The organism is Actinomyces dentalis DSM 19115, from assembly GCF_000429225.1.
Taxonomy (GTDB): Bacteria; Actinomycetota; Actinomycetes; order Actinomycetales; family Actinomycetaceae; genus Actinomyces; species Actinomyces dentalis.
The window spans coordinates 115,344-173,014 of the sequence record NZ_AUBL01000001.1; the positions used below are offsets into that span (position 1 = coordinate 115,344).

Here is a 57,671-nt window from a genome sequence, read left to right on the forward strand (position 1 = left end):
CCTGCCCGACGCCACCGACGCCGACGTCTTCGCCCTGGTGCGCGACGAGCTCACCGCCGCCGTCCAGGTCTTCCACGTGCGCGGCGGAAGGGTGCGCGGCCAGCGCGGCTGGGTCATCGACCTGGTCGAGGACGCCGACGACGCCGAGCTCGTCGAGCGCCTCCTCCAGCAGGTCTACGGCGACCTGGTCGACCCGGCCGGGACGGGCGCCCCCGAGCGCTCGGGCCCCACGACCTCGCTCGGGGTGGGCGGTCGCGCCCCCGCCGCGCCGGCGCCCCGCTCCGGGCCCGCCCCGGCCCGGCGCGGCGCGGCGGCGGCCACCAGCGTCGACGACGTCGCCCACACCGCCACCACGGCCGTTCCGCGCGAGGTCCTCGTCCCCGCCCTGCCCGCCGACGCGCCCGCCGTGCGCGCCTGGCTGGCCGGCCTGCGCGGGGGCGGGGTCGAGTTGCGCGTGCCGGTGCGCGGGGACAAGGCGGCCCTCATGGGCACCGTGCGCAAGAACGCCGAGGAGGCGCTGCGCCTGCACAAGACGCGCCGCGCCGGCGACCTCACCCGGCGCTCGGCCGCCCTGGAGGAGCTGGCCGGGGCCCTGGACCTGCCCGAGGCGCCGCTGCGCATCGAGTGCTACGACATCTCCCACACCCACGGCGCCCACCAGGTCGGCTCCATGGTCGTCTTCGAGGACGGCGCGCCCCGCAAATCCGACTACCGGCGCTTCACCGTCCACGGCCGGGACGGGACCGGCGCCGTCGACGACACCGCCGCCATGCGCGAGGTCCTCACCCGCCGCTTCAAGCGGCTGCTGGCCGAGCAGGGCGCCAGCCCGGAGGAGGGCGCCGAGCCCGCCGGGACCGACGGCGGGACCGCCGGGACCGCCTCACCCGCCGCCTCGGGGCCCATCGACCCCGGCACCGGCCGGCCCCGGCGCTTCTCCTACGCCCCCGGCCTCGTCGTCGTCGACGGCGGAGCGCCCCAGGTGGGGGCCGCGCGCACCGCCCTGGACGAGCTCGGCGTCGACGTGCCGCTCATCGGCCTGGCCAAGCGCCTGGAGGAGGTGTGGATGCCGGGCGAGGAGTTCCCCGTGGTGCTGGCGCGCACCTCGCCCGCCCTCCACCTGCTCCAGCACCTGCGCGACGAGTCCCACCGCTTCGCCATCACCCACCACCGCGCCCGGCGCTCGGCCGGCATGACCCGCTCCGCGCTCGACGACGTGCCCGGGCTGGGGCCCGCGCGCCAGGCCGCCCTGCTCAAGGAATTCGGCTCCGTCAAGCGGCTGCGCGCCGCCACCGCGGAGCGGATCGCCTCGGTGCGGGGCATCGGCCCCACCCTGGCGGCTACGATTCTCGCGCACCTCAACCCGGTCCCGGACAACCCCCCGGGCACCGCCGACGAGCACAACAGGTAAGGACCACCCATGAGGCCCCCCGCGACATCCGCACCCGCCGGCCCGCGCTTCCCCGACGGCTTCCTGTGGGGAGGGGCCACCGCCGCCAACCAGATCGAGGGCGCCTACGACGAGGGCGGCAAGGGCCTGAGCATCCAGGACGTCATGCCCCACGGCATCATGACCCCGCCCACCGCCGCCCCCACCCCGGACAACCTCAAGCTCAAGGCCATCGACTTCTACCACCGCTACGCCCAGGACATCGCCCTGCTGGCCGAGATGGGCTTCAAGGTCTTCCGCTTCTCCATCGCCTGGAGCCGCATCTTCCCCCGCGGCGACGAGACCGAGCCCAACGAGGAGGGCCTGGCCTTCTACGACCGCGTCCTCGACGAGCTCGAGCGGCACGGCATCACCCCGCTGATCACCATCAGCCACTACGAGACCCCGCTGCACCTGGCCCGCACCTACAACGGCTGGACCGACCGGCGCCTCATCGGCTTCTACGAGCGCTACGCCCGCACCCTGTTCGAGCGCTACGGCGAGCGCGTGAAGTACTGGCTCACCTTCAACGAGATCAACTCCGTCCTCCACGAGCCCTTCATGTCCGGCGCCATCGCCACCCCCAAGGAGGAGCTCGATGAGCAGGACCTCTACCGGGCCATCCACCACGAGCTCGTCGCCTCCGCCGCCGCCACGAAGATCGCCCACGAGATCGACCCCGACATCAAGGTCGGCTGCATGATCCTGGCCGTGCCCGTCTACCCCCTCACCCCCGACCCGCGCGACGTGTGGGCCGCCAAGCGGGCCGAGCGCGCCAACTACGCCTTCGGCGACATCCACGTGCGCGGCGCCTACCCCGGCTACCTGCTGCGCACCCTGCGCGACAAGGGCATCGAACCGGACATCACCGAGGCCGACCGCGCCCTGCTGCGCGAGCACACCGTCGACTTCGTCTCCTTCTCCTACTACATGTCCGTGTGCGAGACCGCCGCCCAGCAGGCCGAGGCCGGCGAGGGCAACCTCATGGGCGGGGTCCCCAACCCCACCCTCAAGGCCTCCGCATGGGGCTGGCAGATCGACCCGGCGGGCCTGCGCACCGTCCTGAACGACTACTGGGACCGCTGGGGCAAGCCCCTGTTCATCGTCGAGAACGGCCTGGGCGCCAAGGACGTCCTGGTCGACGGCCCCGACGGGCCCACGGTCGAGGACGACTACCGCATCGCCTACATGAACGACCACCTGGTCCAGGTCGCCGAGGCCATCGCCGACGGCGTGCAGGTCCTGGGCTACACCTCCTGGGGCTGCATCGACCTGGTGTCGGCCTCCACCGCCCAGATGTCCAAGCGCTACGGCTTCATCCACGTCGACCGCAACGACGACGGGAGCGGCACCCTGGCCCGCCGCCGCAAGAAGTCCTTCGACTGGTACAGGCGGATCATCGCCTCCAACGGGGCCGACCTGCGCCCCTGAGCCCGCGCCGGGCCGGCCGGGGCGGTCAGCGCACGCCCACCGCCCCGGCCGCGGCCCGGGCGCGCTCGCGGGCGGTGGCCACGTCGTCGGCCTGCGCCACGGCCACCCCCAGGCGCCGGCCCGGGCGCGCCACGGGCTTGCCGAACAGGCGCAGGTCCGCCCCCGGCACGGCCAGCGCCTCGGCGACGCCCTCGAAGCGCACCCCCGCGCCCGGGTCGCCGGCCAGCGGGGACCTGATGACGGCGGAGGCCGCGGGGGAGCGCAGCGAGGTGTCCACCGGCAGGCCCAGCAGGGCCCGGGCGTGCAGCTCGAACTCGCTCAGGCGCTGGCTCGCCAGGGTGACCAGGCCGGTGTCGTGGGGGCGGGGGGAGACCTCGGAGAACAGGACCTGCCCGCCGCGCACGAACAGCTCGACGCCGAACACGCCCCAGCCGCCCAGCGCCCCCGTCACCGCCGCGGCCGCGGCCCGGGCGCGCTCCAGGGCCGCCGGCTCCAGCGCCTGCGGCTGCCAGGACTCCACGTAGTCGCCGTCCTCCTGGCGGTGCCCGATGGGCTCGCAGAAGCTCGTCGCCGTTTCCCCGGTGCGCGGATCGCGCCAGCGCACCGTGAGCAGGGTGATCTCGACGTCGAAACGCACGAAGCCCTCCACGATGATCCGGCCCCGGTCGACCCGGCCATCAAGGGCCGCGTAGCGCCAAGCCGTCTCCAGGTCCTCAGGACCACGAAGCACCGACTGGCCGTGGCCCGAGGAGGACATGACCGGCTTGACCACGCACGGGAACCCCACCCGCCGGGCCCCGGCCTCCAGCTCGGCCGGGGACGAGGCGAAGACGTAGGGGCTGGTGGGCAGCCCCAGCTCCTCGGCCGCCAGACGGCGGATGCCCTCGCGGTCCATGGTCAGGCGGGCCGCCCGCGCCGTCGGCACCACGCGCACGTCCCCGGCCTCCTCCAGGGCCACCAGGGCGTCGGTGGCCAGGGCCTCGATCTCGGGGACGACGACGGCGGCGCCGCACGAGCGGATGGCCGCGGTCAGCGCCCCCGGATCGCTCATGTCCACCGTCAGGGCGTTGTGCGCCACCTGCTGGGCGGGGGCCCCCTCGTAGCGGTCGATGGCGGTGACCTCCACCCCCAGGCGCGTCAGGGCGATGGCGATCTCCTTGCCGAGCTCGCCCGAGCCCAGCAGGGCCACGCGGGTGGCCGAGTCCGTCCACGGCGTGCCCAGGACGGCGGGCGGCGGGGGAGGGGGCTGAGTGCTCACGGCGGACCCTTCGTCGACGGTCGGGCGCGCAGGGCGGCGGCGCCTGGCCCCACGCTACCGGTCGGCGTGCCATGATCGGGTCATGGACTCTCAGGACCGCAGCCTCCCGCGCCCGACCGAGACCGGGACCGGCCCCGGCCGGGACGCGGTGCCCGCCTCGATCCCGGAGGCGGACCTGGTCGCGCCGCCCGTCCGCCCGGCCGAGCGGCCCGAGATGATCATCGTCACCGGCATGTCCGGGGCGGGCCGCTCCCGGGCGGCCAACGCCCTGGAGGACCTGGACTGGTACGTCGTGGACAACCTGCCCCCGCAGCTCCTGCCGGCCCTGGCGGGGATGATGACCTCGGTGGGGGCGGGCGTGCACCGGCTGGCCGCCGTCGTGGACGTGCGCAGCCGCGCCTTCTTCGCCAGCTTCATGCAGTACCGGCGCGAGCTGCGCGAGGCGGGCACGAATGTGCGCGTGCTCTTCCTCGACGCCTCCGACGCGAGCCTGGTGCGGCGCTTCGAGTCCTCCCGCAGGCCCCACCCCCTGCAGGGCTCGGGCACCATCCTCGACGGCATCGAGCAGGAGCGGACGCTGCTGGGGGGCCTCAAGGCCGTGGCGGACGACGTCATCGACACCACGAACCTGTCCGTCCACGAGCTGGCCCGGCGCGTGCGCGAGCTGGTGGCCACCGAGTCCGACCTGGCCCTGCGGGTGACGGTCATGTCCTTCGGCTTCAAGTACGGCCTGCCCATGGACGCCGACCAGGTCCTCGACGTCCGCTTCATCCCCAACCCCTACTGGGTGACCGAGCTGCGCCACCTGACGGGGCGGGACGCGCCCGTGGCCGACTACGTCTTCCGCCAGGGCGGCGCCGCCGCCTTCGTCGACGGCTACGCCGACCTGCTGGCGCCGGCCCTGCCGCGCTACGTCGACGAGCTCAAGCCCAATGTCACCATCGCCGTCGGCTGCACCGGCGGCAAGCACCGCTCGGTCGCCTCCGCGGAGCGCATCGCGGCGCGCCTGCGCTCGGCGGGCTTCGCCGTCGTCGCCCAGCACCGGGACCTGGGAAGGGAATAGACATGAATCAGAAGCGGTCCACGACCCTGGACGCCGACGGGTGGCCGCGCCGCGGCGAGGAGGGGCCGGCCGTCGTGGCCCTGGGCGGCGGGCACGGCCTGTCCGCCACCCTGCGGGCCCTGCGCCACGTCACGCACCGGCTGACCGCCGTGGTCACCGTGGCCGACGACGGCGGCTCCTCGGGGCGGCTGCGACGCGAATTCGGCTGCCTGCCCCCCGGCGACCTGCGGATGGCCCTGGCGGCGCTCACCGACGACTCCGAGTGGGGACTGACCTGGCGCGACGTCCTCCAGCACCGCTTCGCCGGCCACGGCGAGCTGGACAACCACGCCCTGGGCAACCTGCTCATCCTGGCCCTGTGGCAGCTGCTGGGCGACGACGTGGGCGGCCTGGACTGGGTGGGGCGGCTGCTGGCCATCCACGGGCGCGTCGTGCCCATGAGCTCCTCGCCGCTGGTCATCGAGGCCGACGTCGTCGACGGCGAGCGCCGCGAGCGCGTCAGCGGCCAGGTGGCCGTGGCCACCGCCCGCGGGCGGCTGGAGAACGTGGCCCTCGTGCCCGCCGACGCCCAGGCCCACCCGGTGGCCGTGCAGGCCATCGAGGGGGCCGACTGGGTGGTCCTGGGCCCCGGCTCCTGGTACAGCTCGGTGCTGCCCCACCTCATCCTGCCCTCCATGCGCCGGGCCCTGCTGGAGGCGCGAGCGCGCAGGGTGCTCATCCTCAACCTGTCCGCGCAGCACGGGGAGACGGACGGGATGACCGCCGCGGACCACGTGCGCGTCCTGGCCGACTGCGCCCCGGACCTGCGCCTGGACGTGATCCTGGCCGACCCCTCCACCGTGGAGGACATCGAGGCGCTGGGCTCCGTGGCCCGCTCCATGGGCGCCACGCTCGTGCTGCGCCAGGTGCGCTCCAGCGACGGGCTGTGCCACCATGACCCGTTGCGGCTGGCCGCCGCCCTGCGGGACGCCTTCGACGGCGTCGTCGGCGACGTCGGCCCCGCCGGGGCGCCCGCCTGAGCGGGCCCGCGCCGCCCGTCGGCGCGCCGCCGATCCATACACCGCCGATCACAATCGAGGAGCCCCACATGTCGCTGACGGTCGCCGTCAAGGACGAGCTGGCGCGCGTCGCGCCCGGCACCTCCGCCCAGAGGCGCGCCGAGGTCGCCTCGATGCTGCGCTTCGCGGGGGGCCTGCACATCGTGTCGGGCCGGATCGTGATCGAGGCGGATCTGGACCACGGGGGGGCGGTGCGCCGGCTGCACCACGCGCTCAGGGACCTGTTCGCCATGGAGTCGGAGCTGGTGGTCGTGCGCGGCGGGTCCCTGCACCGGGGCTCGCGCTACGTGCTGCGCGTGACCGAGCGGGGCAAGGACCTGGCGCGGCTGACGGGACTGGTGGACGGGCGCGGCCGGCCGGTGCGGGGCATGCCGGTCGCCGTCGTCCAGGGCGGGCGGTCCGCGGCGGCCGCCGCCTGGCGGGGGGCCTTCCTGGCGCGCGGCTCGCTCACCGAGCCGGGGCGCTCCTCCTCCCTGGAGGTCACCTGCCCCGGCAGCGAGGCGGCCCTGGCCCTGGTGGGCGCGGCCCGCCGCTTCGACATCGTGGCCAAGGCCCGGGAGGTGCGCGGGGCGGACCGGGTGGTGGTGCGCGACGGGGAGGCGATCGGCGTCCTGCTCAAGAGGATGGGGGCGGCCGAGGCCCACCGGCGGTGGGGGGAGCGGCGCTCCCGGCGCGAGACCCGCGGGACGGCCAACCGGCTGGCGAATTTCGACGACGCCAATCTGCGCCGCTCGGCGCGCGCGGCGGTCGCCTCGGGGGCGCGCGTGGAGCGGGCCTTCGAGATCCTGGGCGAGGACGTGCCCGCCCACCTGGTCCAGGCGGGGCGCCTGCGCATGGAGCACAAGCAGGCGAGCCTGGAGGAGCTGGGGCAGCTGTCCGACCCCCAGCTGACCAAGGACGCCGTGGCCGGGAGGATCCGGCGCCTGCTGGCCATGGCGGACAAGCGCGCCCACGAGCTGGGGGTGCCGGACACGGAGTCGGTGCTCACCCAGGAGATGCTCGACATGTGAGGCGCGCCGCCGTTTCGGGGCGGTCGTCTAGGACGACGGTCCCGGTGATGTGACCCTCGTGCGTCACACGGGGCGCGGCGGCCCGCCCTGTTCGCCCTTGGCGTGGTCGGCGGTCACACGCGGCCAGTTCGTGACGCTACACTCACTAGCGCTGGACCACGTGGGTTCGCCCGCGGGCTCCGGGGCACACATGGTGTGCGACAAGCTACGAATCACGTACGCCCGATCGGCGTACTAGGAGGACGCAAAGTGACCACCCGCGTTGGCATCAACGGCTTCGGCCGGATCGGCCGCAACTTCTTCCGCGCCGCCCTCGAGCAGAAGGCGGACCTGGAGGTCGTCGCCGTCAACGACCTGACGGACAACAAGACCCTGGCCCACCTGCTCAAGTACGACTCCATCCTCGGCCGCTTCGGCGGCGAGGTCTCCTACGACGACGAGGGCATCGTCGTGGACGGCAAGCACATCAAGGTCCTGGCCCACCGCGACCCGGCCGAGCTGCCCTGGGGCGAGCTGGGCGTGGAGGTCGTCGTGGAGTCCACCGGCTTCTTCACCGACGGGCTCAAGGCCAAGGCCCACATCGACGGCGGCGCCAAGAAGGTCGTCATCTCCGCCCCCGCCAAGAACGTCGACGGCACCTTCGTCATCGGCGTCAACGAGGACAAGTACGACCCGGCCACCCAGAACATCATCTCCAACGCCTCCTGCACCACCAACTGCCTCGCGCCCCTGGCCAAGGTCCTCAACGACAAGTTCGGGATCGTCCGCGGCATCATGACCACGATCCACTCCTACACCGGCGACCAGCGCATTCTCGACGCCCCCCACAAGGACCTGCGCCGCGCCCGCGCCGCCGCCCTGTCCATGATCCCGACCAAGACCGGTGCGGCCCAGGCCGTGGCCCTGGTCATCCCCGACCTCAAGGGCAAGTTCGACGGCCTGGCCGTGCGCGTGCCGACCCCGACCGGCTCGCTGACCGACCTGACCTTCCAGGCCGAGAAGGAGGTCTCCGTCGAGCTGGTCAAGGCCGCCGTCAAGGAGGCCGCCGAGGGCCCGCTCAAGGGCATCCTGGCCTACACCGAGGACCCGATCGTCTCGGCGGACATCATGGGCGACTCGCACTCCTCGATCTTCGACGCCACGGAGACCAAGGTCATCGGCGACCTGGTCAAGGTCCTGTCCTGGTACGACAACGAGTGGGGCTACTCCAACCGCCTCGTCGACCTGACCGAGTACGTCGCCGAGCGCCTCTGAGGACGCCGGCGAGCACCATGCTCATCTGAGACTGCGCCCGCGCACGCACGATCGCGTGCGCGGGCGCAGTCCGCACCACCCACCCACCCGCACCACCACCGATGAGAGGCTCCATGAAGACCATCGAATCCCTGGGCGACCTGGCCGGCAAGCGCGTCCTGGTCCGCTCCGACTTCAACGTTCCGCTCGACGCCGAGAAGAACATCACCGACGACGGCCGCATCCAGGCCGCCCTGCCCACCCTCAGGCTCCTCCTGGACGCCGGCGCCAAGGTGATCATCGTCGCGCACCTGGGCCGTCCGAAGGGCAAGGTCAACCCCGACTACTCGCTGGCCCCGGTGGCCGAGCGCCTGCGCGAGGTGACCGGCGTGGAGGTGACCCTGGCCCCCGACACCGTGGGCGAGGGCGCCAGGGCCGCCGTCGCCGCCCTGAAGCCCGGCAACATCGTCCTGCTGGAGAACGTGCGCTTCAACGCCGCCGAGACGTCCAAGGACGACGCCGAGCGCGCCGCCTTCGCGGCCGAGCTGGCGTCCCTGGCCGACGTCTTCGTCTCCGACGGCTTCGGCGTGGTCCACCGCAAGCAGGCCTCCGTCTACGACGTCGCCAAGCTCCTGCCGGCCGCCGCGGGCCTGCTGGTGCGCAAGGAGATCGAGGCCCTGTCCAGGGCCGTGAAGGACCCCGAGCGCCCCTACACGGTGGTGCTGGGCGGCTCGAAGGTCTCCGACAAGCTCGGCGTCATCGCCAACCTCCTGACCAAGGCCGACCGCCTGCTCATCGGCGGGGGCATGGCCTACACCTTCCTGGCCGCCCAGGGCAACGAGGTGGGCGCCTCCCTGCTGGAGAAGGACCAGATCGACACGGTCAAGGGGTACCTGGCCACCGCCGAGGAGCGCGGCATCGAGCTCCTCCTGCCCGTGGACACGGTCGTCGCCCCGGAGTTCGCGGCCGACGCCCCGGCCACCGTCGTGCCCTCCAACGCCATCCCGGCCGACCAGATGGGCCTGGACATCGGCCCCGAGACCCGCAAGCTGTTCGCCGACGCCATCGCCACCTCCAAGACGGTGGTGTGGAACGGCCCCATGGGCGTCTTCGAGTTCCCGGCCTTCGCCGCCGGCACCAAGGCCGTGGCCCGGGCCATCTCCGACTCGTCGGCCTTCAGCGTCATCGGCGGGGGCGACTCCGCCGCCGCGGTGCGCACCCTGGGCTTCGACGTGTCCACCTTCTCCCACATCTCCACCGGCGGGGGCGCCTCCCTCGAGCTCCTCGAGGGCAAGACCCTGCCCGGCATCGCCGTCCTGGAAGGCTGAGCAGACGATGAGCAACCGCATCCCGCTCATGGCGGGCAACTGGAAGATGAACCTGGACCACCTCGAGGCCAACCACCTCGTCCAGGGGCTGGCGATGGCGCTGGCCGACTCCGACCACGACTACGCCAAGTGCGAGGTCCTGGTCATCCCGCCCTTCACGGACATCCGCACCGTGCAGACGATCGTCGAGGCCGACTCGCTGCCCCTCAAGTACGGCGCCCAGGACGTGTCCATCCACGACAACGGCGCCTACACCGGCGAGATCTCCACGGCCATGCTCACCAAGCTGGGCTGCAGCTACGTGGTCATGGGCCACTCCGAGCGCCGCGAGTACCACGGCGAGTCCGACCAGCTGGTGGGCGCCAAGGCCCGCAAGGTCCTGGACGCGGGCATGACCCCGATCCTGTGCTGCGGCGAGGCCCTGGAGGTGCGCAGGGCGGGCACGCACGTGGAGTTCGTGCTCGGCCAGATCCGCGCCGCCCTGAAGGGCTGGAGCGCCCAGGACGCGGCCAGGATCGTCATCGCCTACGAGCCCATCTGGGCCATCGGCACCGGCGAGACGGCCACGGCCGCCGACGCCCAGGAGGTCTGCGGCGCCATCCGCGCCGCCCTGCGCGAGGACTTCGGCGCCGCCACCGCCGACGCCACCCGCATCCTGTACGGCGGCAGCGCCAAGCCGGGCAACATCAAGGAGCTCATGGCCCAGGACGACGTCGACGGCGCGCTCGTGGGCGGCGCCTCGCTCAAGGCGGACTCCTTCGCGGCCATGGCGAACTTCTACGCCTGAGCCCGATCCGCCCCGCCGCGGACCGGCGGGGCGGATCGTGACCGGGGTCCGGCCATCTCACACGCGGGGCGGCCGGGCCCCGGCGCGCGCATCGGGTAGAGTCGGCGCCGAGCCCGGCCGCGCGGCTCTGGACGACGAAGGAAGACTGAAACCGGCATGAACATCCTGAAGATCATCCTCGAGGTCCTCCTCGTGCTCTCCAGCTTCTTCCTCATCATGTCCGTCCTGCTGCACAAGGGCAAGGGCGGCGGCCTGTCGGACATGTTCGGCGGGGGCATCTCCTCGTCCGCCGGCTCCTCCGGGGTCGCCGAGCGCAACCTCAACCGCATCACCGTCGGCGTGGCCCTGGTGTGGACCATGACGATCATCGGCCTCGGGCTCGTCCTGAAGGCCACGTCCTGACCGGTCACGACGACGAGCCCGGCCCGCCCCGCCCCGACCCCCCGCGATGACGCGCTCGTGCGCGCGCTGCGGGGGTATTTGGCGCACCTGCGCGTCGAGCGGGGCCTGAGCCCCAACACCCTGGCGGCCTACGAGCGCGACCTGAGCCGCTACACCGACTTCCTGTCCTCGCGCGGGATCGACGGGCCCGACGCGGTGAGCGAGGAGGACGTGTCCGCCTTCGTCGAGGCCATCCGCGCGGGCGGCGACGGCGCCCGCCCCCTGGCCGCGTCCTCGGCGTCGCGCACCGTCACCGCCGTGCGCGGGTGGCACCGGTTCCTCCTGGCCGAGGGCTCCACCGCCGTCGACCCGGCCGCCGCCGTGCGCCCGCCCCAGGTGGGGCGCCGCCTGCCCAAGGCGCTGAGCGTCGAGGAGGTGCGCCGCCTGCTGGAGGCCGGTGCGGACCCCGACTCGCCCGCGGGGCTGCGCGACCGGGCGCTGCTGGAGCTGCTGTACGCCACCGGGGCCCGCATCTCCGAGGCCGTGGGCCTGGCCGTGGACGACCTGGACCGCGACTCGCACTGCGTGCGCCTGTTCGGCAAGGGGCGCAAGGAGCGCATCGTCCCCGTGGGCCGCTGCGCCCGCGACGCCCTGGACGCCTACCTGGTGCGCGGGCGCCCTCTCCTGGCCCAGCGGGGGCGGGGGGCGCCCGAGGTCTTCCTCAACACCCTGGGCCGGCCCCTGTCGCGCCAGTCGGCCTGGGGCGTGCTCCGGCAGGCGGCCGAGCGCGCGGGCCTGGGGGAGGGCCGGCACGTGTCCCCCCACACCCTGCGCCACTCCTTCGCCACCCACCTGCTCGCCGGGGGCGCCGACGTGCGCGTGGTCCAGGAGATGCTCGGGCACGCCTCGGTGACCACCACGCAGATATACACCAAGATCACGGTTGAGCATCTGCGCCGGGTTTACGCCACCAGCCATCCGCGCGCCCGGGGCTGAGACGCGGCGCACGTCGGATATGGTGATCGGGTGAATGACTCGACTCAGACCGATCTCAATGATGATCCCGTCGCAGACGCCGAGGACGGGGACTTCCCCGTGCCCGCGCCGTTGGACTCGCACGGGCCGGCTCGCGTCATTTCCCTGTGCAACCAGAAGGGCGGCGTCGGCAAGACGACGACGACCATCAACCTGGGGGCCGCCCTGGCCGAGTACGGGCGCAGGGTCCTCATCGTCGACTTCGACCCGCAGGGCGCGGCCAGCGCCGGCCTGGGCGTGAACGCCAACGAGCTGGACACGACCGTCTACGACCTGCTGGTCGCCCTGCATCCGGACGTGCGCTCCGTCATCCACCCCACGCCCGCGCCCGGACTGGACATCGTGCCGGCCAATATCGACCTGTCCGCGGCGGAGGTCCAGCTCGTCAACGAGGTGGCCCGGGAGCAGGCGCTGACCCGGGTCCTGCGCCCGATCCTGGACGACTACGACGTCGTCCTCATCGACTGCCAGCCCTCCCTGGGACTGCTGACGATCAACGCCCTGACCGCCTCGCACGGGGTCATCATCCCGCTGGAGACGGAGTTCTTCGCCCTGCGCGGCGTGGCGCTGCTGGTCGAGACCGTCGACCGCGTGCGCGACCGCATCAACTTCCACCTCCAGATCGACGGGATCCTGGCGACCATGGTCGACCAGCGCACCCTGCACTCGCGCGAGGTCCTCGACCGGCTCGCCCAGGCCTTCGGCGACCAGCTCTTCGACACCCAGATCCGCAGAACCATCAAATTCCCCGACGCCTCGGTGGCCGCCGAGCCGATCACCCTCTACGCCCCCAGGCACTCGGGCGCCGAGGCCTACCGGCGCCTGGCCCGCGAGCTCATCGCCCGCGGCGGCGTCGCCTGACGATGCCGGTCCGGGCGCCCGGCGCCGTCCGGCGCCCCGGCACCGGAGCCGGGGCGGACGCCGGGGACGAGGCCGCCGGGGCGGGCGGGCCGGGGAGCATCCCCGGCTTCACCGTCGCCCTGCCCCAGTTCGAGGGGCCCTTCGACCTGCTGCTGGCGCTCATCGCCCGCCGCCGCCTGGACGTGACCGAGCTCGCCCTGGCCGAGGTCACCGACGAGTTCATCGCCCACATGCGCGCCGACTGGAACCTGGGGCGGGCCAGCGAGTTCCTCGTCGTGGCGGCCACGCTGCTGGCGCTCAAGGCCCACCGGCTCCTGCCCCACGACCCCGACGAGACCGAGGAGGACCTGGAGCTCCTCGAGGCCCGCGACCTGCTCTTCGCCCGGCTCCTGCAGTACCGCGCCTACAAGCGGGCCGCCGCGCACCTGCGGGAGCTGGCCGGCTCCGCCGCCCGGGCCCACCCGCGCACGGCGGGGCCGCCCCCCGAGCTGGCCGCCCTCCTGCCCCGGCTCGTGGCCGCCATCGGCCCCCAAGACCTGGCCCGCATCGCCGCCGAGGTCCTGACCCGGCCTGCCGAGGCGGGCGTGCAGACGGTCCACCTGCACGAGGCCGTGCCCGTGGGCGAGCAGATGCGCCTGCTGGCGCTGCGGCTGCGCCGCCACGGCCGCCTCCCCTTCAGCCGGCTGATCGCCGACGCCGGGCGCACCGCCGTGGTCGTCGCCCGCTTCCTGGCCCTGCTCCTGCTGCACCGCCAGGGCGACGTCGAACTCGACCAGGACGAGCCGATGGGCGAGATCACGGTCACCTGGTGCGGCGAGGAGGGGGAGGGCGCGGGCATGATGGCCCCGGACGTGGAGGAGGAGTTCGCATGACCACCGCCCCGCCCCGACAGGGCGAGATGAGCGCCGTGCCCGAGGCGCAGCTGCGGGCCGCCGCCGAGGCGGTGCTCGTCGTCGCCGACGGGCCCGTCACCTGCGCGGCCCTGGCCGAGGCGCTGGGCGTGGGCGAGACCCGGGCGCACGGACTGCTCGAGTCCCTGGCGGCCGAGTACGCCGGGGACGGGGACGGCCCGGCCCGCGGCTTCGTCCTGCGCCGGGCCGCCGGCGGCTGGCGGCTGGCCTCGGCCCCCGCCTTCCACGACCTGGTCGAGCGCTTCGTCATCGGCGGGGCGACCTCCCGCCTGTCCCAGGCGGCGCTGGAGACCCTGGCCGTCATCGCCTACCGCCAGCCCGTGACGCGCGGGCGCATCGCCGCCATCCGCGGCGTGAGCGTCGACGGCGTCGTGCGCACCCTGTGCGCGCGCGGCCTCATCGAGGAGGCGGGCGCCGAGCCCGGCGGCGCCCTGCTGTACCGCACGACCGACGAGTTCCTGGAGTACCTGGGCCTGGACTCCCTCGACGACCTGCCCCCGCTGGCCCCCTACCTGCCCGAGGCCTCCGCCCTGGGGGAGATCGAGAACGAGATGACCGGGAGGATCCGATGATGGACGACCGCGAGACGGTGGACCTGACGGGCGAGGAGTTCTACGACGAGGACGACCTGGAGGAGCCGGAGGAGCCGGACGGACTGGACGGGCCCGACGGCGCCGGCGGAATCGACGGCGCCCGGTCGGCCCGGGGCGGGGCGGGCGACCCGCACGTGCCCGGCGGCGAGCGCCTCCACAAGGTCCTGGCCCACGCCGGGGTGGCCTCCAGACGGGCCTGCGAGGGGCTCATCGCCGCCGGCCGCGTGAGCGTCGACGGCGCCGTCGTCACCGACCAGGGCGTGCGGGTCGACCCGGCTGCCCAGGTCATCCGCGTCGACGGCTCGCGCATCGTCACCGACCCCGACGTGCTCACCGTCGTGCTGCACAAGCCCGCCGGCGTGGTCACCACTATGGCCGACCCGGACGGGCGGCCCACCGTCGCCGATTTCGCCCGGCGCTACCTCGACGAGCACGCCGGGGACCTCGTCCGCCCGGACGCCGTGCGCCTGGTGCACGTCGGGCGGCTCGACACCGACACCGAGGGCCTGCTGCTGCTGTCCAACGACGGCGAGCTCGCCCACCGGCTCATGCACCCCGGCTACGAGATCCCCAAGACCTACGTGGCGATCGTGTCGGGGCGGGTCGAGCCCTGGGCGGCGCGCAAGCTCAGGCGCGGCATCGAGCTGGAGGACGGCCCCGCCCGGGCGGACCGCGTCACGATCAAGGACTCCGGCCCGGCCGGCTCCATCGTGGAGATCACTCTGCATTCGGGGCGCAACCGGATCGTGCGCCGCATGCTCGACGCCGTGGGCCACCCCGTGACGCGCCTGGTGCGCACCCGGCTCGGGCCGCTGGGGATCGGCGGCCTGGGGCCGGGCCGGATGCGGCGCCTGAGCGGCGGGGAGATCGCCGCCCTCCAGCGGGAGGTGGGGCTGTGAGCCCCGCGCCGGCCGACCCCCCGGCCCGCGCCTCCACCGCCGGGCCGGTCCTCGTCATCGGCACGGGGTTGCTGGGCACGTCCCTGGCCCTGGCGCTCACGGCCGCCGGCGTCGAGGTCCAGCTGTCCGACACCTCGCCGACGTCCCTGGCCCTGGCCCGCGACATGGGCGCCGGCGCCATCCGCGCGGGCGGCGACGCCCCGCCGGGGCTCGTCGTCGTGGCCACGCCCCCCGACGTCGCCGCCGACGTCGTGCTGCGCTCCCTGGACGAGCACCCCGGGGCGGTCGTCACCGACGTCGCCTCCGTCAAGGACCGCGTCGGCGCCGAGGTGCGCGGGCGCGGGGGGGCGGGCGCACGCCGCTACGTCGGCTCCCACCCCATGGCCGGCCGGGAGCGCAGCGGGGCGTCGGCCGCCGACTCCGACCTGTTCGCCGGCCGCCCCTGGGTGATCGTGGCCGACGGCGCCGATCCGGCCGCCGAGGCGGCGGTGCGCGACCTGGCCGTGGATGTGGGCGCCACCCCGGTGCGCATGGGCGCGGCCGAGCACGACGCCGCCGTCGCCGCCGTCAGCCACGTGCCCCAGCTCGTGTCCTCCCTCCTGGCGGCGCGCCTGGAGGACCTGCCCGAGTCGGCCCTGGCCCTGGCCGGGCAGGGGCTGCGCGACACCACCCGCATCGCCGCCTCCGACCCGCGCCTGTGGGCGGCGATCGTCGTGGGCAACGCCGGCCCCGTGGCCGGGGTGCTGCGGCGGGTGCGCGAGGACCTCGACGCCCTCATCGCCGGCGTCGAGGCCGCCGTCGTCGACCCCGGCAGCCGGGAGTACGCGGCGCCCGGCGGGGCGGAGCAGATCGCGCCCGGCGCCGTCGGGGCGATCGCCGACGTCATGGGCCGGGGCAACGCGGGCCGGGCCCGCATCCCCGGCAAGCACGGCGGGGCGCCGCGCCGTTACGCCGAGGTGCAGGTCCTGGTGCCGGACTCGCCCGGCGAGCTCGGGCGCCTGTTCTCCGACGTGGGGGCCGCGGGCGTCAACGTGGAGGACTTCTCCATGGAGCACTCGCCCGGGCAGAGCGCCGGCCTGGCCATGGTCTCGGTCCTGCCCGCCGCCGCCGCGCACCTGGAGGCGGCCCTGGACGCGCGCGGCTGGCGGGTCGTGGTCGGCTGAGGGGCGGGGCGCGCCGCCGGGGCGTGCGCTACCCTGGGGCGGACGGCCTCGCCGGGGAATGGGGAGTTGAGGAACGATGAACGGGTTGCCCGATCGAGCCGCGGCGCTGCGCGGCGCGCTCATTGCGATCGCCGGGCTCGCCGGGATCGCCGCCCTGGCCGGACTGGCCGCGTGCTCCTCGCCCGGGGCCGACAACGGGGGCAGCACCTCGCACACGGTCACCTAGTCCCCGGAGGATGTCGCCTCCTACTGGACGGACGATCGCATGGCCTCCGCCGAGCCGGCGCACATGCCCGAGGAGCCCTGAGCCGCCCCCGGCGTCGGGTCCGGCAGGCCCCCGTCGGGCCGGTCGTCGAGCAGGCCGACGAGCACCCGGGCCGAGCGGACCGCCCGGTTGCCGCCGCCGCCCGCGGCCAGGCGCCGGATCGCGGGCATGCGCGTCTCGGCCCCCGCCGCGCCCCGGCGGCGGGCGTCGATCACGTCGGGAAGCAGCCCCGTGAGGGACTCCAGCACCGCCGAGGCGCTCGCCGTCATGGGGCTCGTGGCCGCCAGGTCCTCGGCGACCAGGCGCAGCGCGGGCCAGACCAGGGCCAGCGCGCCCGCCCGGGCGACGGCGACGAGGAGGGCGCCGGCGGCGGGCGCGTCGAGGGGCGCGTCGTCGTCGCGCCACGGCCCCCGCCAGGCCTCGACGAGGGCGTCGGGGCGGAGCCTGCCGTCCTCCCAGGCGCCCAGGAGCGCGGAGGCCAGCTCCTCGCGCTCCGCGGCGTCGGCGCCGGGCAGGACGTGGAGGGCGAGCAGGACCAGGGCCGGGTGGACCCGGCGGGCGGAGCCGATGAGCATGGCGCAGCTGCCGGGCGACTGGCGGTGACCGGTGAGGTGGCGGCGGAGCATCATGGCGGCGGGGCGCAGGGTGCGGGTGGGCAGGAGGCCCGCGCTGAGGGCCGGATGGCCCGAGAACCAGTCCGAGCCCCGGCGCCTCCAGGCCCGCCGCAGGCCGAGCAGGTCCAGGCAGGCGGGCTCGTCGCCCCGTACCCGGGGGACGCGCGGCGAGCCGGGGGCGCGGCCCTCCCGCAGCTCGAACGACCCTCCGCCCGGGTTCGCCAGGGCGCGCACGCGCAGGGCGGCGAGCAGCCCCGTCCCGGTGCCGGCGACGGGCAGGTCGGGCAGGCGCCCCAGGTCCTCCGCCTCGACGCGATCGAGCCGGTCGAGGGCGGACAGGAGGTCGCACCGGCCCGGCGCGGCCCCCGCCCGCTCGTGGGCCCGCACCCGTTCGACGAAGGCGGGCCAGCTCAGGCGCCACGCCCCGTGGGTGGGGGTCGACAGCAGGCAGGGGACGCGCCCCACGGCGTTCAGCGCCTCGACGGCGCGGGCGGTGTCCAGGTCGTCCCACCACCCGCCCGGTCCCCGTCTGAAGGGGCGCCCCCGGGCGGCGCTGCGGGCCCATCTGAGCAGGGGGAGGCCCTGCAGGAAGCCGCCGGCGGGGGCCCGGGACAGGACGGTGCGGGCCACGGATGCGGCGCCGAGGTCGAAGCCGACGGCGACGAGCTGGGCGTAGAGCCTCTCCGCGGCCTCCGACGGCCGGTCCGCCTCGATGAGCATCCGGTCGCTGCCCAGGAGGCCGGACAGCCAGGGCGGGTCGGCGGCGATGAGCGGGGCGGACCAGGCCAGCTCGGCGGGAGGGCGCGGCTCGGGCTCCCGCCACAGGCCCAGCGGGGCGGGCCCGGCGCCGCGGCCGGCGCGCTCCGGCGCGGCTCCGGATTCGGCCCACGCGGACAGCAGGCGGGAGGCGAGCCGGGCGGTGGTCACATCGGGCTCGGCGACGAGCTCGCGGACCTGCTCGACCAGCTCCTGGCCGGGGGAGTCCAGGCCGGTCAGGGCCCGCAGCACCATTCTGCGCGCGGTGCGCTCGGGGCGCGCCAGGACGGTCAGGGCCAGGGACGTCAGCGCCTCGTCGTCCGGCCCCGCCTCCAGCAGCCGCGGGCACAGCCGGATCACGACCGAGGAGTGGGCCTGGGGCAGGGCGCCGATGAGCCTGTCGCGGTGGAGGGCCAGGCGGTCCTCGAGGTCGAGGGCCCGCAGCCAGGCCAGGGCGGCGCGCTGCACGCCGGGCCGGTCGCCGCGCTCGAAGACGCCCACCAGGGCGCCCGTCAGGGCGTCGTCGTCGACGTCCTCGGCCCGCCTGAGCCCGGCCATGGCGCAGCGCACGGTCTGCTCGGCCGCTGCGCGCCGCCGGTCCCGGGAAAGGTGTGGGGCCTGCGGGCCGTCGGGGTCGGCGGCGGGCTCGCCGAGCGCCCCCGGGGCCGCGCAGGCCGCGACGAAGCACTGCGCCCAGCGCGCCCCGGGGCGCGGCCGCGCCGAGGCGGCGCACCAGGCCCGCCAGTACTCCGGCGAGTCCGGCGGCTCCAGGTCGTGGGCCAGGACGAGGCGGTGCAGGAGGGGCCAGATCGTCGCGTTCCAGCCGCTGCGGGCGGTGACGCGCCCGACCAGCTCGGCGCACCACTCCCTCCCGCGCCCCTCCATCCGCCTTCGCGCGTAGGCCCCGACCAGGTCCCCGTCGGCGCCCGTGAGGAACGCGTCGGCGAGCCGGCCCGCGACCTGCGCCGGGGTCGACGGCAGGTGGCAGGCCACGACGAGGGGCAGGGGCGACCACCACAGGTCCTCCTGGGGGCGCAGGACGGACAGGACCGCGCCCGGGGCCGCCGTCGTCAGGAGCGAGCCCGCGGCGTCGAGGCCCTCCAGGCGGGCGACGAGGGCGGCGACGTCGTGGTCGGCGCGGTAGGCGTCCAGGAGGGGGAGGGCGTCGGGGGCGGCGGCCGGGCTCATGCGGTGCAGGCTAGCGGGGGCGCGCGACACGAATCCCGTGCGCGATCTCATGGGGCGCCCGCGCGATACCGGCGGGCGCGTGTGGGACCCTTGGGTCGATCGAGGGCCGGAAGGGCTGGAGGAAGCAATGGGAATCGTCGTCGCCATCGACGGGCCGAGCGGCTCGGGCAAGTCCACCGTCTCGCGGCGCGTGGCCGCCGGGCTGGGCCTGGCCTACCTCGACACCGGCGCCATGTACCGCGCCGCCGCCTGGTGGTGCGAGCGCCGCGGCGTGGACCTGGGCGACGCCGCGGCCGTGGCCGGGGCCGTGCGGGCCATGCCCCTGGACATGGGTCTGGACCCGCGCTCGCCCGGCGTGGTCTGCGACGGCGTCGACATCGCCGCGGCCATCCGCGAGCCCCACATCGCCGCCGTCGTCTCGACGGTGGCCACGAACCTGGAGGTGCGCGCCGAGCTCGCCCGCCTCCAGCGCGAGATCATCCGCGCCGAGGCCGGCGACGACGCCGACTTCTCCGGCGGGGCCGGCATTGTGGCGGAGGGGCGCGACATCACCACCGTCATCGCCCCCGACGCCGACGTGCGCCTGCTGCTGACCGCCTCCGAGGCGGCGCGCCTGGCCCGCCGCGCCGCCGACCTGGAGGCGGCCGGCAAGAGCGTGGACGCCGCCGCCCTGCGCGACCAGGTGGTGCGCCGCGACCGCGACGACGCCACCGTCTCCCAGTTCCTCACCGCCCCCGAGGGCGTCACCCTGGTCGACACCAGCGACATGGGCCTGGAGGAGACCGTCGAGCGCGTCACCGCCCTGGTGCGGGCGGCGCAGGAGCGGGTCGCCGCGCCCGGCGGGGACGGGGACGAGGGGGACGAGGCCCAGGACGAGCGGCGGGCCGAGGCCCTGCGCGCCGGCCTGGCCGACTACGAGCTCGACGAGGAGGACCTGGCCCTGCTCGCCGGCGGGCGGAGGGCCGCCCCCCGCGAGGAGCCGGAGGCCGGGGCGCCCGTCCTGGCCGTCGTCGGGCGGCCCAATGTCGGCAAGTCCACCCTGGTCAACCGGGTGCTGGGGCGCCGCGCCGCCGTCGTCCAGGACACGCCGGGGGTGACGCGCGACCGCGTCTCCTACCCGGCCGAGTGGGCCGGGCGCCGCTTCACCATCGTCGACACCGGCGGCTGGGAGGTCGACGTCGCCGGCCTCGACTCGGCCGTGGCCGCCCAGGCGGAGGCCGCCATCGGGCTGGCCGACGCGGTGCTGCTCGTCGTCGACGCCCGGGTGGGCGTGACCGAGACCGACGCCCGGATCGTGCGCGTGCTGCGCCGCTCGGGCAAGCCGGTGGTGCTGGCCGCCAACAAGGTCGACTCCCCGGCCCAGGAGGGCGACGCCGCGGCCCTGTGGGGCCTGGGCCTGGGCGAGCCCCACCCGATCTCGGCCCTCCACGGGCGGGGGTCCGGCGACGTGCTCGACGCCGTCATGAAGGTCCTGCCCGAGGTGTCCGCCGTCGCCGGGCCCGCGCCGGCGGAGGGGTCCCTCCACCGGGTGGCGCTGGTGGGCCGGCCCAATGTCGGCAAGTCCTCGCTGCTCAACTCCATCGCCGGCTCGCAGCGGGTCGTCGTCGACGAGACCGCCGGCACCACCCGCGACCCCGTCGACGAGATCATCGAGCTCGACGGGCGCCGGTGGGTGTTCGTGGACACCGCCGGCATCCGCCGCCGGATCAGGCAGGTGCGGGGCGCCGACTACTACGCCGTGCTGCGCACCCAGGGGGCGATCGACAAGGCGGAGGTCGCCGTCGTGCTCCTGGACGCCTCCGAGCCGGTCACCGAGCAGGACGTGCGGATCATCCAGCAGGTGGTCGACGCCGGGCGGGCGCTGGTCCTGGTCAACAACAAGTGGGACCTGGTCGACGAGGACCGCCGCGCCGCGCTCGCCCGGGAGGCCGAGCGCGACCTGGCGCACGTCGCCTGGGCGCCGCGCATCAACCTGGCCGCCCGCACCGGCTGGCACACCAACCGGCTCACCCGCGCCCTGGACGCGGCCCTGGACGGGTGGACCACCCGCGTGCCCACCGGTCGCCTCAACGCCTTCCTCGGCGAGCTCCAGTCGGCCACGCCCCACCCGCTGCGCGGCGGCAGGCAGCCGCGCATCCTCTTCGCCACCCAGGCGCAGACGGCGCCCCCGCGGATCGTCATCTTCACCACCGGGTTCCTCGACGCCGGCTACCGGCGCTTCATCGAGCGCCGCCTGCGCGAGGACTTCGGCTTCGCCGGCTCGCCCATCCAGATCTCGGTGCGCGCGCGCGAGAAGCGCGAGCGGCGGTGAGGCGCCGCCGTTGCCGCGCGGTCAGCGGTTCCCGGCGGTCACGAGGCAGCGGAACCGGCGGAACCGGGGCCCGTGCCCTCAGCGGGGGGCGTCATCAGGGGAGCCGGCCTCGAGGCCCTCGTCATCGGCGTCGGCCCACCGGGCACCGTGCGGCAGACCGTCCTCATCGACCTGCTCAGGTGGAAGACCCCTCGGTGGTGCCGACCTGCTGAAGGTCGCGCCTTGGAAGTTGGCGTCGTTGGTGAAGGTCGCGCGCTCGAAGTCGGCGTTGTTGGTGAAGGTCGCGCCCCGGAAGTTGGCGTTGTTGGTGAAGGTCGCGCCCCGGAAGTAGGCGTCGCGGTTGAAGGTCGCGCCCCGGAAGTAGGCGTCGCGGTTGAAGGTCGCGCCCCGGAAGTTGGCGTTGTTGGTGAAGGTCGCGCCCCGGAAGTCGGCGTAGCGGTTGAAGGTCGCGCCCCGGAAGTTGGCGTCGCGGTTGAAGGTCGCGCCCCCGAAGTCGGCGTCGTTGTTGAAGGTCGCGCCCCCGAAGTAGACGTCGTTGGTGAAGGTCGCGCCCCGGAAGTTGGCGTTGTTGGTGAAGGTCGCGCCCCCGAAGTAGACGTCGTTGGTGAAGGTCGCGTCCTGGAAGTTGGCGTCGCGGTTGAAGGTCGCGCCCCCGAAGTAGACGTCGTTGGTGAAGGTCGCGCCCCAGAAGTCGGCGTCGCGGTTGAAGGTCGCGCCCCGGAAGTTGGCGTTGTTGGTGAAGGTCGCGCCCTGGAAGTTGGCGTTGTTGGTGAAGGTCGCGCCCTGGAAGTTGGCGTTGTTGTTGAAGGTCGCGCGCCAGAAGTTGGCGTTGTTGTTGAAGGTCGCGCCCTGGAAGTTGGCGTTGTTGTTGAAGGTCGCGCCCTGGAAGTCGGCGTTGTTGTTGAAGGTCGCGCCCCCGAAGTGGACGTCGTTGGTGAAGGTCGCGCCCCGGAAGTCGGCGTAGCGGTTGAAGGTCGCGCCCCGGAAGTCGGCGATCTCGGTGATAACGGCGTCGTAAAGGTCGATGGTGCAGTCGCACCAGAGCTGGTCGTCCTCGACCAGCTGGGTGACCGCCTCGCGGTGCTCCGTCTTCTCGCAGCACTTGCGCAGGTGCCTGACGAGCACCTCCAGCACCGTCGACTCGACGGCGCCGTCGTGGCTCACGTAGACCTTCTCCTCGCTGGACTGCTCCGGTCCGTCCTGCTCGTTGACGATGGTCCTCCACTCACCGCGCTGCGTTCGCAGGTACCCGCACAGGATGCTCACCACGCGCTGGCGGTACTCCCCGCGGTAGGTGTCCGCCACGTCGGCGAGGGAGTAGACTCCGGCGATCCTCACCTGTGGTGACCCGCTTCCCAGCTGCTGCACTCCGCTGAGCAGCCTCTGCTCGGCGTCGGCGCGCTCGGCGCTGGCCCGCTCGCGGTACTTGATGACGAGATAGCCAGTGCCTCCAATGCCTCCGATGGTGGTCAGGGACACCTTGACGAGGTCGAGCGAATCCGCCCCCGCGCCGGCGCCGCGCCAGTTCGTCAGCCACCGCTGCCAGGACCAGAGCGGGCCCTCACCCCACAGCCACCCCAGGACGGTGAACACGACGAGGGCGAGCACCACCCATACGAGGATGACGCCGAACAAGGGCCACGTACCGAACCGGCGTGTCACGGCGCGCAGGAACCCGCGGCGAGGCTTCCTCGTACCGGTCGTCTCAGACATCTGGGCTTCCTCTCACTGCTCCGCCCTGGAGTCGTCGGACAACCCGGCCAGGGCGGCGCGCACGGCGTCGGCCGTGGTGAGGGCGGGCTCGGCGGGGACCATGGGGCTCCTTGCGGGTCGCGGCCGCGCGGGCGCGGCACGGGGCTGACCCCGTAGACTGTAGCCGTCGCCGGCCCGGTCGCCCCGGCGGGCGGCGGATTTCGGGTGCAGCGGAGCGCCGGGACAGTCGAGGAGGACGGTGCGATGAAGGTCGTGATCGGCGAAGACGGGCCGGACCCCGCGGTGCAGGCCTACCTGGACGGCCTGAACCGCTCCGAGCTGCACGAGCTGGTGCTCACGCTGGCCGAGTGCTCCGAGACGGTGCGCCGCACCCTGGAGGCCGTCGCGGAGCTGGCCGGGGAGCGCCGGGGCGGGGCGGGCGAGGACCCGGTCCGCCGGGCCGCCGCCCTGCTGGCCGCGCCCAAGGGCTACGAGGACTACGAATCCTACGACTTCGAGTACGGGGAGTACACGGACAACGGCTACGCCGCCGACATCCTCGACTTCCTCGACGAGCTGGAGACCCTGATCGGCGACGGCGAGGCCGACGCCGCCGCCCCACCGCTGCGCATGATCATCACGCGCCTGCGCCCGGACCTGTACGAGGGCCGGGGCGACCGCGACGGGCTCATGGAGCGGGCCTGCGACCGGGCCGCGGAGCTGTACGCGCGCGCCTGCCGCGAGGGCCGGCCCGACGCCGGCGCACTGGCGGCCTGGCTGGCGCAGTTCCGGCTGGAGGTCCTGAGCTGCCCGGAACTGGCCCTGACCGATTTCCTTCCGGCGCTGGGGGAGGAGGGGCTCGCCGTCTACCGGGAGGCCGTCGAGGCCGCGCCGCCGACCTCCGCGCGGCTCGTGCTCCAGGTGGAGCTGGCCGATGCGGACGGGGACGTCGACCGGGCCGTGGAGCTCCTGGCCGAGGAGACCACCGGCCCCTGGTACGCCTCGATCGTCGAGCGGCTGCTGGCGGCGGGGCGGCGGGACGAGGCGATGGCCTGGCTCGACCGCGCCGTCGCCGCCGAGAGCGTGGGGAGGAGTTTCTGGGACCGGCCGGAGGACACGGACATCGTCAGAAGGCGCCTGGACGCGCCGCGGGCGATCGACCTGTACATCGGGGCCGGACGGCCCGACGACGCCGTGGAGCTGGCGCACCGGCTGCTGCGGGAGGACCCCGGCACGGCCGCCTACGACCTGCTCCTGGACACCGCGGAGCGCCTAGGCCGCCGGGACCGGGAGCGCGAGGCGGCGCTGGCGTGGATCGACGGGCGCAACTGGCGCGACGCGGACATCCCCATCGCCCTGGCGCTGCACGAGGGCGACGTCGAGCGCGCCTGGCGGGCCGCCGACCGGTGGGGCGCCGACGACGCCTGGCAAAGGCTGGCCGACGCCGCGCCCCAGCCCCGGCCCGCGGACGCGATGCGCCTGTACGAGGAGGCGGTGACGCGGACGCTGGGGCGGCGCTCCGGCAGGGAGACGTCGCAGAGGATCGCGCAGTTCGCCGTGCGGCTGCGCGATATCGCCGCGGCCGCCGATGAGGCCGTCGCGGCCGAGACCGCCGACGCGGGCGCGGGCCCGGCGGATGAGGGCGGGGGCGCCGTCGGGGACGCCGGAGCGGGGCGGCGGGATGGCGCGTACACGAAGCACTTCCGGGTCTGGTTGGACAATCTGCGCGACAGCTGCCGGCACCGCCCCACCGTGCACGATGAACTGAGGCGGGCGGGGCTGTAGGGCCTTCCGGCCACTTGCCGCCCCTTGCCGCCGTGCGGCGGTGGGCCGGGGGCGCGGCGGACGGTCCGCCGCCGTCGTCGTGGAGGAACCGCCTCCCCGCCGGGACCCCTCCCGTTTAGACTGGCGTCATGATCAAGCCCGTTGACCCCACCACCACACCCGCCTGGTCCGCTCTCACCGCCCTCCACGAGTCCTTGAACCCCGATCTGCGCGCCTGGTTCGCCGAGGATCCCGGCCGCGCCGAGCGCTTCTCCTACGAGGTGGGCGACCTGTTCGTCGACCTGTCCAAGAACTTCCTCACCGACGAGGTGCGCGACGCCCTCGCCCAGCTGGCCGAGGCCGTCGACGTCCCCGGCCGCCGCGACGCCATGTTCGCCGGCGAGCACATCAACATCACCGAGGACCGCGCCGTCCTGCACACCGCCCTGCGCCGCCCCGCCGGCGACGCTCTCACCGTGGACGGCCAGGACGTCGTCGCCGACGTCCACGAGGTCCTGGAGAAGATCTACGCCTTCGCCCGGCGCGTGCGCTCGGGGCAGTGGACCGGCATCACCGGAAAGCCCATCAAGACGGTGGTCAACATCGGCATCGGCGGGTCCGACCTGGGCCCCGTCATGGTCTACGAGGCCCTCAAGTCCTACGTCGCCGAGGGCCTGTCCGCCCGCTTCATCTCCAATATCGACCCCACCGACTGCGCGGAGAAGGTGGCGGACCTCGACCCGGAGACGACGCTGTTCATCATCGCCTCCAAGACCTTCACCACCCTGGAGACCCTCACCAACGCCCGCATGGCCCGCGACTGGTTCCTCGGCGCGCTCAAGGCGCGGGGCATCGACGCCGAGGGCGCCATCGCCAAGCACTTCGTGGCCGTGTCCACCGCCCTGGACAAGGTCGAGGCCTTCGGCATCGACCCGGCCAACGCCTTCGGCTTCTGGAGCTGGGTGGGCGGGCGCTACTCGGTGGACTCCGCCGTGGGCACGGTGCTGGCCGTGACCATCGGCCCGGAGAACTTCCAGCAGTTCCTGAGCGGGTTCCACGCCGTCGACGAGCACTTCGCCACCAGGGCCCCGGCCCAGAACGTCCCCATGCTCATGGGCCTGCTCAACGTCTGGTACACCAACTTCTACGGGGCCGCCTCGCACGCCGTGCTGCCCTACGCCCAGGACCTGCACCGCTTCCCGGCCTACCTCCAGCAGCTGACCATGGAGTCCAACGGCAAGTCCGTGCGCTGGGACGGCACGCCCGTGACCACCGACACCGGCGAGATCTTCTGGGGCGAGCCGGGCACGAACGGCCAGCACGCCTTCTACCAGCTCATCCACCAGGGCACCAGGCTCATCCCCGCGGACTTCATCGCGGTGGCGGACCCGGCCCACCCCGCCGAGGACGGCGGTGCGGACGTCCACGAGCTGTTCCTGTCCAACTACCTGGCCCAGACGGCGGCGCTGGCCTTCGGCAAGACCGAGGAGGAGGTGCGCGCGGAGGGCACGGCCGAGGAGATCGTGCCCGCCCGCGTCTTCTCCGGCAACCGGCCGACGACGTCGATCCTGGCCCCGGCGCTCACGCCGAGCGTGGTGGGCCAGCTCATCGCCCTGTACGAGCACATCACCTTCACCCAGGGCATCGTGTGGGGCATCGACTCCTTCGACCAGTGGGGCGTGGAGCTGGGCAAGAAGCTCGCCCTGCAGATCGCCCCGGCCGTCGGGGGCGACGCCGCCGCGCTGGAGGCCCAGGACGCCTCCACCCGCGGGCTCATCGGCCGCTACCGGGCGCTGCGCTACGGGGCCTGACCGGGCCGGCCCGGCCCGGTCGCACTCCGATCGGGCCGGCCCGGCGGCCGGCCGGGGAGACGTCGGATGCAGTGGAAACGACGGAAGCGGGAAGAGGTGACGGCGATGGAGGAGATCACCGCGTCGGAGGTGCGTGCGCGCCTGGCAGCGGGGGAGCAGGCGGGGCGGAGCTTCACCCTGCTGGACGTGCGCGAGCCGGACGAGGTCGCGGCCGACGCCATTGAGGGCTCCCAGCGGATCCCGCTGGGCGAGGTCGTGAGTCGCATGGGGGAGTTGGACCCGGCGCGGGTGACGATCGTCCACTGCGCCGCCGGGGTCCGTTCGAAGCGGGCCATCAAGGCGCTGCGCAGGGCGGGCTTCACCGGTGAGCTGGTGAACCTCACCGGCGGCATGAAGGCCTGGAACAAGAGCGCTCCCGCCGCCCCGCCCGCGTCCTCGCCGCCCCCGCGGGACCGGTCGTAGCCTCATCGGGCCCGGTTCTGGCGTCCCGGGAGGATCGTTCGGACCAGCACCCCGGATGCGTCCGGCGGTTTCCGCGTGATTCCGCGGTTTGTGCGGCAGTGGCGCCGGGTGCGGGGCGGAACGATCCTCCCGGGGCGCCATTCCCCGCTTCGAGCGGGGCCGCGGAGGCCGGGGCGCGGGCGGCCACGGTGAGCGGGGTCACCGTCCGTAGATTTCGGACGGGGCCCGCTCATGGGCTAGGGTTCTACTCGTTCCGAGCGGCCCCGCGCCGTGAGGCGACGGGCTGTGGCGCAGTTTGGTAGCGCACTTGACTGGGGGTCAAGGGGTCGTGGGTTCAAATCCCGCCAGCCCGACCATTCAGTGGCCGCCGTCACAGACGGAGGCCGTTTCTCGTTGGAGTCACGCAGTTCGGCCGGCGCCCGCCACGGCCCCGCGGTTTTCGCGGGCAGTCCCACGTGAGGCACCGGGCGCCCTTCGCGGGCATCCCCGGAGTCTCGTCGGACTGTGGACACGGGCGGCCCCCGAGGGGCATAATGGTGGGGACCCACCCGGCGGCAACCGGATGGGTCCCCGATGCGGCAGTTCTAGAAGAACCAACCGCGGAGGGCATCCACAAGGACGGCGACGGCCCGGATCAGGCGAGCGATAGCGTTGATGATCTCGCTCACCTTCCGGGCCGTTCCCCTGTCCCTGCGGACCTTGGCGTGACGGCCCTTGGGCTTGGTCACGGCCCTCACCTCCTCCCTGGCTCCTCACCTCCCCGGCAAGGACAGCGGGTGATCCGGGGGGAGGTGCCGGAGAAGGCCCGCCAAGCCTATGGCATGGGCTGCGGGGGCGTCGACACGATCCCGACGCGGCGGCGGGGGTCATCGGCGTGGGCGCGGATGGTGTTGGGAGGGAGGCCGAGGCGGTGGGCGACGTCCGCGACGGAGAGGCAGTGGACGGTCGCGAGCGGTGGAGGCGGTCGCGACGGACCCAGCTGATGGTGCTGATGATCAAGGAGCTGACCCAGCAGGCCCAGGCGACTACGGCGAGCCAGATGTTGACCCGGGGCGTGGCCCAGGCCATGGTGATCGTCAAGGCGCCGCCCTCACCTTCACCCCGGCCGACGGCGTTGACGACGACGAGCTCGTCGACCGCCTGGTCGACTACCACCCCGCCGTCGGCCCCTCGGACCTGGTGCCCGGGGCCCGGGAGGTGGTCATCACCCTTCCCGCCGCGTCCCTGTCGCAGGCCATCACCACCGTCCGCGCCGTCGCCGCACCCCTGGGCGTTCTTCACGGCCTGGAGATCGTGCCCACCGCCGCCTGGGACCGCCGCCTGGGGAGAACGACGAACGGGGACGACCTGATCGGCGTCACCGAGGCCGCCGGCGTCCTGGGGGTCACCCCTCAGGCCGTGCGCGAGCGCCTCGCCGCTGGAACCCTGCCCGGCCGCAAGATCGGCCGCAACTGGGCGCTGCCCGCCTCGGCGCTGCGCCGGTGAGACGGCCGATGGCCGGCGGGACGCACGACCTCCGGCACGGGTTGGCCGCGTCCACGCCGGTCGGCCTGCCGACGATTGCCAGTTGATGTTGCACAGGAAAGCGGGCCGGTAGACGATTTCACGCATTGTCGATGAGCGTCATCATCTCATCGAGGTCGGCAACCCTGACTGCGGGCTCCGCCTCCGCCTCGCGCAGGGTGTCGGCGCAGGGGGGAGATTGGCTCGCGCTTTGAGCCGATGGTTGGTTCGCAGGTGAATGCACGTGACCACTTCGCTTATCCCGGTCTCCGCTTACGAGTGCATCAGTATACACCATTCGCGCTCCTAACGGGAGGCCCGGTTCGGCCTCGCGGTTCACGATCCGACGTCAGACGAGACTCGTTCGAGCGGCGCCTCGCATCAGTCGGAATCGGAGCGCTCATCGACTGTCCGTTCGAGTTCTCGTCCGACCGCCGGGACGGCCGGGCCACGGCGCCCTTCGACCGCGATGCGCGGACGAAGTGTCTCATAGCGCACATGCTCTCGTGCCGCATGATGAACGAAGGCCTGCGCGAGTACACTGGCCGCACTCGTCCCGACTCTCGTGAGGGCGCTCAGTGGCGCCAAATCAATCATGATCGGGAAGACGGCGGAAGGGGATGACCCATGACAGATGAGATCGAGTTGATCTGCGACGGGGAGGGGCTTGCGGTGCTCGGCGATCCGACTGCCGTGAAGCGCTTTCTCGACTCGGAGGGACTGCGGACTCAATCCCAGGAGTTCCACCTGGAGCGACTCGGACCCGCATTGGAAACCGGATCGAAGATCGCAGAATTTGTTTCCGATATCTCCGCGAATACGGGACGATACGTGAGACTGACGAAAGAGTCGGCCGAAGACGTCAGACGATTCGGACTCATGCCGACGAGCGTCAGGGGCATCAGCCACGCGATGATCGGAGAACCGGGCTCGATCAGCAAGTGGATTCAGATCGAGGACGGTCCCGCTTCACTCCTCATGAACCCCGCGGTCCTCTCCGGAGTCGCCGGGATCATGGCTCAGATCGCACGGCAGCAGGAGGTGAAGGCGCTCAAGGAGCTTCTCGTATCCATTGACGGCAAGCTCGACGACTTACGACGCGGGCAGAGGGACCGAATCCTCGCCAAGATGGACCGCGCCGTCTCCGTCATCAGTGAGGCCATGATCATTCGAGAGTGCGGAGGCGATCGGGAGACGGCCTGGAGGAAGGTGGAGAATGAAGTCGGCACGATCGCCGAGGTTCAGGCGAATGCGCTTCGCAAAATTGAGGCGCTCGCAGATAAGGTCGGCGATGTCGACGACGGGACCGGAGTCCGCTCCCTGAAGAAGACCACCAATGAGATCGAGTCCGAAGTCGGCGTGTGGTTGGCGGTCCTCGCACAGTGCTTCCGACTCGAGAACGAGCGCGCCATCCTGGAGCTGGACCACGTCCTCGCCACCAATACACGGCACTGGGACGGCCACCGGATCGGCCTGAACGAGGCGCTGCACGAGAAGCGCGACGAGGCCGTCAGAAGGACGACGGACCTCCTGGAGCGCCTCGACAGGGCCGGCGCCGTCGCAAGGAGCAACATCATACTGCACGCTCCCGCGGCGCATTCGGTGATCGACTCGGTCAACGCCGTCAACGGGTCGTTGGAGGAGTTTCATGCGTTGCTCGGTGGCGAATCCCATTGGAAGGAGCTGGCGCGCATCCGCTGGAAGGACGCGATCCACGATCCGAATCAGTTGCGGAGGGCGGGTAAGGAAACTGTTAAGACTGTCGCGACAAAGGGGGCGGCTGTAGTTGCAGTTGTAGTTGTAGTTGCAGGCTTTTTATATACGGCTGCTAGTGCAGGAGGCGAGAGCAACGATTCGGAGAATTCATCCGGCGACGATCCCGAGGATTCGACGGACGGCGACTCGGAAGAGTCGTGGGACGACGAGTAGTCGTCCCACAGGCCTCCGCTTTTCTGGGCTGTTCGGAGCCTGAGCCGCCCGCCGCCACGCGGGCTCCGCGGCAGGCGGCCCGACCGTCCCGGCGCGCCGCTCCCAGCGCCGTCGCGACCGCGACGGTCGGCGGCGAGGCCCTCTGCGACGTGCACCTGTTCTGGCACGACGACGTCATCACCGGCGTGTGCACCTGCCCTCGCTTCTCCGACCGCGGCTTCTGCGAGCACATGGTCGCGGTCGGCCTGGCCGTCCTCGACGACGTCCGGGACGGCGCCGTCGTCCCCGCCCCGCCGTCCGGGGCCTTCGCCGCACCGCCCGCCCCGGCCGACCCCGGCCCCGCGCCCCGGGGCGGCCGGGCGCGCACGGCGACCCCCGACCCGGGCGCCGTCAAGGGCCTCGGGGCCGAGCTCCTGCGGAGCGCCCGCTCCCTCACCGTCGTCCGGCGCTTCCTCCGCCCCGGCGAGGCCGCCCGCTACGCGCGCAGCATCGAGAGGTTCCTCGACGGCCTGGAGCCCTTCCCAGCCGACCGCGGGGGACCTGACGGCGCGGCCCCGGCCCTCCTGCACATCGCGACCCGCCTGCGCGCGCAGCTCGAAACCCGCATCGACGATTCGGGCGGAAACGTCACCCGCGCCTGCCAGCGCGCCATCGACCTGTACGCCCGGGCCTGTCGCGAGGGCCGGCCCAACGGCGTCAGGCTCGGCCGCCGACTCGCGAAGTTCCGGCTCGCCTCACCCGGCTGGCCCGACGTCGCCCTGAACGACTTCCTCCCCGCCCTGGGGGGCAAGGGGGTGGCGGCGTACCGCCGCGCCGTCGACGCCGCTGCGGAGCAGGCGGAGGCGCAGGGCGATCGCCCCGGTTTCGAGCTGGGATCCATGCTCCTCGAACTGGCCGACCTCGACGGCGACGTCGATCGCGCCGTCGAGCTGCTCTCCCGGGGGGAGCACCCCCGGTACGCGGCCATTATCGAGCGGCTTGTCGCGGCCGGGCGGCGCGACGAGGCCTTGGCCCGCCTCGATCGGGCCGTCGCCGAGTCTCGGATCGACGCCCCCGGCCCCGACCCGTGGCGGGATGCCGACAACCCCTACTGGGTCCGCCCCGGTCGCGCCCTCGACCTCTACCTGGAAGCCGGGCGGAGCGGGGACGCCCTCGATCTCGCCCGCGATCTGTTCCACTCCGACCCCGGACCGGCGAGCCTCGACTTCCTCCTGGCCACCGCCGAGCGGCTCGGACGCCGCGAGGAGGAGCTGGACTCCGCCCTGACCTGGGTCGACGGCCGGGACTGGCGCACCGGGGACACGCCCATCGTCCTCGCCCTGCACCTGGGCGACGTCGACCGAGCCTGGGCGGCGGCGGACCGATGGGGCGTCGATCTCGCCTGGATGAGCCTCGCCGACGTCCAGCCCCAGCCCCGCCCCGACGACGCCATCGAGCTGTACCGCCGCGATATCGAAAGGGCCCTCCTCAAGGCCGGCCGGCCCTCGACCCGGCGGGCGGCGGCCGGGGCCGTGCGCATGCGCCTGATCGCCGCCGCCGCGGATGCGCGCGACGGCGGCGGGCGCGTGGAGGCCTTCACCGCCTGGGTCGGCGGCCTGCGGGAGGCCCACCGCCGCCGCCCGACCGTGGGCCAGGAGTTCGACCGCGAGGGGCTGTAGGCCCTCGGCGGGCCCCGGGAGGGAGGCCTCCCCGCCCGCCGTCGCGGGGCACTGCTATCATCGGACCGCCCGCGGGCCCGCCGGTCCACCCATTACAGGGCCGGAACGTTTCAGGGCGCCCTGTCTCAACCTGATTAGGAGAGTATTCATGACCAGTGCCCTCCCTCCGAGTTATCGGCCCGGCTCCAAAGATTCCTCAACTGACGTCATTCCCGCCGGCACTCGGGCCGCTCAGGGGGCTGCGCCCGGTCCGATCGGGCCGGGGGACGGCGTCCCGACGACGAGCGCGCCCATGGGCGACATGCCCACCTACCCGATGATGCCCGCGGGCGAGATCCACCCCCGGGGCGTCCTGCTCGACGGCGACTACGCAATAATCCTGGAGAAGGTGGTGGGCAGGGTTTATCTCGCCTTCGCGACGCGGGACATGAGCATCAATGGCATCGACGTTCGCAACCAGGAGCCCGTGGTCATCAAGGCCACCGAGCACGATGCGGCGCAGAGCGCCCGGGCCGAGGCCTATGTGATCCAGCACGCCGGTCAGAGCCCGTACCTCCCGAGGTTCGTGGAGCTGAGGGAGAAGGACGGCAAGGACTGGCTCGTCACCCGTCACATCGCCGGCACGCCGTTGAGCGACATCATCAGAATGAGCGGACCCAATGGCATGGATCCCGTGCGGGCCGCCAGACTCGCGATGGACGTTCTGCAGGCGCTCAAGCTCCTCCACGGATCTTCGTCCGCCAGCTTCATCCACCGGGACGTCAAGCCCGACAACATCATCGTCACCACGGAGACCAATGGCTGGGAGCACGCGGTCCTCATCGACCTCGAGACCGCCATAGATCCGACCAGGACTTTTGGTGAAAGTATAGCGTACACGCTGCCGTGGGCCTCCCCCGAGCACCTGAACACCAAGTTCCTGCGGCAGTCGTCGGATATCTTCTCCGTCGGGGTGTGCCTGTACCAGATGGTGACCGGACGGCTGCCCTTCGGCGACCGGGGGTCCATCGAGAACAAGACGATGTCGGATTTCCTGCGCGACCGCGCCGACAACGGCATCACCCACCGGCTCAACGCCGTCATCCGCAGGTCCCTCAGCATCGATCAGAGGGGCCGCTACCAGTCGGCGGATGAGATGCTGGCGGCTCTCGAAGGGGTTCTGAACGCGGGGGCTCCGAATAACGGCGGCGGACCCGGTGGCGAATGTCCGGGCATTCCTCCTCGCCCGGAGCCTCCCGTCGACCCCGAGGCGACGGAGATGGCGGCCGTCTTGAAGCACGTCTGTCACCAGTACACCGCGAAGAAACGCTTCGAGGCCGTCACCGCCGGTATCCGCCTGCGCTGCCGCAGCGAGGTCTTCACCGCTTTCAACGCCTCCAGGCCCCTCACGTTCTTCTCCCGATGCGGTGGACGCAAACTATTCAACATCTGGCGGCAGAATCAGTTGAACGCGATCGCGCCCTTCGATCTCTTCGACGAGGAGAAGCGGATGCTCACCGAGAACTCCGACCTGATGCCCCTCGCCATCCGCGCAGCAGGTCTGATCCGGAGCACGAGGGCCGGCACAGCGGCGCGGGTCAGGTCCCTGAACATCCTGCTCCTCGGAGTCCTCGCGCTCTCCCTGGCAGTCGTCGTCGGCGCCGTTCTCTTCATCTTCGCAAACCTGCTCTGAAAGTTCGTATGACCGCTCATGGAGGCACACATGCCGCTCGAATGCCCTCTCTGCGCCAGCAGGAGACCGTTTCTGCGCGTTGAAAGATTCAAGAACTCGGATGGCAGGATCGGCGTTCGCGCCTACCAGGACACCGGCGGAATCGCGGCCTGGAGGGCGAACGGGTTCGAATCGATCCCCTCCGACGCCGGGGCGCAGGTGGTCGAAGCCTACACGGTCTGCCGCAACGGGCACGTCGCCCTCGACGACCCCGGAGTCGGCGCCGCCCATAAGGTCTGCACGCTCGGATCGGTCGGATCCGGCAAGTCGCAGCTCCTGCACCGGCTGCTCCAGCTGGATCCCCCGATCTGGGACCAGGCGCCCCAGAACGACCGCGAACCGGTCGGGGTCTTCGTCTCCCACAAGCCACTTCCCTACGGGGCCTCCCCGATTGACAACCCGGATGAGGTCGTCGCCACCGCGGCCGCCAACTCCGAGCCCCTGCGGACCGCGCTGCTCAACCTGTTCCGAATGGAGCTGAGGCTCCGGGAGGTGCGCCGACGCAATCCCCTCACCGGTGACAGGGAGACCGTCCTCGTCGGCACCCTCGTGGACGAGATCCTCCTCCGGTACTTCGAGAGCGAGTACGCGGACGACCTGGAATACGCCCAGGAACTGGCCGACGACTGGGGCACGAACCTGCGGGCGCCGTATCTTTACCCCATCACCCTTACCACTGGCGGGACCTCCCTCACCAAGCACCTGGCCATCGTCGATCTGCCGGGCGAGGCCACCCGGGAGTGGACCACCCCGACGAACAACCCGTACGTGAACTCCGACGACGATCTCAGTCAGCTGGAGGACTCTGCGACCATCCTGGCGATCGTGGATCCTGTTCTGGCGGACTGGTGCTTCAACAGACTCGACGGCGGCACCCGCAGTCTCGCCCTGCGCCCCATCTCCGACGAGACGACGACGACGCGCGAGACGATGCGCGCCGAATCCAGCGCCATCACCAGGAAGCTCCTTCAGGACATCAGCCACGAGGTCCAGGACGCCGACAACGCCTCTCTCACCGTTATCGCGATCTCCAAGTGCGATGCGATCCGTTACGCCCTCGAGCACGCCTCAAAGGACGCCCCCCGCGGACAGTACGACATCGGTCGCTGGAACGATCTCATCCCCAAGGAGCAGGTGGGCCCCTTCGTCCGCTCCGCCAAGAACGCGCTGAGTCGGATGAGCGGCCGGGTGGAGGCCTCCCAGCCGATAGCGAGCGCTCAGGTCAGGGAATTCTTCGACAAGTTCCGCATGGCCCCGGGCATGCAGATTCACGCCACCGCCTCCCTCCTGGCCGACCTGTCAGACCCCTGGAAGTTCTGGAACCTGGTCATGACGGGGGAGGAGTTCAACCTCGCGGTGAACATGTTCACGCTCCCGGGCGGCGCGGTGACGCATACGGTCTCCTTGAATGATCCCAGTAATCTCAAGCCCCATTCCTTCGCCGTCGAATCCGCGGCATCATCCTGGAACCGCGGCGTCTCCGGGGAGAGGATCCAGATGCAGGACGTCGCCGCGTGCGCACTGGCCAGCGCCCTGCTGGCCACCATCATCTCCGAGAACACGGTGGCCCAGCTGAACGCGAGCGCGCGTCCGACTTACGCGCTGACAGCCGCCCGCTACCGAATCGCCGAGGACGGCGGCGAGCACACCTCCGACGGCGCTCAGGCGGGTTGCTTCCAGGCCCTTCGGCACATCATCTCTCCGGCCCTGGGGGTGTGATCGTGGGAAGCGCCATGAGCGACGACGCGAGGGACGGCTCGACCCGCAGGGCTCCCGCCGCGCATCCTCCCGCGGGCCTCGGACGGGCGGCGGCCAGGAGGCCGGGGGCCCCGGGGCCGGCGGCGTCATCGGGCTGGGTCCTCCAGACCGAGCGCGACGCCTCGGAGATCGGCGGCGGCTTCCGGAAGGACGCGTTCCTCTCATCGGATGCCGTGACGCCGGGCGAGCAGCAGGTGATCGACAAGTACCACAGGCACCTGAGACAGCTGAGCATGTCACTGCACGGGCGATCCGACCCGTTGCACTCGGTCACCGTCTTCCACGACGGCCCCGCATCCCGGTGGGTGGCGGGGCTCTCCGGCTCCGGCAGCGTCTACGGCTCCGCCGGCGCCATCCAGATGGCGCTCGCGCCCCGGGGCATGACGCTGCGGGAGGTTCTCGCCCGGACCTCACTGGCGCTGTCCTCATCGCCGTTCCTGAGCATCGACGCGCTCACGGGGGGCAGGCCGGCGCCGCCGCCGGCGCCGTCGGCGGCCGAGCGGGAACGGGTCGCACGGGCGCTCGGCGCCGCCGCGCACATGAATTCGGGCCGCATTCTCGCCCTCGTGGACGTTCCGGGCGCGGACCCGATGACGGCCCTGCGATGGATGGCGCAGACCGTCCCCGAGAGACTCTGCCAGACCGCCTGGTGGTCGACGGCGCTCCTCATCAACAACCCCTCGTCCAGTCGTCGCATCATCGCAACGCCGTGGTCGCCGGCTCTCGCGCAGCGGCACCCGAGGGAGAAGGCGCTGGTCGACGACAGCGTTCGCGCGGCGACCCCGCCAACCGATGCGGCCGAGCAGGGGCTGCTGCAGTGGTACGCGGACCTGGTTCTCGGCGCCGGTGGCGGGGGCGCCGCGATCCGGGACGGCGCCGAAACGGCGTTCCTGAAGGCCTGCGACGCGGGAACCGCGCCCGCCCAATGGGATGCGCTGGCACCGGTGTGGCTGGCGAGCATCGATCGGGTCAGGCCGCTCAGTGATGACGAGATCGCCCGAGTGCTCGGCGGCGAGGACGACGGGCCCCTTCTGCGGCGCTGGACCGATGAGTGCGCCGAGCGCGCGCTGAAGAAGTGGGAGGACGCTGTTCCCGCACTGATCGGGCACGCGGAGCCGGCGGTGTCATCATCGGCGCTTCGTGCGCTGACGGGCTCTCAGACGGGATTCATGCGCCTGTGCCAGTGGCAGGCCGAGGAGATCGGCCGGGCCGCGCTGTCGACCGGCCCGCCCGCCGGCGCCGAAACCGGGTACGGCGCCGCCCCCGGGGACGCCGCGGGCATCGAGGCCCCCCGGGCGCTTCTCGCGCTGCAGGACAAACCCGTGCTGGTTCGCGAGGTGCTGAAGCGACTGCGGGCCTCCACGAGGGCGGCGCCGGACGCGTGGGCGCCGCGGGCCGAGTCCTGGATCAGGAGTCTGGGTCTCAGGCCGCGCGATTTCGACGCCCATCTGCCGTTGACGGCGGACCGGGCGGTGGAGCGCTTCGTCGCCGCGCCGCACGATCTCTCCCCCGTCATGACGATGGTGAGCAGGTCGACCTCCCGGGAGGCCGCACTGGATGTGATGCTGCGCGCATTGCGGCAGGCCCCGTTCCAGCAGGGGGCGCTCCTGTCCGCGCTGTACAAGGATCCGCCGCGACGCGACCTGAACTGGCGCGTCCTGCTGAACCGGCTCATTCCGAAGGACACGCGCCTGGCGGACGTGCCCGGTGAACTCGACGCGCTGAACGAGTCCATGCCGGACGGCTCGGACGAGTTGCGCCGCGAGATCGTCAAGGAGCTTCTGGAAAGACGCGGAATGCTGGCGCGGGCCGCAGACGATCGGACCGGCGCGGGCAAGGACGCCGCCATCGCCCTGCTGGCCTTCTGCATCGATGCGCACCACCGGGTCTCCGGTCCCCCCGGGGGAACGGGAGCCGGCGCCGGCCGCGCCCCGGAATGGACCGGGGTGCAGAAGAAGTGGTTGGCGATCGCGATCGCGATCGCGATCGCGGTTGCGGTCGCCGTCATCGCCTTTCTCGTCTGGATGCACTGAGGGGGCGCGGGGGAATGGGGCCGCAACCGGCCAACAACGTTCTGGTCGCCGGATTGCGCGATGAGCTCGCGGGGGCGCGCGCATACTTCCCGTCGGCGGGGGAGCTGATCGTCAAGGGAGGACTGTACATCAGCGCAGACCGGGCGGAGCATATGAGGTCAAGAATCGCCCCGCTGGTGCGCCGGCTCAACAGCGACGAGGCCCGGGCGGCTATCGGGGAGGCGCGGCAGCTCGCCGCCCTGGGCGAGTGCTTCGTGTACCTTCACTGGGTTCTGCAGGCCGTCGGCGCTCAGAGCGCCGTCTTCCGCGGCTACGCCCACCACTATCTCACCAGTGCGATCTCCCTGCTCGAGGATCGGACGGACGACGGCCCCCGCGACGCGGCGAAGGGGCGGGCGCAGGCGTGGCAGGCGGATATCGAGTTCCTGCGCTCCCTCCTGAACACGTACCTCGACATGCCCGTGCACCTCATCACCGAAACGGCGTACCCGGCGCCCTCCCGTCCGACCGCGCCTCCTGCACCGGAATCACTGCCGTTGACGCCGCAGCCGGAGGGGCCCTCGGCGCCGCGAGCGGGGGAGGGGGCTCCCTCCGGGGCGGGGCCCGAGATCCTCCAACGCCTCCGGGGCCCCGGCGCCGACGCGCCGGGCCCCGTCGGCGGGACCCCGAATCCCCCGGTCGGGAGGCCGACGAGCAGAGCCGCGCGCCTGTTTCGCAGAATTAGAGGGCAGCTTTGAAGACGTAGGGGCCGGCGCCCCCGCCCGGACCGCAGCCGGCGTCCCGTGCGGGCGCGGCGCGGCCGGCGGGCCTGAGAGGGTCCGCCGGCCGCAGTGCGCCCGCACGGGACGCCCAGGCCGCCTCAGTCCCGGGCCCGCAGCACCGTGGCGACGCTCGCACCGCGCCCCGCCCACGCCGAGACGACGACGGCCGCGCAGGTGGTGCCGAGCGTCAGCGCCCCGGTGACGCCGAACTCGGCCCAGGGCAGGCGCCCGGGAACGTCGGCCCAGGCGGTGCCCGAGGTCGGCGCGTACAGCGCGGTGCTCAGCGCGCACACCACGATCCCGAGCAGGCAGGCGACGACGGCGTGCAGCGCGCCCTCGAGCACCTGCGCGGCGCGCACCTGCATCGTCGGCGCCCCGGCCGCGGCCAGCAGGGCGGCGTCGCGCCGCCTGCGCCCGGCGCTCATGGCGATGACGGCGACCCCGCCGATCCAGGCCGTGGCCAGGGCCGGGCCGAACACCGCCAGGAAGCTGTCCGTGTTGATCCTGCCCACGCCCATGCGCGCGCCGCCCAGTGCGACGGCCACGAGGCCGAAGGCGACCAGGAAGGGCAGGACCGTCGCCGTCGAGCGCCGCGACTCCAGCATCGCGGTGCGGGTGGCGACGAGCCAGGCGGGCCCCGGCACCGGCAGGTGCGCCAGCGCGCGCAGCACGACGGGCACCAGCCAGGCGGTCAGGACGCACACGAGCACGAGCGCGCCCAGCGCCCCCAGCGGGGCGGCCTCGGCCGCCTGCTCGCTTCCGGCGCCGCCCTGGTGGATGTTGACGGCGGCGGCGATGACGCCCGCCGCCAGGCCGACCGCCACGGCCAGCCGCCCCAGGACGCCCAGGGTGCGGCCCAGACGTGAGCGGCCGCGCTCCTCGGTGCCGCGCAGCAGGTCGGTCTCGGTGGCGCGGGCGGCGCGGCGGGCGGGGCCCCAGCCGCCCAGGAGCACGGAGCCGGCGACCACGAGGGCGGTCCAGGCCAGGTCCGCCGGCTCCCAGCGCGCGACCGTGCCCGGCATCGCCACGTCCTGGTCGATGAGCAGCGGCATCATGAGCGCGCTGACGGGCCTGCCCGCAAGGCTGCCGACGAGGGAGCCCAGCGCCGCGACGACGACGAGCTGGCCCAGCAGCAGCGCGCGCAGGCTGCCGGGCCGCATGCCCAGGGCCCGCCACAGCCCGTGGTCGCGGCGCCGCTGGGTCAGGGCCAGCCCCGCCGTCGAGACCAGGACGGCCGCCGCGGCCAGGACGATGAGGGCGATGATGAAGCCGGACATGAGCCGCGCGGCGTGGAGCATGTCGGTGGACCGGGGCACGCCCTGCGGCGTCACGCCGGTGGCCTTCGCGGCCGAGTCGAGCGCGCCGTGCAGGATCCTGAGCTGGCCGGACACGCAGGCCCCGGCCACAAGGGTGATCACGCAGGTCCACGCCCACGTGCCGGCGTGGCGGCGCAAGTCGGCGAGCAGCAGACGCAGCATCAGCGCCCACCTCCGGCCCGTGCGCTCAGCACGGCGTCGGACACGGCGGCCGGGTCCCCGCCGGGCAGCTGTCCGACGATGCGCCCGGCGTCCATGACCAGGACCCGCCCGGCGCGGGCGGCGGCCGTGGCGTCATGGGTGACCATGAGCACGGCGGCGCCCCTGTCGGCCAGCTCGGCGAGCCAGGCGAGCACCGCCGCCGCCGCGGCCAGGTCCAGGGCCGCGGTGGGCTCATCGGCGAAGACGACGGCGGGCCGCGAGGCCAGCACGCGGGCGATGGCCACGCGCTGGCGCTCGCCCCCGCTGAGCTCGTGGGGCAGCTGCGAGGCCTGGTCGAACAGACCGACGCGATCCAGGGCCTCGTTCACCTGTGCGCGGCTGAGGGGACGGTGCCGCAGCCGCCCGGGCAGGGCGACGTTCTCGCGCGCCGACAGGGCGGTGACGAGGTTGTCCTCCTGGAAGACGAAGCCGATGTGCTCGGCGCGCAGGCGGGCGGCGGCGCGCGGGCTGAGCCCCGTGGTCCGCCGGCCGAGCACGCTCACGGTGCCGCGGGTGGGGCGGTCCAGGCCGGCCAGGCACGCCAGGAGCGTCGACTTGCCGCAGCCCGAGGCCCCCACGAGGGCGGTGAAGGAGCCGGCCTCCAGGGTCAGGCTCACCGATCTGACGGCCACCACTCCCTCCCGGCTCCGCCCGGGCAGCGGATAGACTCGGCCGAGGTCCTGGCACTGGAGGGCCGGGACGCCGGCCCCCCGGCCGGCGGGCGCCGCCGGCCGGGGCAGGGTCGTGGGGTGGGTCGGGGGAGCCTGTCCGCTCCCGGGTGCCGCGGAGCGGCTCATCGGTGTGTTCATGTCCTCCAGGTAACCGCCGCCGCCCCCGCCGGGTCACGGGCGCCGGCCCCCGACTTGCACGGCGGCGAAGGCCACCGCCCGGCGGTGACGAAGGCCACCGGCGAGTGGTGCCGGCACCACTCGCCGCCCGGGGCCTGGCACCCGTGCGAGGCGACCCCGTCTGCCGTAACGTCCAAGGCCATGCCACACGCCTCCCCGGCCACCGGGCCGCACCGCCGCCCGCGCGGCGTCGTCATCCTCGTCGAGCTCGCGCACGCACTCACCTTCATCCCGCTGCTGATGCTGGGGATCTTCCTCCTCCCGCTCCTGCCGGTCACCGCGCCGCTGGCCGCCGAGCTCGAGCGCGCCTGCGCCCGGCTCGCGGGCGCCCGGGCGCCCTCCTCCAGGCCGCCGGGGCAGGGGCCCTGGTCGTGGCTGATGACCCGCGCGCGGCAGCCGGGCTGCTGGACGCGCGACCTTCCTCTCATGCTCGTGGGGGGCGCCCTGTGCGCCCCGAGCCTGCTCGTCGCCGTCGGCGGCGGCGCCCTGTCCGCCATCCTCTGCGCCCTGCCCTCGCGGCTGTCCGCCCAGGCTCCGCTCAAGCTCCACCTGCTCGCCTGGTCCGCGGACGTCAGCTCCGCCGGGCAGGGGTGGTGGCTCGTACCGCTGGGCGCCGCCTGCCTGGCGGCCGCCTGCGGCCTGCTCCACGCCCTGGGGCGCCTGCGCGCCCGCCTCACCCAGGCGCTGACCGACTCCTCGCAGGAGGAGCGCGTGGCCACCCTCACCGCCGAGGTCGGGCACCTCACCGCCGGGCGCGCCACCCTCGTGGACGCCTTCGACGCCGAGCGCACCCGCATCGAGCGGGACCTGCACGACGGCGCCCAGCAGGAGCTCGTCGCCCTCACCATGGGCCTGGGCATGGCCCGGGTGCGCGCGCTCGCGGACGAGGGCGAGACCGGGGCCGGGCGCCAGGCCCTGCTCGCCGACCTCGACACCGCCCAGGACCGGGCCGAGGCCGCTCTGCGCTCCCTGCGCGAGACCGTCCACGGCATCCGCCCCGCCGTCCTGACCGAGCGGGGCCTGGCCGCGGCCCTGCGCGACCTGGCCGGCCGCGCGCCCCTGCCCACCACCATGAGCATCGCCGACGAGGAGCACCTGGCCGCCCTGACCTCGCCGGTGGCCACCGCCGTCTACTTCGCCGTGAGCGAGGCCCTGACGAACGCCGCCCGGCACGCCGGGGACGGCGCCACCGCCACCGTGCAGCTCGACGCGGACTCCCAGGGCCTGAGCGCCGTCGTCACCGACGACGGGTGCGGCGGCGCCGACCCCTCGGCCGGCGGCTCCACCGGGCTGGCCGGCATGGCCCAGCGCCTGGAGTCCGTCGGCGGCCGCCTCACCATCGACTCCGCCCCCGGGGCGGGCACGCGCCTGACGATCACCGCCCCGCTCACCCCGCCCTGGGCCGAGGGCGCCGCCCCGGCCGCCGCAACCGCCCCGGCCGCCACCGCTCACCCCGCCCGCTGAGGTGGGGCAGGATGGCCCCATGAGGATCGTGCTCGCCGACGACACCGCCCTGCTGCGCGAGGGGCTCGCCGGGCTGCTGGCCGCCGCCGGCCACGAGGTCGTCGCCCGGGTCTCCGACGCCGACGCCCTGCGCGCCGAGGTCACCCGCCTGGCCCGGGCGGGGAGCCCGCCCGACGTCGTCGTCACCGACGTGCGCATGCCGCCCACCGGCACCGACGACGGGCTGCGCGCCGCCGTGGACCTGCGCGCGGCCCACCCGGGGCTGCCGGTCGTCGTCCTGTCCGCCTACGTCGTCGGCCCCTACCTGCGCGACCTGCTCGGCTCGGCCGCCGCGCCCGACGGAAGCGCCGGGGCGGTGGGCTACCTGCTCAAGGAGCGGGTCGGGCGCGTGGAGGACTTCCTGCGCAGCCTCGACGTCGTGGCCGCCGGGGGAGTCGTCGTCGATCCCGAGGTGCTGGCCAGGCTCATGGGCGCGCCCGCCCGCACGCCCGCGCAGGTCGACGCCGAGCGGGTCGCGCGCCTGACCGAGCGCGAGCGCGAGGTCCTGGCGCTCATGGCCGAGGGCCTGTCGAACGCGCAGATCGCCGGGCGCCTGGTCCTGTCCGACGGCGCCGTCGCCAAGCACGTCGCCAATATCCTGGCCAAGCTCGACCTGCCGCCCGGGGAGGTCAACCGTCGCGTCAGGGCGGTCCTGACCTGGCTGCGCACCACCGCGTGAGCGGCCCGGTCCCCACCCCGCAGTCCTCCGCCGGCCGGCGCCCGCGTGCCCGCCCGGTCCCCGCCTGACCCCGCCGCCCGCTGGCGATCACACGCCGGCCCGCTCGGGTCCCTTCCCTGTCGAGATGTGCATTTTGCACTCGAGAGGTGCATTTTGCCTCCGAGAATGACGGTTGGAACTGCACTTTCGAGTGCGAAGTGCACGTCTCGGCGTCGGGGGGGGCGCCCGGGGAGGCCTGCGCCGCGGCCCGCGGGCCCCGTTCGCTCGCCGCAGCGCCCGTCGTGGTCGCCGGCCGGGCCGCGACGCCCCCTGGCGAACGTTCCCGCGGGCCCTCGGCGGCGCTGTTTGTCCAAATCTGTTGCAAAGGCCCCCATCGGGCCGGGACGCGCGAGAAGAATCGTTGATATTCCGCGGTTCTGCTCCCGGTCGATCCGGTCGCAGAGCGCCTTTGCAACAGATTTGGACAACCGCCCGCCCCGGACCGTCCCACGAGCCCCACCCGCACCACCGCGATCGCGCCCCCCGCCCGCACGATGAGCGAGGGACCCATCGGTGAGGAACTCCGCGGCACCACCGCGCCACGCGCCGGGGGACTCGCCCGGCGGGCCCGCGTCTGCTGCGCCCTTTGTCCTCTACTGCGCTCCTTCACCCTCCGATGTACGAGAAGAAGGGGCGCAGCAGACGGAAAGGGGCGTAGCGGACGGCGCGGAGCGACCCCCGCGCCGCCGCCGGACCTCGTCGGCGATCGTCCGCACCGCCTCGTCGGGCCCGGCGGCGCTCGTGTCGATGACGAGGCGGTCGCGCCCCCACGGCTCGTAGTGCCGTTCGACGACCTGCCGCCAGGACGGGTTGCGCAGGCCGTCGATGTCGGGCGTGCGCGCCTGAAGGCGCGCACGGTGCTCGGCGGCGTCGGAGCAGACCAGCTCGACCTCGACGATGCGCGCGCCGCGGCGGGATGCGGCCGCACGCCAGGCGTCGCGGGTGATCGGCAGTGGGTTGACGCACTCGGCGACGACGTCGAGCCCCAGGGCGAGCTGATCGGCCGCCAGGTCGTAGCCGACGGCGTACCCCTCCCCGCCCGTGACCAGTTCGGCGCGGCCCTGGGCGCGCAGGATGGCCGTCTCGATCGTGTCGATGCGCAGGTAGGCGGCCCTCAGCTCCCGCGCGAGGGGGCGGGCGAGGGTCGTCTTGCCCGTGGCGGGCAGGCCTGCGATGACGACGAGCACGGGCGCATCCATGCGGCCAACGCTACCGCCCCCGCCCGCCGGGGCGCCGGGCTGCCGCCGCCCTCCGCGCCCCGGCCGCCCACACCCTCAGGCGGACAGGGCCACGACCCACCGCGCGGCGGTCTCCAGGCGGTAGGGTCCCTTGTCGGCCGGCGCCCGCACCACCTGGTGGTCCTGCTCGATCACCAGGCGGGCGCCGAACCGGTCCACGAGCACGGTCCCCACCGCGTCCACGGCCATGAGGTCCTCGTCGCGGTGCCCGCCCACGCCGCCCAGGCGCACGAGGGCGGGGGAGTCGAGCAGGACGGGGCGGGCCTCGTCCTCGCTGACGCGCCGGGCGCTGCCGGTCACCATGGTCCGGCCCGCCGCCATGGCCTCGATGAGGGCCGGCGCGCTGCACTCCTCGGCGGCGATCCAGGTCGTGGGCATCCCCGGGCGCAGGGGGGTGGAGCGGTTGTGGAAGTCGCCGCCGCCCAGGACCACGACGGCGCCGGGCAGCATCGCCGCCCAGGCCAGGATCGAGGTGTCCGCGAGGTTGCGGTACCAGGTGCCGTGGAAGAGCTCGGCGCCGGGGGGCATGCGCTCCAGGGGGTGCAGCCACGCGCAGTCGTCGGCGACGGGGTGGTTGATGGACATGAAGCCGCCGCGGCGCTCGACCTGCTCCACCCAGGTGTCGGCCTCGTCGCGGAAGTCGATGACGCCGATCTCGCCCCACGCGTTGGCGTGGCCGCGGTGGGTGGTCATCTCCTGCCCGGGGATCAGGGTGATGCCGTGGCGGCGCGAGACGGAGGCGAGGTGGGGGTGGTGGCTGGTCGTGTTGTGGTCGGTGCAGCCCAGGTAGTCCAGCCCGGACCTGACGCCCTCGTTGGCCAGCTCCCACAGCGACAGCTCCCCGTCGGAGTGCAGGCAGTGGTTGTGGGGGTCGCCCGCGTACCAGGTCAGTCCCCGGGGGGCGGGCAGACCCCGGTCGGATCCGCGCAGGAGGCGCTGGACGGGGGCCTGGCGCGGGCCGTGGTCCGGGCGCTCCCGGGCGGGGCAGACCACGGTGATGGTCACGTCCACGCCCTCGGCGCTCACCTGGTGCAGGCCCAGGAGCACCGCCCAGTCCCCGGCCCCCAGGCCCGGGCGGTAGCCGGGGGTGGCGTCGTCGCGCTCGACGACGTAGGAGGTCCTGGCCCCTCCGGACCAGCCGCGCAGGCCGTCGGGGCCCAGCAGGCCCAGGTCGATGCACGCCCTCCCGTCCGCGCGGTCCACCTCCATGCTCACCCCGATGGACTGGGCGTCGGGCGGGACCTCGAAGGGGAAGGCGGGGTAGCGGTTCGCGGCCTGGTCGGCCAGGGTGAGGCGCGCCCTCGTGCGCCGCAGGATGGTCATCGTCGCTCCTCCTCGTCCGGTGCGCCCGCCGCGGGCCGGCGCAGGGTGATGATCGCCGAGGCCGGGGCCGTCAGGGACCAGGGGTCGACCCCGGCCTCCAGGAGGGCCCCGGTCAGGTCCGTGCGGTCCCACCGCCCCCGCATCCGGGCCCGCAGCGGCTCGGCGTGGTGATGGTAGTTGACGAAGCGGGCCTCGACGACGCCGTCGTCCAGGTGGCGCAGCGACTCCAGGGCGACGCGCCCGCAGGTGGTCACCACGGGGCCCACCGGCGCCGCGCCGGTCGCGCCGGGGCGGGCGGCGCCGGGCACCAGGACGGGCTCGTAGCGGAACAGGTCCGAGTGGCGCACGATCTGCGAGTCGTCCCACTGGGGGCACGACAGGTCGACGGCCAGGTCGGTGTCGACGCGCACGCCCAGGTACTGGGCGCCGGGCACGGAGATCTGCGCGCCCGCGGGCTCGTCGCGCAGCGGGTGCACGTTGACGCTCATGAGGTCGACGGCGCGCACCAGCGTGATGGCGATCTCGTCGGGCCGCCCCGCGCCGCCCGCCCCGCGCTCCCGCCCGCCCTCCGGGTCCGCACCGGGCGCGGCGCTCGGGGCCGGCGGGGTGAGGATCTCGTACTCCGTGAGCCGGTCGGTGTGCACCGCCACCCCGCCGGCGTGGACGAAGCGGGTGGCCGGGTAGGTCGGCAGGGGGTACTCGCCCCACCCGGCCTCGCCGGTGCGCCCGCGGCGGGTCGTCCCGTACTGCCCGCCCGCCACCGAGCCGTCCAGGTCCCGGCCCAGGGTGGGCACGTGGAGCCTGAGCCGGTGGTTGCCGACCCCGTTGACCAGGGAGGTGCGCACGCGCACGAAGCGCTCGCCCTCGCGGATCTCCAGGCGCGTGTCGACCACCTGCCCGTGCGGGGGGCCGCTGCGGGCCGAGCGGTCGTCGCTCAGGCCCCGGGGCAGGCGGTAGGTGCGCCGGATGAGGATGCGCGCCCGCAGCGGGCCGCGCTCGAGGACCTCCACCCGGGTGTCGGCCGGGGCGCGGACCGCGCCCCCGTCCACGGGGGCGAAGTTGTAGGAGTCGCCCCGGTCGCCCTCGTCGACCAGGGCCAGGGCCCGGTCGATGACGCGGCCGTTGAGCAGGTCCTCGATGCGCACCAGGCCGTCGTCGTCGACGTCGACGCGCACCAGGTCGTTGGAGGCGCTGCGCCCGCGCACGCGCACCGGGTGGTCGACGCCGCCCCCGCCGGCCCCCAGGGCCGCCGCCGCGGTGCCCTGCGCCCATCCGGCGACCAGCACCCGGCACGAGGGGGGCATCACGGTGAGCACGCGCCAGGGCCGGTCGTCGCCCGCCGCCGCCAGGCGCCGGTCGAGCTCGGCGGTGAACTCGTCGAGGTCGAAGTCCCCCCCGCCGCGGCGGGCGACTTCGAAGACGAGCTCGGCGGGGGCGGGGAAGGACCAGCCGCGGATGCGTCCGCCGAACAGCTCCTGGCCGTGGATCCGGCGCAGGATCCGGCGCACGTTCCCGGCGGGCACGGTCTCGTCGCCGATGACGGTGGGCAGCTCCTCGATGAGCTGGACCCCCTCGGGCAGCGCCCCGGGGGCGCCGTCGAGCACGGTCTCGCCCTGGACGCGGCGCGCCCACCCCGACTGGTTGAAGGCCACGAGCTCGCCGCGCCGTCCCGCCCCGGCCAGGGCCGGCAGGGCGACGTCGACGGCGCCGGCGGCCGTGTGGGCGGCCATGTGCAGGCGCGTTTCGACCTGCTCCGCCGTGGCGTCGGCGCCGCAGCCGGTCACCGAGTCGTGCGCCGAGGACTCCACGACCAGCCGCCAGCCCCGCTCCAGCAGCGCCGTGCGGGAGGGGCCCCCGACGGCGGCGTCGAGGCGCTCGGCGGTGGTCAGGGCGCGCTCGGCGCGCGCCATGGCCGCCTTGAGGTTGGTCCTGACGGACAGGACCCCGGGCAGGATGTTGCCCAGCGCGTGGGAGCGCATCTCGCCCACGACCAGGGGCAGGTCGTCCAGGTCCTGCGGGTCGTGGGTGCGCGAGGCCACGACCCGGCCCAGGGTGGCCACCGTCATGGTCGTCTCGGGGCGGCGGGCGTTGTGGGCCCGCACCGCGTCGAGCAGGTCCGGGCGCGGGTCCATGTGGTCGGTGCCGTACATGCCCGCCGGGGGCCGCCCGTCGAAGCGGTCGGCGTTGTCCCGCAGGTAGTCCGCCACGAGCCGGTCGAGCTTGCCGGGGGGGTCGAACAGCTTCAGGGCGGACCCGTAGCCGTCCCACAGGTACTCCACGCGCACCTGGGAGCCGTCCGGGGCGCGCCAGCGGAAGGCGTCGCGGTCCACCCCGGCGGGCACGCCGCGCCACAGGGCGGCGTCGGCCAGGCCGAACCCGCGCAGCACCTGCGGCATCTGGGCGGCGTGGCCGAACATGTCGGGCAGGTAGCCCACCCGCATCTCCCCGCCCATGGCCCGGCAGGACCTGATGCCCAGCTCGAGGTTGCGCACCGTGGTCTCCCCGTCGCAGCAGAACTCGTCCAGGAGGATCAGGAAGGGGCCGATGGCCAGCTGGCCGCGGTCCACCGCGGCGCGCAGCCGCTCGCGGTTGTGCGGGCGGATGGCCAGGTAGTCCTCGAAGGCGGCCGCCTGCCCGTCGAGGGTGAAGCGGTAGGCGCCCTCGCGCTCGAGCAGGTCCAGCAGGCCGTCGATCATGCGCACCAGCCGCGCGCGGAACACGTCGTGGGGCTCGTACCACTCCCGGTCCCAGTGGGTGTGGGGGATGATCCACATGGCGGTGGGGGCGGGGGCGTTCTCGGGCGTCGCGCTCATCGGCGCCCACCCCCCACGAGCTCGCCGGTCTGGGCGTCGAACACCAGGGTCTTGGCCCGGGGGAAGGCGAACCGGCACCGCCGGCCCGGTTCGGGCAGGGGGTCCTCGCCGACGACGGCCTGCAGCCGCCCGCCCTCGCAGCGCATGGTCAGCAGGTTCTGGGCCCCGAGGTTCTCCACCGTGTGCACCCGCCCACTCACGGCGCCGGGCCCGTCGTCGGCGCCGTCGTCGGACCAGCGGACGTACTCGGGGCGCACGCCCCACCTCACCCTGGTCCCCTCGGCCGGCTCGCGCCTCATGTCCCGGGGCAGGGCGATGCGCGCGCCCAGCGATTCGATCGCCCCGCCGCGGATGACGCCGTCGTTGAGGTTCATGGGGTGCGAGCCGATGAAGGAGGCGACGAACTCGTTGGCGGGGCCGTGGAAGACCTCCCCCGGCGTGCCGACCTGCTGGATCCTGCCCCGCCTCATGACGGCGATGCGGTCCGCCAGCGCGAGGGCCTCCGCCTGGTCGTGGGTGACGAACACCGAGGTGACGCCCAGGTCGCGCTGGAGCTCCTTGAGGAAGGTGCGCGCCTCCAGTCGCAGTCGGGCGTCCAGGTTGGACAGGGGCTCGTCGAGCAGGAGCACGTCGGGCCTGGTGGCGATGGCCCGGGCCAGGGCGACGCGCTGCTGCTGCCCGCCGGACAGCTGGGCGGGCCGGCGCTCGAGCAGCTCGGCCAGGGAGAGGCGCTTCGCCGTGTCGGCGGCGGCCCGGCGGCGCTGGGCCCTGGCGACCCTGCGTATGCGCAGCGGGTAGGCGATGTTGTCCGACACGTCCATGTGGGGGAAGAGGGCGTAGTCCTGGAAGACCATGGCCACGCCGCGCCGCCCGGGCTCGACGTCGGTCATGTCGGCCCCGCCGATGCGCAGGGTCCCCTCGGTGATGGTCTCCAGGCCGGCGATGGATCTGAGCAGGGTCGTCTTGCCGCATCCCGAGGGGCCCAGCAGGGCGAAGAACTCGCCGTCGTCGATGGACAGGTCCACCCCGTCCACGCCGCGCACCCCGTTGGGGTACTGCTTCACGAGGCCCTCCATGACGATCGTGGCTGTCATGACTTGATACCTCCATAGAAGCGGAAGCCGAACTTCCTGTTGACGACGAAGTAGATGGCCAGCACGGGCAGGGCGAAGACGAGGGCGAACACGGAGATCAGCCGCAGATCGGCCTGCCCGGACTCGGTGTAGAAGGTGTACATGAGCACGGCCGCGGGCTGGCCGGCCGGGTCGCGCAGCAGCAGGTAGGGGACCAGGAAGTTGCCCCAGACCTGCACGACGGACCAGATCGCCACGAAGGCGATCCCGGGGCGGGCCACGGGGATGACGACGTCGGCCAGGATCCGGCCCGGGCCCGCCCCGTACAGGCGGGCGGACTCCTCGTAGGACCTGGGGACCGAGTCCATGAAGTCCTTGAGGATGAACACGACCGTGGGCAGCAGGCCCCCGGCCAGCACCAGGATCACCCCGGTGCGGGTGTTGATCAGGCCGATGAGGTTCATCAGCTGGAAGGTGGGCACCATGGCCGCGGTGCCCGTGACGATGGAGGACAGCAGGAGCATGGCGTACAGCAGGGCGTCGCGCCCGGGGATGCGCACGCGCGACAGCGCGTAGGAGGCCAGCGTGCCCAGGGCGACGACCACCGCCATGGCGCCCAGGGCGATGAGCAGGGAGTTGAGGATCGACCCCAGGGCGTAGGGGTTGTCCATCAGGCGCCGGAAGTTCGACGCCGTCCACTGCGGCCACTTCACCGCCATGGTCGGGTTCGCGTCGAAGGGGGCGACCAGCAGCCAGGCCAGGGGCAGGGCGAACAGGGCCCCGATCAGGCCCAGGGCGACCGCGAAGACGATGCGTCCGGCCACCCTGCGGAAGGACGCGGCCAGGGCGGTGCGGCTCCGGCCGGGCGCGGGCGTGGTGGTGGTGCTCATCGCCGGCTCCTTCCGACTCTCATGTAGGCCAGGGCGATGACCAGGTTGATCACGAGCATGAGCACCGACAGGGCCGCCCCGCGCCCGAGCTGCCCGCCGGGGATGGCCGTCTTGTAGATGTACACCGACATGATCTCGGTGCGCCGCCCCGGCCCCCCGGCGGTGAGCAGGTAGGGGGTGAAGGTGTTGAAGGTCCACAGCGTGATCATGAGGGTGTTGGTCAGGATGTGGCCCCTGATGGTGGGCAGGACGACGTCGCGCAGCTGCTGCCACCCCGACGCCCCGGCCATGCGCGCGCTCTCCAGCTGGGAGGGCGGCACCGCCGATAGGGCGGAGGAGAACAGCTGCATGGAGAAGGCCGTGCCGCACCAGATGTTGAAGATGACGATGACGGCCAGGGGGTGCTCGATGAGCCAGGCCCGCCCCGGCGTGTGCGCCAGCGCGTTGAGCGTGCCCCCGCGCCGGTCGAGCAGGGCGATCCACAGGAAGGAGACGACGGAGCCGGGGATGACCCAGGCGGCGAGCACCACCGACTCCAGGGCGGTGCGCGCCCACCCGCCCAGGCGCCGGGTCGACCAGGCCAGGGCGAAGCCCGTGACGCTCTGGCCCACGACCCCGGACAGGGCGACGAACAGCACCGTCACGCGCAGGGAGTTCCAGAAGGAGGGGTCGCGCAGGGTCCTCAGGTAGTTGTCGGCCCCCACGAAGTCGGTGGCGGAGGCGGCCAGGCCGGTCAGCCTGTAGTCGGTCAGCCCCAGGTAGATCGTCCACACCGCCGGGAACAGCAGGAACAGGGCGATCACGATCAGGGCCGGGGCCACGAACAGCGCCGCCCGCGCCCCGCCCAGGCCGGCGACGTCCTCGGCGCGCCCCCCCGGGCGTCGCGCCCGGGGGGAGGACTGCGTTGCAGTTGCAGCGGGCACCGCGGATCAGTTCCCGCTCTTGACGGCGTCGGCGCCCACGACCCCTTCGAGGCCCGCCACGTAGGACTTCACGGCCTCGTCGACCCCGGTCCCCATGACGACGTCGAGGGTCGCCTGCTGCAGCAGGGAGGAGACCTGCGGGTACTGGGCCAGGCCGGGCCGGTAGGCCGTGATGGGCAGGACCTGCTCGGACACGAAGGAGAGCATGGGGTCGGAGGCCAGGAGCTTGGCGTTGACGTCGTTGCGCGGCGAGATCGACAGGGTGCCGGCCGCACGGGCCTCGAAGGCCTCCGCGGAGTTCATGAAGGCGAGCAGCTCCCAGGCCAGCGCCGGGTCGGCCGTGTTCGGGTTGAGCACCCTGGCGGTGCCCCCGGACATGGACACGAAGTCCTGCCCGTTGATCCCCGCCCCGGGCTTCACGGCGGGGATCTTGGCGTAGCCGACCGCGGTGTCCCTCTCCGCCATCGGGGCGGTGCCCACGCCCTCGGCGGGGTTGATGACGGAGCGCCAGAAGTAGTCGCCCTCGAACAGGATGGCGATGCGGCCCGCGGCGAACTCCTGGAAGGAGGTGTCGCGCCCGGAGGCCTCCTGCTGGAGGACCGGGTCGCCCAGCCCCTCGTCGACGTAGATCGTCTTGTACAGGTTCAGCACCTGCCTCATGCCCTGGGTGTCGCCGGCCCAGGCGCCGTCGGCCCACAGGGGCCGGCCGGTCCCCATGAGCATGGGCAGCAGGCCCTGCATGGAGGTGGCCTCCCCCATGGCGGTGCCCGCGTTGAGCTGGACGGGGACCACGCCGGGCGCCTTGTCCTTGACGGCGCGGGCCGCGGCCAGGATGTCGTCCCACGAGGCCGGCTGCCAGTCGGCGGGCAGCCCGGCCTTCTCGAAGACGGTCTTGTTGTAGTAGACCACCCGGCCGTCGGCCCCCTGCGGCACGCCGTAGCGCTTGCCCTCGAAGGAGGCGGCCCCCTGGATGGACTCGGGGATCTGCGCCCACCCGTCCCACGAGCCCGCCGCCGCGGCGACGTCCTCCAGTGGCTTGATGTAGCCGGCCTGCGCGTACTCCCCGATCCAGATGCCGTCCAGGGCGACGATGTCGGCCCCCTTGCCGGACTGGAAGTCCAGGGCCGTCTTCGTCTTGTAGTCCTCGTCGTCGACCCCCTGGGCCTCGAAGACGACGTCGACCTGCCTCCCGGCGCTCTTCTGGGCCTCCTTGAAGCCCGGGATGACCCACTCCTCGATCCACTTGGCCTCCGCGGCGTTCTTCCCGCCGCTGATGGCGTTGGTCATGATCCTCAGCGTCCCCGGCTTGGAGCCGGACCGGCCCCCGCCCCCGCACGCCCCCAGCGCGAGCGCGGCCGAGGCCAGCGCCGCGCCCGTGAGCGCGCTGCGCCGCGAAATGAATGGTGTCCTCATCTTCATCTACCTCCGTGGTTGTGTGTTGTTCTCCTCCCCGCGGCCCACCGCGGCCGGCCGGGGAGCGGCGCCGGGCGGGCCTCAGCCCCGTCCGGCCTCGGAATCGGGGTCGGGCGCCACCCCCGCGCCGGCGGCGCACGCCCGCCACAGGCGCTGGGCGGTCACCAGGTCGGCGCGGGCGGCCGCCGGGCCCGGCCCCGCGGCATCCCGGCCGCGCGCCAGCGCGACCAGCTCGTACAGCTCGCGCTCGAAGGCCTCCTCCTGGGGCCAGGCGGTCCGGGCGACGGCGCTGCCCAGGTCCGGGCCCGCCGAGCGCACCCGCAGGGCCGTGGGGGCGTTGAGCAGGTAGGGGGTGGCGAATTCGAGCTCGATGCTCCCCTCGTCGTGGTGGACGACGATGCGCTCGCGGTACTCGGGGTAGTGGGCGATGAAGTGCCACCCCAGGTGCCAGGGGATCGCCCCGCCGTCGGCGCCGCGGGCGCGGGTGGTGCCCTGGGCGACGACGCTGCCGGGCAGGGCCCCGCCGGTGCGCGCCGCGGCCGTCACGTCTTCGAGGGGCAGGCCGAGCGCGCGCGTCAGGGCGATGTCGTGGATGATCGAGCCGAGGATGACGTCGGTGTACAGGCGGCGCATGGCGTCGTGGTCGGCCAGGGCGCCCAGGGCCTGGCGCACGGCCCGGTCGGTGCGGGCGGCGAGCCCGTCGCGCGATGCGGGGTCCGCGTCGTCCTCCGGCGGGTCGAGGCGGGCGAAGCGGAGCTGGGCGGCGTCGGCGGGGTGGAGGACCTCGACGCCCAGGTGGCGCGGGCGCAGCCCGTCGAGGAGGGCGCGGGCCCGGGCCACCGCGGGGTCGTGCTCCTTCATGTAGCCCACGCGGATCCACTCGTCGGGTTCGGCCCCCAGGCGCTCCAGGCCGGCCTGGAGCCGGTCGAGCTCGCCGTGGGACAGGGCCAGCGGCTTCTCCACCAGGACGCGCACCCCGGCGCGAACCAGGGCCAGGGCGTCGTCGACGTGGCTGCCGCTGGTGGCCAGGATCGCGCAGTCGACCCGGACGCGGCCCCCTTCGATGGCCTCCACGAGGGCCCCGACGCTGGTGAAGCGCCCGCCGGCGGGCACGCCGCCCAGCTCGGCGTGGCGCGCCAGGCGCGCGGGGGAGAGCTCGACGAGGGCCGTGAGGCGGACCAGGCGGTGGTTGCGGCGCAGCAGGGGCAGGTGCACGGCCTGGGAGATGACGCCCAGGCCCGCCAGCGCGACGCGCACGGGCCCGGTCACGGGATCCACCTGCGCAGGAGCTCGCGGTTGCGCACCTGGTCGGCCCCGGCCCGCTCGACGTCGCCCCGCTCGAGCAGGACCGCGTCCTGCTCGACGACGAGGTAGCCGTCGTAGCCGCCGGCGACGATGCGGTCCATGAGCCCGGCCACGTCGAGGTCGCCGTCGCCCAGGGCGGTGAACGCCCGGCCCTCCCACAGCCGGCGCAGGGCGTCGGGGCCCCGGCCCGCCCGGGGCAGGACGGAGGCGTCGACGTCCTTGAGGTGGATGTGGTTGATGCGATCGCGCCACCTGTCGAGGCCCTCCAGGGGGTCGCCCCCGGCCAGCAGGAGGTGGCCCGAGTCGAGGGTCAGGCCCACCGAGGTGTCGCGCAGCAGCCTGTCGATCTCGGCGGGGGTCTCCACGTAGGTGGCCGCGTGGTGGTGGAACGTCGGCTCCAGCCCGAGGCCGCGGGCGAGGGCGCACACGCACTCGAGGTGCTCGACGAGGGCCGCCCACGCGCGCCCGTCCGCCTCCAGGCCGGGGCCCCCGCCGGGGCGGGCGCGGCGCGCCTCGTCGCCGGAGTCGGCCAGGGTGGGCCTGGGTGGCGGCCCGTCCTGGGCGCGCGCGAGCAGGGCGAGGTCCTCGAGCACGGGCAGCGCCCGGGCCAGCGCGGCGTCGAACCCGGCGTCGTCCCCGGTCAGGGGCAGGTCGATCCACGCCCCGCACAGCAGCAGGCCGCGCCCGGCGAGCGCGTCGGCCAGGGCCCGTCCCGTCCCGAACAGGCCGCGGGGCCCCAGGTCGACGGCGTCGTACCCGGCCGCGGCGACGGCGTCGAGCAGCTCGCCGCCCGCGGGCGGGGGGACGAGCTCCGGCCTGGCGAGGTCGAAGACCCCGTAGGACACGGGGGCGTTGGCAACAGTGATCATGGCTCTCCCGCCGACATGCGCGGCGCCACGTCCTCAGGGCGCCGTCGGCATTATTCTGAAGTCCAGATTAAATCGTGTCAAGCCCGCCCCCCGACCGTCACCGCTTCGTGACCGCCCGCCCCCGGTCGGCCCTCCCCGCCCCGCTCAGCGACCGGCCGAGAGGGGCGCGCGCGGCACGTAGAGGCTGTCGTGCACCACCGAGGCGGCCCCGATCGCGCCGACGTTCTCACCCATGGCCGTGGACACCACCGTCACCGGGTGCGGCCCCCGGGCCGAGGGGCGCCGCACCGCCCGCCTGGCCGCGGGCGCGTACCACGGCTCCAGCAAACGCCAGTACGGGCCGCCGAACACCACCATGTCGGCGTCGAGCAGCTCGGTCGCCATCATGACCAGCTCGGCCATCCGCTCCGCCGCCCCTCCCAGCAGCCGATCCGCGCGCTCATCCCCGCCCCCCGCCAACGAGCACAGCTCCGCGAAGCGCCGCTCCAGGGCCACGAAGTCCGAACGCGACGGCAGGGGCCCGGGCTGAATCCCCAGAGCATGGGCCCGCTCCACCAGAACGGCGGGATCATTGGCCATCCCCGGGGGCTCGCCGGGGGCGTTGGGGCCCAGGGCCGTCATCATCGCCCCCACCTCCCCGCTATTGCCCGAGAACCCGCGCACCGGATCGCCGTTGACCGACAACCCCAGCCCCGTCCCCGTCCCCACGTAGACGAACACCATCGTCGAATCCAGCGACTCCCCGGCCCGCACCCAATTCTCCCCGATCACCGCCGCCAGCGTGTCCTTGACCACCGGCACGGGCATCCGCAGCTGCTCGCCCAGGATCCCGCCCAGGGGCACCCTGGCCCACCCGGGCAGCCACACCGCGCTGTCGGGCGCCCCGGTCGCCGGATCCACCGGCCCCGGCAGCGCCAGGCAGGCGCCGACCAGCCGGCGCTCATCCACCGAGCCGTCCCGAATGAGCCGGCGCACCATCGCGGCGATCTTCACCATCGCCGAACGCGGATCATCGACATCCACATCGGTCGACGAGGCCGACGCCCTCACCTCACCGCCCAGATCCAGCGCCACAACGGTGATCAGGGAGGGATCGACGTGCACCCCCACGGCGATGCGCGCGGAGGCGACGATATCCAGGATCGTGCGCGGACGCCCCCTGCCATTGACCCTGGTCCCCACCTCGGCCAGCAGACCCCGCCCCTGAAGACCGCGCACGATCGCCGACACCGTCTGCACCGACAGCCCCGTCGAAGCGGCCACATCCCGCTGACTGGAAGCACCCAGACGGCGGAAGGCGTGAATGACGACGTTCTCGTTGTACCTGCCCAGACCCGTCAGACTGGTGCCCGCCCTCATCGAACCGCCCTCCTGCGCATCCCGCACCGCACGGGGCGCACCCCTACACCATAAGGGCGGGCGCCGCGGCTACGCGCGGCGGACGCGGGCGAAGGCCCCCTCCAGCTCCCGGTTGAGCCGAGCCATGAGCGCCGGATCGACCTTGACGACCACCCGGTCATAGGTCATCAGCCCATTGCTCTCGCGCTCGACATCACTGACCTGCGTATAGGTGCAGGCCGCCAGACCCCCGGCGACCAGCGGCACCAGCTGACCGCGGTAGAGCTCCGTCATCGCCCGCGCCAGAGCCCCCCGATCCCCCAGGAAGCGGTAGCCGAAGGGAGCCCCGGGCCAGGCGCGCCCCTCGACGACCAGATTCAGACCCCCGAACTCCGACAGGTAGAAGGCCCGCCCATCGCCCCGGGGCGGCGCGACCAGCCGCAGCACGTAGCGGTGCCGACTGCGGAAGTCCCCGCCGCCCTGATCGAACCAGCCCGAGGCGGCGTCGACCAGACGAGTCGGATCCGCGCGGCGCACGAACCGCTCCGCGCCCCGGGCGTCGAACTGCCCCCAGCCCTCGTTGAAGGGCACCCACACGACAATGCACGGATGGCCGCGCAAGTGGCGGATCACGCCCGCCAGCTCGCGCACGAACCGCCCGCGCCCCGCGGCCCCGCCCCGCCCCGTCCAACGGCGGAAGACGGCCCAACGGTCCGGGAGCGTCAGCCCCAGCGCCTGCACGGCCCCCGAGGCCCGGATCCCCAGGGGCGGCACGCCTCCCGAGACCATGTCCTGAACCACCATGAGACCGAGCCGGTCGCACAGGTGGTAGAAGCGGCGGGACTCGACCTTGACGTGAACGCGCACGGCGTTGAACCCCATGCGCCTGAGCGTGGTCAGATCGTGCAGGAGCGCCGCCTCGTCAGGGGGAGTCATGCCCGACTCCGGCCAGTAGCCCTGGGACAGGGGGGCGTTGACGAGGACGGGCTCCCCATTGAGCAGCACGCACCGGCCGGGCCCGCCCGCGCTCGCGGCGGAGAGCGCCACGGTGCGCAGGGCCGACCACGTGCGCACCTCGTCCCCGCCCGCGCGGATCGTGAAGCGGTACAGGGCGGGGGAGTCGGGGGACCAGGGCAGCGGGTCGGGGATGTCCACGCGGTTCCAGGCGCCCGTGGTGCCCGCGGCGCGCAGGCGCCCGCCGTCGGGCAGATCGACCTCGACCTCGAGGGGTCCGCGCCCGTCGCCCT

The 57,671-nt window shown here is 73.7% G+C and carries 46 protein-coding genes and 1 tRNA gene (2 of these 47 cut by a window edge); 30 read left to right on the forward strand and 17 right to left on the reverse strand.

The features are described 5' to 3' along the window. Together uvrC and G446_RS0100495 are read left to right on the forward strand one after the other, a co-directional pair. Positions 1-1,408: the 3' portion of an excinuclease ABC subunit UvrC gene (gene uvrC, locus G446_RS0100490; RefSeq protein ID WP_026408641.1), read on the forward strand. Its footprint begins 749 nt before the window's first position; the window shows 1,408 of its 2,157 coding nt (coding positions 750-2,157); its start codon lies off the left edge, out of view; the stop codon is at positions 1,406-1,408. A 9-nt stretch (positions 1,409-1,417) separates the two neighbouring features. Continuing rightward, positions 1,418-2,857, forward strand: coding sequence for a glycoside hydrolase family 1 protein (locus G446_RS0100495; protein WP_026408642.1), 1,440 nt, complete (start codon positions 1,418-1,420; stop codon positions 2,855-2,857). 25 nt (positions 2,858-2,882) lie between these two features. On the opposite strand, the gene purT is transcribed toward G446_RS0100495, so the two are convergent. Then, positions 2,883-4,115: a formate-dependent phosphoribosylglycinamide formyltransferase gene (purT, locus tag G446_RS0100500; protein ID WP_034468513.1), complete on the reverse strand. Its 1,233-nt coding sequence runs from the start codon at positions 4,113-4,115 to the stop codon at positions 2,883-2,885. Positions 4,116-4,197: 82 nt separating this feature from the next. Between purT and rapZ the strand changes: the two genes are divergently transcribed. The 14 genes from rapZ to G446_RS19685 all read left to right on the forward strand — a co-directional run bounded on the left by rapZ (position 4,198) and on the right by G446_RS19685 (position 16,663). Next, positions 4,198-5,178, forward strand: coding sequence for an RNase adapter RapZ (rapZ, locus tag G446_RS0100505; protein ID WP_026408644.1), 981 nt, complete (start codon positions 4,198-4,200; stop codon positions 5,176-5,178). A 2-nt stretch (positions 5,179-5,180) separates the two neighbouring features. After that, a complete protein-coding gene (locus G446_RS0100510; RefSeq protein ID WP_034468518.1) occupies positions 5,181-6,197 on the forward strand; it encodes a gluconeogenesis factor YvcK family protein in 1,017 nt (338 codons plus the stop codon). A gap of 68 nt (positions 6,198-6,265) precedes the next feature. Continuing rightward, positions 6,266-7,246, forward strand: a complete 981-nt coding sequence (gene whiA / locus G446_RS0100515) for a DNA-binding protein WhiA (protein ID WP_026408646.1) — start codon at positions 6,266-6,268, stop codon at positions 7,244-7,246. Positions 7,247-7,495: 249 nt separating this feature from the next. Next, positions 7,496-8,500 carry a type I glyceraldehyde-3-phosphate dehydrogenase gene (gene gap / locus G446_RS0100520; RefSeq protein WP_026408647.1) on the forward strand — a complete coding sequence of 335 codons (1,005 nt, stop codon included), beginning with the start codon at positions 7,496-7,498 and terminating at the stop codon, positions 8,498-8,500. Positions 8,501-8,613: 113 nt separating this feature from the next. Further along, positions 8,614-9,807 carry a phosphoglycerate kinase gene (locus tag G446_RS0100525; protein ID WP_026408648.1) on the forward strand — a complete coding sequence of 398 codons (1,194 nt, stop codon included), beginning with the start codon at positions 8,614-8,616 and terminating at the stop codon, positions 9,805-9,807. A gap of 7 nt (positions 9,808-9,814) precedes the next feature. Further along, a complete protein-coding gene (tpiA, locus tag G446_RS0100530) occupies positions 9,815-10,594 on the forward strand; it encodes a triose-phosphate isomerase (protein WP_026408649.1) in 780 nt (259 codons plus the stop codon). Between the two features lie 156 nt (positions 10,595-10,750). After that, complete coding sequence (secG, locus tag G446_RS0100535; RefSeq protein ID WP_026408650.1) at positions 10,751-10,996, forward strand: preprotein translocase subunit SecG; 246 nt, start codon at positions 10,751-10,753, stop codon at positions 10,994-10,996. 66 nt (positions 10,997-11,062) lie between these two features. Continuing rightward, the gene (xerD, locus tag G446_RS0100540) at positions 11,063-11,971 is read left to right on the forward strand and encodes a site-specific tyrosine recombinase XerD (RefSeq protein ID WP_026408651.1); all 909 of its coding nucleotides are present in this window, start codon (positions 11,063-11,065) and stop codon (positions 11,969-11,971) included. Between the two features lie 30 nt (positions 11,972-12,001). After that, complete coding sequence (locus G446_RS0100545; protein WP_026408652.1) at positions 12,002-12,871, forward strand: ParA family protein; 870 nt, start codon at positions 12,002-12,004, stop codon at positions 12,869-12,871. Between the two features lie 2 nt (positions 12,872-12,873). Then, on the forward strand, positions 12,874-13,743 hold the full coding sequence (locus G446_RS0100550; RefSeq protein ID WP_034468521.1) for a segregation and condensation protein A: 870 nt from the start codon (positions 12,874-12,876) through the stop codon (positions 13,741-13,743). 26 nt (positions 13,744-13,769) lie between these two features. Next, positions 13,770-14,354, forward strand: a complete 585-nt coding sequence (gene scpB, locus G446_RS0100555; RefSeq protein WP_026408653.1) for an SMC-Scp complex subunit ScpB — start codon at positions 13,770-13,772, stop codon at positions 14,352-14,354. Beyond that, a complete protein-coding gene (locus G446_RS0100560) occupies positions 14,354-15,274 on the forward strand; it encodes a pseudouridine synthase (protein WP_026408654.1) in 921 nt (306 codons plus the stop codon). The genes scpB and G446_RS0100560 overlap by 1 nt, the downstream gene beginning before the upstream one ends. Further along, positions 15,271-16,437, forward strand: coding sequence for a prephenate dehydrogenase (locus tag G446_RS0100565; protein WP_026408655.1), 1,167 nt, complete (start codon positions 15,271-15,273; stop codon positions 16,435-16,437). Before G446_RS0100560 ends, G446_RS0100565 begins: the two co-directional genes overlap by 4 nt. 85 nt (positions 16,438-16,522) lie before the next feature. Continuing rightward, positions 16,523-16,663 carry a hypothetical protein gene (locus tag G446_RS19685; RefSeq protein ID WP_156916453.1) on the forward strand — a complete coding sequence of 47 codons (141 nt, stop codon included), beginning with the start codon at positions 16,523-16,525 and terminating at the stop codon, positions 16,661-16,663. Between the two features lie 20 nt (positions 16,664-16,683). Here G446_RS19685 and G446_RS0100575 read toward each other — a convergent pair whose 3' ends face one another. Next, on the reverse strand, positions 16,684-19,260 hold the full coding sequence (locus G446_RS0100575) for a hypothetical protein (protein ID WP_026408656.1): 2,577 nt from the start codon (positions 19,258-19,260) through the stop codon (positions 16,684-16,686). Positions 19,261-19,387: 127 nt separating this feature from the next. On the opposite strand from G446_RS0100575, the gene der reads away from it, so the two are divergent. Continuing rightward, positions 19,388-21,571, forward strand: coding sequence for a bifunctional cytidylate kinase/GTPase Der (gene der / locus G446_RS0100580; RefSeq protein WP_026408657.1), 2,184 nt, complete (start codon positions 19,388-19,390; stop codon positions 21,569-21,571). A 78-nt stretch (positions 21,572-21,649) separates the two neighbouring features. Here der and G446_RS18510 read toward each other — a convergent pair whose 3' ends face one another. After that, positions 21,650-23,284 (reverse strand): pentapeptide repeat-containing protein, encoded by a 1,635-nt coding sequence (locus G446_RS18510; protein ID WP_084778776.1) that lies wholly within the window; start codon positions 23,282-23,284, stop codon positions 21,650-21,652. A 243-nt stretch (positions 23,285-23,527) separates the two neighbouring features. Between G446_RS18510 and G446_RS0100595 the strand changes: the two genes are divergently transcribed. The 4 genes from G446_RS0100595 to G446_RS0100610 all read left to right on the forward strand — a co-directional run bounded on the left by G446_RS0100595 (position 23,528) and on the right by G446_RS0100610 (position 27,656). After that, positions 23,528-25,048: a hypothetical protein gene (locus G446_RS0100595; RefSeq protein WP_026408659.1), complete on the forward strand. Its 1,521-nt coding sequence runs from the start codon at positions 23,528-23,530 to the stop codon at positions 25,046-25,048. Between the two features lie 128 nt (positions 25,049-25,176). Further along, positions 25,177-26,838 (forward strand): glucose-6-phosphate isomerase, encoded by a 1,662-nt coding sequence (pgi, locus tag G446_RS0100600; RefSeq protein ID WP_026408660.1) that lies wholly within the window; start codon positions 25,177-25,179, stop codon positions 26,836-26,838. 105 nt (positions 26,839-26,943) lie between these two features. Then, on the forward strand, positions 26,944-27,300 hold the full coding sequence (locus G446_RS15085) for a rhodanese-like domain-containing protein (protein ID WP_051285504.1): 357 nt from the start codon (positions 26,944-26,946) through the stop codon (positions 27,298-27,300). A gap of 279 nt (positions 27,301-27,579) precedes the next feature. Next, positions 27,580-27,656 (forward strand) — tRNA-Pro (locus G446_RS0100610). Positions 27,657-27,884: 228 nt separating this feature from the next. On the opposite strand, the gene G446_RS20240 is transcribed toward G446_RS0100610, so the two are convergent. Then, on the reverse strand, positions 27,885-28,028 hold the full coding sequence (locus G446_RS20240) for a hypothetical protein (RefSeq protein ID WP_169721260.1): 144 nt from the start codon (positions 28,026-28,028) through the stop codon (positions 27,885-27,887). A 226-nt stretch (positions 28,029-28,254) separates the two neighbouring features. On the opposite strand from G446_RS20240, the gene G446_RS15090 reads away from it, so the two are divergent. The 7 genes from G446_RS15090 to G446_RS0100650 all read left to right on the forward strand — a co-directional run bounded on the left by G446_RS15090 (position 28,255) and on the right by G446_RS0100650 (position 38,629). Continuing rightward, on the forward strand, positions 28,255-28,785 hold the full coding sequence (locus G446_RS15090) for a helix-turn-helix domain-containing protein (RefSeq protein ID WP_156916454.1): 531 nt from the start codon (positions 28,255-28,257) through the stop codon (positions 28,783-28,785). 645 nt (positions 28,786-29,430) lie between these two features. Continuing rightward, positions 29,431-30,732, forward strand: a complete 1,302-nt coding sequence (locus tag G446_RS15095; RefSeq protein WP_051285505.1) for a hypothetical protein — start codon at positions 29,431-29,433, stop codon at positions 30,730-30,732. A gap of 149 nt (positions 30,733-30,881) precedes the next feature. Continuing rightward, on the forward strand, positions 30,882-32,390 hold the full coding sequence (locus G446_RS0100630) for a DUF6880 family protein (protein WP_026408661.1): 1,509 nt from the start codon (positions 30,882-30,884) through the stop codon (positions 32,388-32,390). A gap of 292 nt (positions 32,391-32,682) precedes the next feature. Then, positions 32,683-34,062: a serine/threonine protein kinase gene (locus G446_RS0100635; protein ID WP_026408662.1), complete on the forward strand. Its 1,380-nt coding sequence runs from the start codon at positions 32,683-32,685 to the stop codon at positions 34,060-34,062. 30 nt (positions 34,063-34,092) lie between these two features. Next, complete coding sequence (locus G446_RS0100640) at positions 34,093-35,820, forward strand: hypothetical protein (RefSeq protein WP_156916455.1); 1,728 nt, start codon at positions 34,093-34,095, stop codon at positions 35,818-35,820. A gap of 14 nt (positions 35,821-35,834) precedes the next feature. Next, positions 35,835-37,892, forward strand: coding sequence for a hypothetical protein (locus G446_RS0100645; protein WP_156916456.1), 2,058 nt, complete (start codon positions 35,835-35,837; stop codon positions 37,890-37,892). A gap of 14 nt (positions 37,893-37,906) precedes the next feature. Further along, on the forward strand, positions 37,907-38,629 hold the full coding sequence (locus G446_RS0100650; protein WP_026408665.1) for a hypothetical protein: 723 nt from the start codon (positions 37,907-37,909) through the stop codon (positions 38,627-38,629). Between the two features lie 122 nt (positions 38,630-38,751). Here the strand turns inward: G446_RS0100650 and G446_RS0100655 are convergent, their stop codons facing one another. Next, on the reverse strand, positions 38,752-40,131 hold the full coding sequence (locus G446_RS0100655; protein ID WP_026408666.1) for an FtsX-like permease family protein: 1,380 nt from the start codon (positions 40,129-40,131) through the stop codon (positions 38,752-38,754). Next, complete coding sequence (locus G446_RS0100660) at positions 40,131-40,802, reverse strand: ABC transporter ATP-binding protein (RefSeq protein ID WP_245574512.1); 672 nt, start codon at positions 40,800-40,802, stop codon at positions 40,131-40,133. The genes G446_RS0100655 and G446_RS0100660 overlap by 1 nt, the downstream gene beginning before the upstream one ends. 357 nt (positions 40,803-41,159) lie before the next feature. Between G446_RS0100660 and G446_RS15100 the strand changes: the two genes are divergently transcribed. Then, the gene (locus G446_RS15100) at positions 41,160-42,482 is read left to right on the forward strand and encodes a sensor histidine kinase (protein ID WP_051285506.1); all 1,323 of its coding nucleotides are present in this window, start codon (positions 41,160-41,162) and stop codon (positions 42,480-42,482) included. 19 nt (positions 42,483-42,501) lie between these two features. Beyond that, positions 42,502-43,200 carry a response regulator transcription factor gene (locus tag G446_RS0100670; protein WP_026408668.1) on the forward strand — a complete coding sequence of 233 codons (699 nt, stop codon included), beginning with the start codon at positions 42,502-42,504 and terminating at the stop codon, positions 43,198-43,200. Positions 43,201-43,832: 632 nt separating this feature from the next. Here the strand turns inward: G446_RS0100670 and G446_RS15105 are convergent. The 11 genes from G446_RS15105 to G446_RS0100725 all read right to left on the reverse strand — a co-directional run. Next, positions 43,833-44,438, reverse strand: a complete 606-nt coding sequence (locus G446_RS15105) for a P-loop nucleotide/nucleoside kinase family protein (RefSeq protein ID WP_211228211.1) — start codon at positions 44,436-44,438, stop codon at positions 43,833-43,835. Between the two features lie 75 nt (positions 44,439-44,513). After that, complete coding sequence (locus tag G446_RS15110; protein WP_034468528.1) at positions 44,514-45,800, reverse strand: CehA/McbA family metallohydrolase; 1,287 nt, start codon at positions 45,798-45,800, stop codon at positions 44,514-44,516. Then, positions 45,797-48,613: a glycoside hydrolase family 38 N-terminal domain-containing protein gene (locus G446_RS15115; RefSeq protein ID WP_084778781.1), complete on the reverse strand. Its 2,817-nt coding sequence runs from the start codon at positions 48,611-48,613 to the stop codon at positions 45,797-45,799. The genes G446_RS15110 and G446_RS15115 overlap by 4 nt, the downstream gene beginning before the upstream one ends. Continuing rightward, positions 48,610-49,707, reverse strand: a complete 1,098-nt coding sequence (locus tag G446_RS0100690; protein WP_026408669.1) for an ABC transporter ATP-binding protein — start codon at positions 49,705-49,707, stop codon at positions 48,610-48,612. The genes G446_RS15115 and G446_RS0100690 overlap by 4 nt, the downstream gene beginning before the upstream one ends. Next, positions 49,704-50,576 (reverse strand): carbohydrate ABC transporter permease, encoded by an 873-nt coding sequence (locus G446_RS0100695; protein ID WP_051285508.1) that lies wholly within the window; start codon positions 50,574-50,576, stop codon positions 49,704-49,706. Before G446_RS0100695 ends, G446_RS0100690 begins: the two co-directional genes overlap by 4 nt. After that, positions 50,573-51,499 (reverse strand): carbohydrate ABC transporter permease, encoded by a 927-nt coding sequence (locus G446_RS0100700; RefSeq protein WP_026408671.1) that lies wholly within the window; start codon positions 51,497-51,499, stop codon positions 50,573-50,575. The genes G446_RS0100695 and G446_RS0100700 overlap by 4 nt, the downstream gene beginning before the upstream one ends. Before the next feature lie 6 nt (positions 51,500-51,505). After that, a complete protein-coding gene (locus tag G446_RS0100705; protein WP_026408672.1) occupies positions 51,506-52,912 on the reverse strand; it encodes an extracellular solute-binding protein in 1,407 nt (468 codons plus the stop codon). Positions 52,913-52,993: 81 nt separating this feature from the next. After that, positions 52,994-54,181 carry a Gfo/Idh/MocA family protein gene (locus tag G446_RS21250; RefSeq protein WP_051285509.1) on the reverse strand — a complete coding sequence of 396 codons (1,188 nt, stop codon included), beginning with the start codon at positions 54,179-54,181 and terminating at the stop codon, positions 52,994-52,996. Then, positions 54,178-55,086, reverse strand: coding sequence for a sugar phosphate isomerase/epimerase family protein (locus G446_RS0100715; RefSeq protein WP_034468531.1), 909 nt, complete (start codon positions 55,084-55,086; stop codon positions 54,178-54,180). Before G446_RS0100715 ends, G446_RS21250 begins: the two co-directional genes overlap by 4 nt. A 144-nt stretch (positions 55,087-55,230) precedes the next feature. Further along, positions 55,231-56,445: an ROK family transcriptional regulator gene (locus G446_RS0100720; RefSeq protein WP_026408675.1), complete on the reverse strand. Its 1,215-nt coding sequence runs from the start codon at positions 56,443-56,445 to the stop codon at positions 55,231-55,233. 69 nt (positions 56,446-56,514) lie between these two features. Beyond that, positions 56,515-57,671: the 3' portion of a glycoside hydrolase family 2 protein gene (locus G446_RS0100725; protein WP_026408676.1), read on the reverse strand. 631 nt of this gene lie beyond the right edge of the window; only the last 1,157 of its 1,788 coding nucleotides appear in the window; its start codon lies off the right edge, out of view; its stop codon occupies positions 56,515-56,517.

Excerpts from the sequence above, each read along its gene's own strand:
- G446_RS0100495 (WP_026408642.1), top strand. The coding sequence starts at position 1,418 with ATGAGGCCCCCCGCGACATCCGCACCCGCCGGCCCGCGCTTCCCCGAC.
- rapZ (WP_026408644.1), top strand. The coding sequence starts at position 4,198 with ATGGACTCTCAGGACCGCAGCCTCCCGCGCCCGACCGAGACCGGGACC.
- G446_RS0100510 (WP_034468518.1), top strand. The coding sequence starts at position 5,181 with ATGAATCAGAAGCGGTCCACGACCCTGGACGCCGACGGGTGGCCGCGC.
- whiA (WP_026408646.1), top strand. The coding sequence starts at position 6,266 with ATGTCGCTGACGGTCGCCGTCAAGGACGAGCTGGCGCGCGTCGCGCCC.
- G446_RS0100525 (WP_026408648.1), top strand. The coding sequence starts at position 8,614 with ATGAAGACCATCGAATCCCTGGGCGACCTGGCCGGCAAGCGCGTCCTG.
- tpiA (WP_026408649.1), top strand. The coding sequence starts at position 9,815 with ATGAGCAACCGCATCCCGCTCATGGCGGGCAACTGGAAGATGAACCTG.
- secG (WP_026408650.1), top strand. The coding sequence starts at position 10,751 with ATGAACATCCTGAAGATCATCCTCGAGGTCCTCCTCGTGCTCTCCAGC.
- G446_RS0100550 (WP_034468521.1), top strand. The coding sequence starts at position 12,874 with ATGCCGGTCCGGGCGCCCGGCGCCGTCCGGCGCCCCGGCACCGGAGCC.
- scpB (WP_026408653.1), top strand. The coding sequence starts at position 13,770 with ATGAGCGCCGTGCCCGAGGCGCAGCTGCGGGCCGCCGCCGAGGCGGTG.
- G446_RS0100560 (WP_026408654.1), top strand. The coding sequence starts at position 14,354 with ATGGACGACCGCGAGACGGTGGACCTGACGGGCGAGGAGTTCTACGAC.
- G446_RS0100575 (WP_026408656.1), bottom strand. The coding sequence starts at position 19,260 with ATGAGCCCGGCCGCCGCCCCCGACGCCCTCCCCCTCCTGGACGCCTAC.
- der (WP_026408657.1), top strand. The coding sequence starts at position 19,388 with ATGGGAATCGTCGTCGCCATCGACGGGCCGAGCGGCTCGGGCAAGTCC.
- G446_RS18510 (WP_084778776.1), bottom strand. The coding sequence starts at position 23,284 with ATGTCTGAGACGACCGGTACGAGGAAGCCTCGCCGCGGGTTCCTGCGC.
- G446_RS0100595 (WP_026408659.1), top strand. The coding sequence starts at position 23,528 with ATGAAGGTCGTGATCGGCGAAGACGGGCCGGACCCCGCGGTGCAGGCC.
- pgi (WP_026408660.1), top strand. The coding sequence starts at position 25,177 with ATGATCAAGCCCGTTGACCCCACCACCACACCCGCCTGGTCCGCTCTC.
- G446_RS15085 (WP_051285504.1), top strand. The coding sequence starts at position 26,944 with ATGGAGGAGATCACCGCGTCGGAGGTGCGTGCGCGCCTGGCAGCGGGG.
- G446_RS15095 (WP_051285505.1), top strand. The coding sequence starts at position 29,431 with ATGACAGATGAGATCGAGTTGATCTGCGACGGGGAGGGGCTTGCGGTG.
- G446_RS0100635 (WP_026408662.1), top strand. The coding sequence starts at position 32,683 with ATGGGCGACATGCCCACCTACCCGATGATGCCCGCGGGCGAGATCCAC.
- G446_RS0100640 (WP_156916455.1), top strand. The coding sequence starts at position 34,093 with ATGCCGCTCGAATGCCCTCTCTGCGCCAGCAGGAGACCGTTTCTGCGC.
- G446_RS0100645 (WP_156916456.1), top strand. The coding sequence starts at position 35,835 with ATGAGCGACGACGCGAGGGACGGCTCGACCCGCAGGGCTCCCGCCGCG.
- G446_RS0100650 (WP_026408665.1), top strand. The coding sequence starts at position 37,907 with ATGGGGCCGCAACCGGCCAACAACGTTCTGGTCGCCGGATTGCGCGAT.
- G446_RS0100655 (WP_026408666.1), bottom strand. The coding sequence starts at position 40,131 with ATGCTGCGTCTGCTGCTCGCCGACTTGCGCCGCCACGCCGGCACGTGG.
- G446_RS15100 (WP_051285506.1), top strand. The coding sequence starts at position 41,160 with ATGCCACACGCCTCCCCGGCCACCGGGCCGCACCGCCGCCCGCGCGGC.
- G446_RS0100670 (WP_026408668.1), top strand. The coding sequence starts at position 42,502 with ATGAGGATCGTGCTCGCCGACGACACCGCCCTGCTGCGCGAGGGGCTC.
- G446_RS15105 (WP_211228211.1), bottom strand. The coding sequence starts at position 44,438 with ATGGATGCGCCCGTGCTCGTCGTCATCGCAGGCCTGCCCGCCACGGGC.
- G446_RS15110 (WP_034468528.1), bottom strand. The coding sequence starts at position 45,800 with ATGACCATCCTGCGGCGCACGAGGGCGCGCCTCACCCTGGCCGACCAG.
- G446_RS15115 (WP_084778781.1), bottom strand. The coding sequence starts at position 48,613 with ATGAGCGCGACGCCCGAGAACGCCCCCGCCCCCACCGCCATGTGGATC.
- G446_RS0100690 (WP_026408669.1), bottom strand. The coding sequence starts at position 49,707 with ATGACAGCCACGATCGTCATGGAGGGCCTCGTGAAGCAGTACCCCAAC.
- G446_RS0100695 (WP_051285508.1), bottom strand. The coding sequence starts at position 50,576 with ATGAGCACCACCACCACGCCCGCGCCCGGCCGGAGCCGCACCGCCCTG.
- G446_RS0100705 (WP_026408672.1), bottom strand. The coding sequence starts at position 52,912 with ATGAGGACACCATTCATTTCGCGGCGCAGCGCGCTCACGGGCGCGGCG.
- G446_RS0100715 (WP_034468531.1), bottom strand. The coding sequence starts at position 55,086 with ATGATCACTGTTGCCAACGCCCCCGTGTCCTACGGGGTCTTCGACCTC.
- G446_RS0100720 (WP_026408675.1), bottom strand. The coding sequence starts at position 56,445 with ATGAGGGCGGGCACCAGTCTGACGGGTCTGGGCAGGTACAACGAGAAC.